At 54.7% G+C, this 55,625-nt stretch carries 57 protein-coding genes and 5 pseudogenes (1 of these 62 running past the window's edge); 29 read left to right on the top strand and 33 right to left on the bottom strand.

Translation table 11 applies throughout. The features are described from left to right. Positions 1–281: 281 nt before the first annotated feature. From JK213_RS11225 to scpB, 8 genes are all read right to left on the bottom strand, one after another. Positions 282–653, bottom strand: coding sequence for a hypothetical protein (locus JK213_RS11225; RefSeq protein WP_141354685.1), 372 nt, complete (start codon positions 651–653; stop codon positions 282–284). Beyond that, positions 650–1,330, bottom strand: coding sequence for a ParA family protein (locus tag JK213_RS11230; protein ID WP_141354683.1), 681 nt, complete (start codon positions 1,328–1,330; stop codon positions 650–652). Before JK213_RS11230 ends, JK213_RS11225 begins: the two co-directional genes overlap by 4 nt. Positions 1,331–1,871: 541 nt before the next feature. Further along, a complete protein-coding gene (locus JK213_RS11235) occupies positions 1,872–2,951 on the bottom strand; it encodes an IS5 family transposase (protein WP_211571561.1) in 1,080 nt (359 codons plus the stop codon). A 198-nt stretch (positions 2,952–3,149) separates the two neighbouring features. Further along, positions 3,150–4,073: a replication protein RepA gene (locus tag JK213_RS11240; RefSeq protein ID WP_082790570.1), complete on the bottom strand. Its 924-nt coding sequence runs from the start codon at positions 4,071–4,073 to the stop codon at positions 3,150–3,152. Positions 4,074–4,460: 387 nt separating this feature from the next. After that, the gene (locus JK213_RS11245; RefSeq protein WP_349291798.1) at positions 4,461–5,216 is read right to left on the bottom strand and encodes a segregation/condensation protein A; all 756 of its coding nucleotides are present in this window, start codon (positions 5,214–5,216) and stop codon (positions 4,461–4,463) included. A gap of 16 nt (positions 5,217–5,232) precedes the next feature. After that, complete coding sequence (locus tag JK213_RS11250; RefSeq protein WP_141354587.1) at positions 5,233–6,018, bottom strand: hypothetical protein; 786 nt, start codon at positions 6,016–6,018, stop codon at positions 5,233–5,235. A 3-nt stretch (positions 6,019–6,021) separates the two neighbouring features. Continuing rightward, positions 6,022–7,020, bottom strand: a complete 999-nt coding sequence (locus JK213_RS11255; RefSeq protein WP_211571564.1) for a site-specific integrase — start codon at positions 7,018–7,020, stop codon at positions 6,022–6,024. 151 nt (positions 7,021–7,171) lie between these two features. Further along, positions 7,172–7,708 (bottom strand): SMC-Scp complex subunit ScpB, encoded by a 537-nt coding sequence (gene scpB / locus JK213_RS11260; RefSeq protein WP_211571565.1) that lies wholly within the window; start codon positions 7,706–7,708, stop codon positions 7,172–7,174. A gap of 103 nt (positions 7,709–7,811) precedes the next feature. Between scpB and JK213_RS11265 the strand changes: the two genes are divergently transcribed. Continuing rightward, positions 7,812–8,258 (top strand): hypothetical protein, encoded by a 447-nt coding sequence (locus tag JK213_RS11265; protein ID WP_211571567.1) that lies wholly within the window; start codon positions 7,812–7,814, stop codon positions 8,256–8,258. Positions 8,259–8,825: 567 nt separating this feature from the next. On the opposite strand, the gene JK213_RS11270 is transcribed toward JK213_RS11265, so the two are convergent. Beyond that, positions 8,826–9,347 (bottom strand): YafY family protein, encoded by a 522-nt coding sequence (locus JK213_RS11270; RefSeq protein ID WP_211571568.1) that lies wholly within the window; start codon positions 9,345–9,347, stop codon positions 8,826–8,828. 68 nt (positions 9,348–9,415) lie between these two features. On the opposite strand from JK213_RS11270, the gene JK213_RS11275 reads away from it, so the two are divergent. Further along, a complete protein-coding gene (locus JK213_RS11275) occupies positions 9,416–9,814 on the top strand; it encodes a VOC family protein (RefSeq protein ID WP_141354085.1) in 399 nt (132 codons plus the stop codon). A 205-nt stretch (positions 9,815–10,019) separates the two neighbouring features. On the opposite strand, the gene JK213_RS11280 is transcribed toward JK213_RS11275, so the two are convergent. Further along, positions 10,020–10,952, bottom strand: a complete 933-nt coding sequence (locus JK213_RS11280) for an SDR family oxidoreductase (RefSeq protein WP_141354084.1) — start codon at positions 10,950–10,952, stop codon at positions 10,020–10,022. A 150-nt stretch (positions 10,953–11,102) separates the two neighbouring features. Here JK213_RS11280 and JK213_RS11285 point away from each other — a divergent pair, with 150 nt between their 5' ends. Further along, positions 11,103–11,795 carry a type 1 glutamine amidotransferase domain-containing protein gene (locus JK213_RS11285; RefSeq protein WP_141354082.1) on the top strand — a complete coding sequence of 231 codons (693 nt, stop codon included), beginning with the start codon at positions 11,103–11,105 and terminating at the stop codon, positions 11,793–11,795. On the opposite strand, the gene JK213_RS11290 is transcribed toward JK213_RS11285, so the two are convergent. Continuing rightward, positions 11,745–12,326, bottom strand: coding sequence for a MerR family transcriptional regulator (locus JK213_RS11290; protein WP_249200601.1), 582 nt, complete (start codon positions 12,324–12,326; stop codon positions 11,745–11,747). The two genes, JK213_RS11285 and JK213_RS11290, sit on opposite strands and share 51 nt — an antisense overlap. 97 nt (positions 12,327–12,423) lie before the next feature. Here JK213_RS11290 and JK213_RS11295 point away from each other — a divergent pair, with 97 nt between their 5' ends. The 7 genes from JK213_RS11295 to JK213_RS11325 all read left to right on the top strand — a co-directional run bounded on the left by JK213_RS11295 (position 12,424) and on the right by JK213_RS11325 (position 17,347). Continuing rightward, the gene (locus tag JK213_RS11295) at positions 12,424–13,260 is read left to right on the top strand and encodes an alpha/beta fold hydrolase (RefSeq protein ID WP_141354078.1); all 837 of its coding nucleotides are present in this window, start codon (positions 12,424–12,426) and stop codon (positions 13,258–13,260) included. A 911-nt stretch (positions 13,261–14,171) separates the two neighbouring features. Beyond that, complete coding sequence (locus JK213_RS11300; protein WP_211571569.1) at positions 14,172–14,378, top strand: hypothetical protein; 207 nt, start codon at positions 14,172–14,174, stop codon at positions 14,376–14,378. 20 nt (positions 14,379–14,398) lie between these two features. Beyond that, the gene (locus JK213_RS11305; protein WP_141354076.1) at positions 14,399–14,971 is read left to right on the top strand and encodes a hypothetical protein; all 573 of its coding nucleotides are present in this window, start codon (positions 14,399–14,401) and stop codon (positions 14,969–14,971) included. A gap of 399 nt (positions 14,972–15,370) precedes the next feature. Further along, positions 15,371–15,640 carry a hypothetical protein gene (locus tag JK213_RS11310; RefSeq protein ID WP_141354074.1) on the top strand — a complete coding sequence of 90 codons (270 nt, stop codon included), beginning with the start codon at positions 15,371–15,373 and terminating at the stop codon, positions 15,638–15,640. A 357-nt stretch (positions 15,641–15,997) separates the two neighbouring features. Then, positions 15,998–16,348 (top strand): hypothetical protein, encoded by a 351-nt coding sequence (locus JK213_RS15925; RefSeq protein ID WP_228123970.1) that lies wholly within the window; start codon positions 15,998–16,000, stop codon positions 16,346–16,348. Next, positions 16,345–16,617 carry a hypothetical protein gene (locus JK213_RS11320; protein WP_228123971.1) on the top strand — a complete coding sequence of 91 codons (273 nt, stop codon included), beginning with the start codon at positions 16,345–16,347 and terminating at the stop codon, positions 16,615–16,617. The genes JK213_RS15925 and JK213_RS11320 overlap by 4 nt, the downstream gene beginning before the upstream one ends. 172 nt (positions 16,618–16,789) lie before the next feature. Next, a complete protein-coding gene (locus tag JK213_RS11325; RefSeq protein WP_141354070.1) occupies positions 16,790–17,347 on the top strand; it encodes a phosphate-starvation-inducible PsiE family protein in 558 nt (185 codons plus the stop codon). Positions 17,348–17,395: 48 nt separating this feature from the next. On the opposite strand, the gene JK213_RS11330 is transcribed toward JK213_RS11325, so the two are convergent. The 4 genes from JK213_RS11330 to JK213_RS11345 form a co-directional block, all read right to left on the bottom strand. After that, the gene (locus JK213_RS11330; RefSeq protein WP_141354068.1) at positions 17,396–17,737 is read right to left on the bottom strand and encodes a hypothetical protein; all 342 of its coding nucleotides are present in this window, start codon (positions 17,735–17,737) and stop codon (positions 17,396–17,398) included. A 75-nt stretch (positions 17,738–17,812) separates the two neighbouring features. Beyond that, positions 17,813–18,295, bottom strand: coding sequence for an Hsp20 family protein (locus JK213_RS11335; RefSeq protein ID WP_141354066.1), 483 nt, complete (start codon positions 18,293–18,295; stop codon positions 17,813–17,815). Positions 18,296–18,984: 689 nt separating this feature from the next. Beyond that, the gene (locus JK213_RS11340; protein ID WP_141354064.1) at positions 18,985–19,872 is read right to left on the bottom strand and encodes an MBL fold metallo-hydrolase; all 888 of its coding nucleotides are present in this window, start codon (positions 19,870–19,872) and stop codon (positions 18,985–18,987) included. Positions 19,873–19,924: 52 nt separating this feature from the next. Beyond that, the gene (locus JK213_RS11345; RefSeq protein ID WP_174787601.1) at positions 19,925–20,257 is read right to left on the bottom strand and encodes a YciI family protein; all 333 of its coding nucleotides are present in this window, start codon (positions 20,255–20,257) and stop codon (positions 19,925–19,927) included. Between the two features lie 115 nt (positions 20,258–20,372). On the opposite strand from JK213_RS11345, the gene JK213_RS11350 reads away from it, so the two are divergent. Further along, positions 20,373–21,266 (top strand): LysR family transcriptional regulator, encoded by an 894-nt coding sequence (locus JK213_RS11350; RefSeq protein WP_211571570.1) that lies wholly within the window; start codon positions 20,373–20,375, stop codon positions 21,264–21,266. Between the two features lie 58 nt (positions 21,267–21,324). Here JK213_RS11350 and JK213_RS11355 read toward each other — a convergent pair whose 3' ends face one another. Beyond that, complete coding sequence (locus JK213_RS11355; RefSeq protein WP_141354059.1) at positions 21,325–22,071, bottom strand: SDR family oxidoreductase; 747 nt, start codon at positions 22,069–22,071, stop codon at positions 21,325–21,327. A 149-nt stretch (positions 22,072–22,220) separates the two neighbouring features. On the opposite strand from JK213_RS11355, the pseudogene JK213_RS11360 reads away from it, so the two are divergent. Further along, a pseudogene (locus tag JK213_RS11360) lies at positions 22,221–23,134 on the top strand (helix-turn-helix domain-containing protein). A 19-nt stretch (positions 23,135–23,153) separates the two neighbouring features. Here JK213_RS11360 and JK213_RS11365 read toward each other — a convergent pair. Continuing rightward, on the bottom strand, positions 23,154–23,636 hold the full coding sequence (locus JK213_RS11365) for a DUF2938 family protein (RefSeq protein ID WP_141354057.1): 483 nt from the start codon (positions 23,634–23,636) through the stop codon (positions 23,154–23,156). A 103-nt stretch (positions 23,637–23,739) separates the two neighbouring features. Between JK213_RS11365 and JK213_RS11370 the strand changes: the two genes are divergently transcribed. Continuing rightward, entirely contained in the window at positions 23,740–24,186 is a 447-nt protein-coding gene (locus tag JK213_RS11370) for an Rrf2 family transcriptional regulator (RefSeq protein ID WP_211571572.1), read from the top strand. Positions 24,187–24,274: 88 nt separating this feature from the next. On the opposite strand, the gene JK213_RS11375 is transcribed toward JK213_RS11370, so the two are convergent. The 3 genes from JK213_RS11375 to JK213_RS11385 all read right to left on the bottom strand — a co-directional run bounded on the left by JK213_RS11375 (position 24,275) and on the right by JK213_RS11385 (position 27,913). After that, positions 24,275–25,156 (bottom strand): TonB-dependent siderophore receptor, encoded by an 882-nt coding sequence (locus JK213_RS11375; protein WP_167495548.1) that lies wholly within the window; start codon positions 25,154–25,156, stop codon positions 24,275–24,277. 198 nt (positions 25,157–25,354) lie between these two features. Then, complete coding sequence (locus JK213_RS11380) at positions 25,355–26,437, bottom strand: IS5 family transposase (protein WP_211571575.1); 1,083 nt, start codon at positions 26,435–26,437, stop codon at positions 25,355–25,357. A gap of 723 nt (positions 26,438–27,160) precedes the next feature. Beyond that, on the bottom strand, positions 27,161–27,913 hold the full coding sequence (locus JK213_RS11385) for an SDR family oxidoreductase (protein ID WP_228120071.1): 753 nt from the start codon (positions 27,911–27,913) through the stop codon (positions 27,161–27,163). Between the two features lie 92 nt (positions 27,914–28,005). On the opposite strand from JK213_RS11385, the gene JK213_RS11390 reads away from it, so the two are divergent. Further along, a complete protein-coding gene (locus tag JK213_RS11390; RefSeq protein ID WP_141354505.1) occupies positions 28,006–28,911 on the top strand; it encodes an AraC family transcriptional regulator in 906 nt (301 codons plus the stop codon). Positions 28,912–29,007: 96 nt separating this feature from the next. On the opposite strand, the gene JK213_RS11395 is transcribed toward JK213_RS11390, so the two are convergent. Continuing rightward, positions 29,008–29,874: an NAD(P)H-binding protein gene (locus JK213_RS11395; RefSeq protein WP_211571576.1), complete on the bottom strand. Its 867-nt coding sequence runs from the start codon at positions 29,872–29,874 to the stop codon at positions 29,008–29,010. Between the two features lie 115 nt (positions 29,875–29,989). Here JK213_RS11395 and JK213_RS11400 point away from each other — a divergent pair, with 115 nt between their 5' ends. After that, positions 29,990–30,352, top strand: a complete 363-nt coding sequence (locus JK213_RS11400) for a helix-turn-helix domain-containing protein (protein ID WP_141354501.1) — start codon at positions 29,990–29,992, stop codon at positions 30,350–30,352. A gap of 401 nt (positions 30,353–30,753) precedes the next feature. Here the strand turns inward: JK213_RS11400 and JK213_RS11405 are convergent, their stop codons facing one another. After that, positions 30,754–31,356: a TetR/AcrR family transcriptional regulator gene (locus JK213_RS11405; RefSeq protein ID WP_141354499.1), complete on the bottom strand. Its 603-nt coding sequence runs from the start codon at positions 31,354–31,356 to the stop codon at positions 30,754–30,756. A gap of 69 nt (positions 31,357–31,425) precedes the next feature. Between JK213_RS11405 and bdcA the strand changes: the two genes are divergently transcribed. From bdcA to JK213_RS11425, 4 genes are all read left to right on the top strand, one after another. Beyond that, entirely contained in the window at positions 31,426–32,139 is a 714-nt protein-coding gene (bdcA, locus tag JK213_RS11410; RefSeq protein WP_141354497.1) for an SDR family oxidoreductase, read from the top strand. Continuing rightward, positions 32,136–32,441: an EthD family reductase gene (locus tag JK213_RS11415; RefSeq protein WP_141354495.1), complete on the top strand. Its 306-nt coding sequence runs from the start codon at positions 32,136–32,138 to the stop codon at positions 32,439–32,441. The genes bdcA and JK213_RS11415 overlap by 4 nt, the downstream gene beginning before the upstream one ends. An 87-nt stretch (positions 32,442–32,528) precedes the next feature. After that, positions 32,529–33,452 carry an alpha/beta hydrolase gene (locus tag JK213_RS11420; protein ID WP_211571577.1) on the top strand — a complete coding sequence of 308 codons (924 nt, stop codon included), beginning with the start codon at positions 32,529–32,531 and terminating at the stop codon, positions 33,450–33,452. Then, positions 33,449–34,309, top strand: coding sequence for an NAD(P)-dependent oxidoreductase (locus JK213_RS11425; RefSeq protein ID WP_141354491.1), 861 nt, complete (start codon positions 33,449–33,451; stop codon positions 34,307–34,309). The genes JK213_RS11420 and JK213_RS11425 overlap by 4 nt, the downstream gene beginning before the upstream one ends. 164 nt (positions 34,310–34,473) lie before the next feature. Here the strand turns inward: JK213_RS11425 and JK213_RS11430 are convergent, their stop codons facing one another. Continuing rightward, positions 34,474–35,385, bottom strand: coding sequence for an AraC family transcriptional regulator (locus JK213_RS11430; protein WP_141354689.1), 912 nt, complete (start codon positions 35,383–35,385; stop codon positions 34,474–34,476). 95 nt (positions 35,386–35,480) lie between these two features. On the opposite strand from JK213_RS11430, the gene JK213_RS11435 reads away from it, so the two are divergent. Beyond that, positions 35,481–36,308: an oxidoreductase gene (locus JK213_RS11435; RefSeq protein ID WP_211556002.1), complete on the top strand. Its 828-nt coding sequence runs from the start codon at positions 35,481–35,483 to the stop codon at positions 36,306–36,308. 224 nt (positions 36,309–36,532) lie between these two features. Here the strand turns inward: JK213_RS11435 and JK213_RS11440 are convergent, their stop codons facing one another. Next, positions 36,533–37,189, bottom strand: coding sequence for a TetR/AcrR family transcriptional regulator (locus JK213_RS11440; RefSeq protein WP_211571578.1), 657 nt, complete (start codon positions 37,187–37,189; stop codon positions 36,533–36,535). 108 nt (positions 37,190–37,297) lie between these two features. Here JK213_RS11440 and JK213_RS11445 point away from each other — a divergent pair, with 108 nt between their 5' ends. Both JK213_RS11445 and JK213_RS11450 read left to right on the top strand, forming a co-directional pair. Next, a complete protein-coding gene (locus JK213_RS11445) occupies positions 37,298–37,864 on the top strand; it encodes a hydrolase (protein ID WP_211571580.1) in 567 nt (188 codons plus the stop codon). Between the two features lie 48 nt (positions 37,865–37,912). Beyond that, positions 37,913–39,316, top strand: a complete 1,404-nt coding sequence (locus JK213_RS11450) for a DHA2 family efflux MFS transporter permease subunit (RefSeq protein WP_211571582.1) — start codon at positions 37,913–37,915, stop codon at positions 39,314–39,316. Between the two features lie 200 nt (positions 39,317–39,516). Here JK213_RS11450 and JK213_RS11455 read toward each other — a convergent pair whose 3' ends face one another. After that, complete coding sequence (locus JK213_RS11455; RefSeq protein ID WP_141354383.1) at positions 39,517–39,918, bottom strand: nuclear transport factor 2 family protein; 402 nt, start codon at positions 39,916–39,918, stop codon at positions 39,517–39,519. A gap of 28 nt (positions 39,919–39,946) precedes the next feature. Here JK213_RS11455 and JK213_RS11460 point away from each other — a divergent pair, with 28 nt between their 5' ends. Next, positions 39,947–40,597 carry a TetR/AcrR family transcriptional regulator gene (locus tag JK213_RS11460; RefSeq protein ID WP_228123926.1) on the top strand — a complete coding sequence of 217 codons (651 nt, stop codon included), beginning with the start codon at positions 39,947–39,949 and terminating at the stop codon, positions 40,595–40,597. A 339-nt stretch (positions 40,598–40,936) separates the two neighbouring features. Here the strand turns inward: JK213_RS11460 and JK213_RS11465 are convergent, their stop codons facing one another. The 4 genes from JK213_RS11465 to JK213_RS11480 all read right to left on the bottom strand — a co-directional run bounded on the left by JK213_RS11465 (position 40,937) and on the right by JK213_RS11480 (position 46,939). After that, the gene (locus JK213_RS11465) at positions 40,937–42,100 is read right to left on the bottom strand and encodes an MFS transporter (RefSeq protein WP_211571584.1); all 1,164 of its coding nucleotides are present in this window, start codon (positions 42,098–42,100) and stop codon (positions 40,937–40,939) included. Between the two features lie 80 nt (positions 42,101–42,180). Further along, the gene (locus JK213_RS11470; RefSeq protein WP_167495565.1) at positions 42,181–44,598 is read right to left on the bottom strand and encodes a TonB-dependent receptor; all 2,418 of its coding nucleotides are present in this window, start codon (positions 44,596–44,598) and stop codon (positions 42,181–42,183) included. A gap of 34 nt (positions 44,599–44,632) precedes the next feature. Continuing rightward, the gene (locus JK213_RS11475; protein WP_141354389.1) at positions 44,633–45,760 is read right to left on the bottom strand and encodes an LLM class flavin-dependent oxidoreductase; all 1,128 of its coding nucleotides are present in this window, start codon (positions 45,758–45,760) and stop codon (positions 44,633–44,635) included. Between the two features lie 36 nt (positions 45,761–45,796). Then, positions 45,797–46,939, bottom strand: a complete 1,143-nt coding sequence (locus tag JK213_RS11480; protein WP_249200604.1) for an ABC transporter substrate-binding protein — start codon at positions 46,937–46,939, stop codon at positions 45,797–45,799. On the opposite strand from JK213_RS11480, the gene JK213_RS16190 reads away from it, so the two are divergent. Beyond that, positions 46,868–47,185 (top strand): ArsR/SmtB family transcription factor, encoded by a 318-nt coding sequence (locus JK213_RS16190; protein ID WP_373320142.1) that lies wholly within the window; start codon positions 46,868–46,870, stop codon positions 47,183–47,185. The two genes, JK213_RS11480 and JK213_RS16190, sit on opposite strands and share 72 nt — an antisense overlap. A gap of 606 nt (positions 47,186–47,791) precedes the next feature. Here JK213_RS16190 and JK213_RS11495 read toward each other — a convergent pair. Beyond that, entirely contained in the window at positions 47,792–48,715 is a 924-nt protein-coding gene (locus tag JK213_RS11495) for a LysR family transcriptional regulator (RefSeq protein ID WP_211571587.1), read from the bottom strand. Between the two features lie 160 nt (positions 48,716–48,875). On the opposite strand from JK213_RS11495, the gene JK213_RS11500 reads away from it, so the two are divergent. Further along, the gene (locus tag JK213_RS11500) at positions 48,876–49,865 is read left to right on the top strand and encodes an amidohydrolase family protein (RefSeq protein ID WP_211571590.1); all 990 of its coding nucleotides are present in this window, start codon (positions 48,876–48,878) and stop codon (positions 49,863–49,865) included. A 71-nt stretch (positions 49,866–49,936) separates the two neighbouring features. Here JK213_RS11500 and JK213_RS11505 read toward each other — a convergent pair whose 3' ends face one another. Then, entirely contained in the window at positions 49,937–50,482 is a 546-nt protein-coding gene (locus JK213_RS11505; protein WP_211571593.1) for a TetR/AcrR family transcriptional regulator, read from the bottom strand. 152 nt (positions 50,483–50,634) lie between these two features. On the opposite strand from JK213_RS11505, the gene JK213_RS11510 reads away from it, so the two are divergent. Further along, a complete protein-coding gene (locus tag JK213_RS11510; RefSeq protein ID WP_211571594.1) occupies positions 50,635–51,429 on the top strand; it encodes an SDR family oxidoreductase in 795 nt (264 codons plus the stop codon). A 357-nt stretch (positions 51,430–51,786) separates the two neighbouring features. After that, positions 51,787–52,844: pseudogene (locus JK213_RS11515) on the top strand (IS5 family transposase). 133 nt (positions 52,845–52,977) lie between these two features. On the opposite strand, the pseudogene JK213_RS11520 reads toward JK213_RS11515, so the two are convergent. Continuing rightward, positions 52,978–53,148 (bottom strand): annotated as a pseudogene (locus JK213_RS11520) (IS5/IS1182 family transposase); the annotation flags it as partial. Positions 53,149–53,229: 81 nt separating this feature from the next. On the opposite strand from JK213_RS11520, the pseudogene JK213_RS11525 reads away from it, so the two are divergent. Continuing rightward, positions 53,230–53,490, top strand: a pseudogene (locus JK213_RS11525) (IS701 family transposase); the annotation flags it as partial. 186 nt (positions 53,491–53,676) lie between these two features. On the opposite strand, the pseudogene JK213_RS11530 reads toward JK213_RS11525, so the two are convergent. Beyond that, positions 53,677–54,649: pseudogene (locus JK213_RS11530) on the bottom strand (transposase). A gap of 226 nt (positions 54,650–54,875) precedes the next feature. Between JK213_RS11530 and JK213_RS11535 the strand changes: the two are divergent. Next, on the top strand, positions 54,876–55,625 hold the 5' portion of the coding sequence (locus JK213_RS11535; protein WP_211571596.1) for a nucleoside hydrolase. The gene runs 207 nt beyond the window's last position; only the first 750 of its 957 coding nucleotides appear in the window; it begins with the start codon at positions 54,876–54,878; its stop codon lies beyond the right edge, outside the window.

Genomic DNA, 55,625 nt, shown 5'->3' on the forward strand with positions numbered 1-55,625 from the left:
ATGCGGAGCAGGGAGTGTTCACCACCATCCACATTCAGAACGTCGGTAGAAAGGAATACGGTCGGTCTACCGTTTACCGCCCATGACAGGACAAGCTCCTCAAGCATCCGGGTCTACGGTCAGTCTACCAAGGGCAGGCACTGAAACGCGGGACAGGGAGTGTTCCCCACCATCCACATTCAGAACGTCGGTAGAAAGAAATACGGTCGGTCTACCGTTTAATAGGGTAGAAAAAGGGAATTTCCCTATTTGAACACTCCGTTACGGGCATTCTCATTTGATCATGGACGATTGTCACGCTCCAGTGCCGCTATAGCTAACTCAAACGTCTCCGCAACTTTTAAACCTAATTTGTCTGCGAGCTCATAAAACCGTTCTGCGTGTTCATTTGTAGTCTTCACACTCACTACGCGATGTCGTCCAGTTCGATACGCTCTTGGTTTCCTCATGCCTTGATTAGATTGAGCCTTGCCTGCGGTGTTTTCGGGCTCGGATACACTTTCTCTACTGACAAATCGGGATCCTTCCGAGATCCGGTCAATCTCCTCAGGCGCGGGCCTTGTATCTTTGTTTTTCGGTGCGGGCTTGAATTTGGAAAGATCCATAGCTCCACCCTTTTGCGGATCCGAAAAGATGCTTGTGCGTGATTTCATCGATCTATGTCCTGTTCGCTGGATAGTAATTCTATCACTTCCCTAGCAAGGGCTTCGATATTCGCTGCGGCACTTGGAAGATTGCGCGCATTTTTGGGATCGAGAGTACGAATAGTACCTCCGAAAGAAAAAATCGCCCTGTATGCATCACGCTCATGAACTTGAACCGAGAACACAGGTACGCCGTTCTCCCGGAATTCCGCTTCAATAGCAGATAAAGTCCTCGGTCGTATTGCTGCGCTTGTGCAGGTAAATAAAATGGCACAGGGAATGTTGATTCTAAATGCCTCTTCCTGCTGCCTGACCTCTCTAACAGCAGAAACAGCTTCAACAGCGTCGAGAGCTGAACCTCTCGTAGGGATGATTACAAGATCCGCACGACTCATTGCATAAGGTACCATTCTTGACGCGGTACCTTCGAGATCTACTATTACAAACGAACTTTCTTCTGCCTCGTGGTCAATCGTCTTTATGATAGTCCGCTCGGTGACGTCTTCAATCACTTTTAACGTCTCCGGTTTTCCAGGAAGTGATGCCCAACGAGCAACCGGCTTATTTGGATCAGCGTCAATTAGAGTTACGGAGGCACCGTTATGTGCGAACTCCGATGCCAAGAGAATAGCTGTCGTAGATTTCCCTGCTCCACCTTTCGGAGAAGCGAAGACGATAGTTGGCATTAAGGTTCTCCAAAATAGTATACTGCATGGAAACGGAAGACCTTCGGTATACCCGTCATTCCGCTTGCAAGCGAACATTACGCCCCCTCTTAGCTGCCTTGCTTGGGTAGGTCAACGGTATACCAATGGTAATTCCATCTTTATGAGAGTGTTTTTGGCTTAACTGGGGGGAGGGGAGGGAAACAAGGTTGCGCCTGTTCGGTCGACATCAACTTTCGCAGCAAGATAAACTGCTAATGCCAGTCCCAAATTATCTAAAAAGCCTGTGCGGAAATGGTCCATACGGGCAACGCCTGGTCCAAATTGTAATTTTAAGGCCGCCCAAGTAACGGGTGTCGGTTTTTTTAAGACGTGTAAGCGATACGCTAGGTGTTTAGTCCCGTGGTTTGATGGGGTATTATTTTCACGTGGAGGGATCGAAGAACCGTTGGTTTATGTGCTTGGTTTGTGATTTCAGGCTTCTGGCGATGTAATTAACGGTTTCTGCGATGGTCTCCGGTCTGCGTTTTGAGCAGATTGAGGGCTGTCCCCCGCTGGATGACTACGCGCTCGCACTCAATCTTTCGAGGAAAAGGAAGCGGCGCATGTTGTAGACGATATTGGCCAGCCCGATCCTCATGGTGGCCCGGGTGATACCGACAGTTCGGACGAACAGTCCCGTCTGCGATTTCTGATCGGCGAAGACATGCTCGACACGCGTGCGGATCACGGACTTTCCTGCATTGGACCGCTGGATATGGCGGGGCATGGGTTTGAGATGCTGCTTTTTGCGATGAACCTTTGAGACAAAGCCCTGCTTTTCCATGAAGTCTTCGTTGGCTTTTGAGCGATAGGCTGTGTCAGCCCAGACGTTTGAGGCCGTATTGGTTTTATCCAGCAGCCCTTCTCTCAACCGCGCACCATCACTGGCGGCGGCGTCCGTCGTCTTCCATTTTCGGATGAACCGGAATTTCCGATCGATGGAAATGTGCGATTTATAGCCAAAGAACGGGATGGCGAGATCGCTGGATGGCATGGTTCCATCATCCTGCCGCTTCGCCTTCGTGAACTTCAGTGTCCAGCGCGCATGACGATCCTTGTGCGACAGCTTTGCGGGTTTGTCCTGCCAGTCTTCAGGAATACGGCCTGCCCGGAGATCGGCTTTCTCGGCGTTCGTGTTGCGCTGTTTTGGAGCCGCTACGAGCGTGGCATCCAGGATCTGGCCCGACATCGGCAGATAGCCTGCGTGCCGCAGGATTGTATCAAAGCGATTGAACAGACCCTCGATCGCTCCCGCCTGGGTCAGGCGTTCACGGAACAGCCAGATTGTTTTGGCATCCGGAACTCGATCTGACAGTCTCAGACCAAGGAAGCGCATGAAGGACAGGCGGTCGTTGATGAGATACTCCGTCCGCTCATCAGACAAATTGTTGAGCGTCTGGATGACCAGGATCTTGAACATCAGCAGCGGATCAAATGGCGGTCGCCCGCCTTTGCTTCCATCTGAATAGGCCAGAGCCTTTTCCAGATCAGGACGGAACGCTTCAAAATCCACAGTTCGGGAAAATGCTTCGAGCTGATCGCCAAGCCCGCTTAACCGGGCCAACCGCTCTTCAACATCAAAGAAACCCGGCTGCTTCATCGTCCATCATCCCCAATTAACTAAGGGAAAATGGAATCACAGAGGAACCCTTAAAACCAGTGGGTTTTTCGAACCCTCCACCTAATATCAATGGAGCCTGAGCCTAAGGTATTTCTATGTTTGGGATGCAGGAGAAGTCAGACTTATTCGTCTTCTTCTTGCCATGACTATCTTACACTTTGACTATGAATTGTGCTCTCACCGACCGATCATTCGCTTCTCGGGTACAGGTGGTGGAGACGGGTAGAGCAATATTCCTGTTTCTTGATCAACTTCAACATGTGCCTCTGGATAAACGGAAAGAGCGAGTTTGAGTGGAGCTATAATATCTCTCTTAAACCCTCGTAGCTGACTATACTCAGAACCAAATTGCCCTTTGAGTGCAGCCCATGAAATATTAACTGGGTCTTTGAGTACGTGAAGTCTATAAGCCAACCAAATATAAATATCAATTGCTTTTGATTTGCTGGATATCTGCCTTATAGCAATTTCTCTTAGCGGTAGTGGATGATCAATAAGACTTTCGTAAAAACTTTCGTCCAGTCTGACAACTTCTCTCCATAGAGACGGTTGATTCAAGTCGTTATCTATGGGGAAAATTGCATCTCTAATGAATGCCCCATTGCTTACTAGTTCTTCTCTGCCATTGCTTCGAAAAAAAGTTAGTCGGCATCGACTAATACGCTTTGCTTGATCCCTAACTGCGTTATAGGTATTTCCACCAACAGCAATACCCATCGCCTTGAGCCAAGCATTCATTGATGCTCCAAGCTCTACTTCGCGTGACTTTGTTTTAACGGCTTGTGTCTGGAGATAAAGCAGAATCATACGAGCCATTGATCCATAGGGGATTCCAACGGCATCTTTATTTTTATCTAGTCCGCTCTCGATCAGAAGTTTTATATTACCGCCATCACGCTCCCAAACTGTCTCAGTGGTTTTTTTGTGAGGAAGTGCTGCCATTGCGAAGCCAGAATGGGTTATTCCGATCGACATTGCTTCATCGGCCAGCACTTCATGTGCGGCATCCACACAGTAGCGTTGCACCTTACTTTCCAAGGATGCTTGGCGTCTTGCCTCTTCTAAACCGTGCAGTTCGAGGAGATTGTGGATTCTTCCCATGAGCAGACCATCGGTGAGAGGATAAAATGTGTCAATTTGGACTCTACGCACATTGAGGCGCTTGGATTCTACACACGCCTAGTTTGGACTCTGCTCACGCTGTTCTAGAAAAAAATATTAGTAATTTTATTAGATGGTGTGCGTAGAATCCAAGGGATAACCCGGGTTCTGGTAAGTAGAGTCCAAACTAGGCGTGTGTAGAATCCAGAGGGCAACCGGGAAGGGCAATTTTCCGCCTGTGAATAAGTTTTTTTTCTGATGATACCGAGGTGCGTAGAGTCCAATACCGAATCAGGCACGGATATCTGTGAGCTGAAGTGTGTGTAGAGTCCAATTCCTAATTGCTTTCCCAGCCGTGTGTAGAGTCCAATGTGCCCTATATCCTGCTCAACAATGGTTCATGCTGGTTTTCCCGTTGACGATTTTAAGCTGCTCGTAGCAAGTTAGCTGGGTAAGCAGCAGTTCTCCTTCCCTTGCCAGCTCCAAAACTGCCGCAAGATGAACAGCCCATGCGGCCTTGCGGTGTGTCAGGCTTTGAGGGGTTTCCGTGGGAGAGAGACTCATCACGCCCTCGATGAGATCCCACGCGCTCTCCGAATGTTCGCAAAGCTTCTGCTGCCACCACGCGATGGCGTCTTGAACGGATAGACGGGGCAGAGCTGAGGGAAGAAAAATGCTTTCTTCAGGCATCAGCTGCGGCCGCCGACGGGAAACAGACAAAAGCGCGTCAAGCAGATCCCGGGTGAGGGTGAGAGATGCTGTCTCAGCGACAGAAGGCGAGAAGACCACGCTCCCGCGTCCGAAAACGTCTTCTCCTAGGACAGCACGGCGTTCGAATACCTCGACAGTCCTCTGAAGGGCGTCTTTTCGAAGCAGGACCCGTTGAATCTGTTCGGCCGCTGAAAGCGCGGCGCTGTGGTCGGTCGTGTCCCCCCGGAGCAGCAGGGTAGAGCGCATCTGCACCAGGGTCGCCGCCAGCACTAGGTCGTCCGCTGTCTGTTCGAGAGGGCGACGTCTGAGGCTCTCCTCTACACAGGCTAAAAACTGCTCAATCAGATCCGTCAGCGGTAGCGTCCGAAGATCCACGGCGTTCCGACGGATGGCGTGTAGCAGCGCGTTCAGCGGGCCCTGCCAGGCTCCCACCTCCAGAAGTGGCTCCTCAGACATCGTAAAGCGGGCGGACGGAAAAAATGAGGTCGGGCCAATGGGTCGCAATGGTTTGAAGAGCCGCCCAGGGTGTCCAGTCCGCCGACCAGAACGAGACGCTCCAGTGGGTTGTGTCCTCCTTCGAATGCCCGTCTATGCTCTCAACTTGCTGGAGCGGTCGTGAAGTGCCCCAGTGTTGCCACAGCCAGGCCTGTGTTGCAGGGGAGCCGGGCCCGAGGGAGAGAACATCCAGAGGCATGGGGCAAAGCGCGTTGAGATCAAACGGAACGGAGCCCGATCCAGCCTCCCGTGCGACAAGAAGCTTCTGACTTTGAACAATCTCGTTGATCAGAGCAGCCGTCCGGGCGCCCTGAACGGGAAAGATCCGGCTCAGGTCTTCAGGAGCAGTAACATCCGGTCCCCACAGTAATCGGCCAGTGCCCGCCGCTTCCGCCCGGAACCGGCCGAGCACAGCTTCTGGGCCAGTCACGGTCAGAACATGCGCCAGCCAGTCCGGCTGGGGACTGAAAAGAGGCGGAGCGGAAAGGGTCTCCGGTTCTGCAAGCCCTGATCCCAAGATTGGAAACGCCGTGCCGCTCGCCGGTGGCCTGGGGGCATGGCGGAGAAGCGTCGGACGGTTGGGAAGGCGAAAGCCGTTCTCCGGGTCCTCCTCGTCGGTCGAGACTGCTTCAATGTAGCTGTGGGCGACCGGTCGCGCTTCCAGCTCTTTCCGATAGGCCTCCAGGCGTGCGACCATCGCATCAACGTCGGCGATGATCTCAGCAATTGTCTCGGGCACCGGTTACAGATCCAGAAGATGGGCGGGTGAGTCCAGGTCCAAGCGGGCCCGACGGATATAACGGCGCATGCTGCGCAGATCCCGGTGGCGGGTGTGGGCCATGATCTGCTCGTCTCGCGCATTGGCCCGGAAGGCCTCGGTGACGAAGCCAGCACGCAGCCCATGCGGGCTGAGGCGTTCCCCGGAGGGAGCTTTAAGCCCGGCCACCCGGGAGCGCCGTAGCAGGATCTGCCGGACCGCATCCGGATGAAGGGCATCACGTCCGACCTGTTCCCAGCGATTGATGGACCGGAAGAGGGGACCGTCCGTAATCTCGGCTTTCTTCAGCCAGCGCTCTAAGGCCAGAACGGGGCAGGTCTCGCGATGTTTGCCGCGGGGAAGAAACACCTCTTCGCCGCGCTGTTCGGGGTCGGTTTTGCTGCGGGCGATATGTAGCTTCAGGCCGGTTCCGATAATCCGGACGGTCTCTGTTGTGAGGGCGACCAGCTCTGAACGCCTCAGCGCACCGGCAAAGCCGATGAGCAGAAGAGCCCGGTCGCGCAGATCCGCTAGCGTTTCTACTGTTTTGCCCTGTGTCGGGGCGACAAGTTTGCGGAGCTCCTGAGAGGTGAGGGCGGCGGCCTGTTTCTGAGGTGTGCCATAGAGACGCCCTGCCGCACGCAGTGTGGTACGAATGGCGGCGTGGCCAGAACTCCATTCCAGTCCGCGCATGCGGTACTGATAGCCGACGGCAGCGAGACGACGGTTGAGGGCCGAGCGGCTGAAACGTGGTGCCAGACTGTGCAGCCAGGCCGCGACGACAGGAGGAGCGGCTGCAAGAGGTGAGGTTCCGTGTTCGTCGCACCACTGACAGAAGGCCTGCCAGTCATGGGCATAGGCCCGCAAGGTTTCAGGGGCATAGGCGGCCGTTCGGGCACTGTCTTTTGCTGCGTCCAGGGCAGTTTGCAGCGCAGGGGAGGGGACTTCGGGGAAGCGCTCTGCAGGATCTGTCGGGACTGTCATGCCGGTGAGCTTTCGTCTGAAATATCCAATAAATCTGCCGTAAGGCACCAATTAAGGCAACCCTGATTTAACACGCGGTAAGAGAACATTACCACGTGTTAGATCAACGATAAGTCGTCCAAAAAATCCTGCAGAAAGAGCCCATAACGGCTTATAGCGGGCCTCTCAAACCTTCGAGGAGCGGGTCCAGTTCGGTGAGAGACTTCAGGCCATAGGTGACAAGGAAGGTTTCGGTCGTGGCCCAGAGCTGGGGCTGGCCTGGGATGGGCTTACGGCCGACGCTGTGAATAAGGCCTCTTTCTTGCAGCAGGGTCAGGGTCTTTTGAGGCAGGCCAGCATCCCGGAAGCTTTCGATCTCGGGTCGTGTGACTGGCTGGCGCGCGGCAATGAGCAACAGCACCTCAAGTGCTGCACGAGGGAGTCGTTCGGGTGGTTTCTCCAGCGCTGCCTTCAAGGCCTCGGCGAGATCGGGAGCGGTACGGAACATCCAGCCGTCGCCGGCCGCGACCAGTTCAAATCCTCGTCCCTCGGTGCGTCTGGCCACCTCACTCATGATTTGGGCGGTCTCCACGTCCTCTCCCAGAGCGCGTGCCAGGGTTGTTCGGGACACGGGACCACTGCTCTGGAAGAGGAGAGCTTCGGCCAAACGAACGGGATCGGGAAAAGAGGCTGACATCGCTTGGAGCATAAGGCAGCTTCAACACTTCTCACCAGAGCCATGGATATGTTGCTAGTGAATTTACTTGGCGGCGTAAATCCGTCAGAACCTAATTGTATGCTACTGTTCTGGAATGCCGATCCGACCGGAACTGAAAGCGCTCTACCCTCCCAACTGGCCCGAGCTGAGCCGGCAGGTGAGGTTCGAGCGGGCAGGGGGTGTCTGTCAGCACTGCGGCCGGCCGCATGGGCATCGCCTTCAGGTCCTGCCGGGTGGCCGATGGAAGCATCCGGAGACGGGGCACTGGTTTAATGGCCGGGGTAGGCAGATCTCGCCTCCAGACCTGATCGAGTATCTGCAAATGCGACGGACGAAAGTGGTTCTGGCAGCGGCGCATCTGAATCATGATCCCACCAGCAACCGGCTGCGCAATCTGCGCGCGCTGTGTCAGCGCTGCCATCTGCTGCACGACCGGATGTATCACCTGGCTCAACGACGTCTGACCTTGCGACGGCGTCTGGCGATCGGAGATCTGTTCGAGGGGCGATATCGGGCCGGGGTCCCGCCTCTGGGACTGTAACGGGTCAGATGTTCGATGTGCGCGATGTGCTCGGCCCTGACGCCAACGTGCGTCTGCGCCTACCGCACGAATTTCCGGTTCAGCTCGCGAGCAAGCGTTTCGCCTTTCCTGATTGGCATAACATTGTAGGTTCTGATTGCCCACGAGATATCGCACCCCAGTCGGTCTGGCGGCTGCGCGATTGCGACTGCCATTGCACGACCATGCTCCATCGTGTTCATCAGCTTTTTCCGCTCAGAATGTCAGCTCCAAGTAGGCACCTGGAGAGTTCGAACAACTCTCCTTTTCAACCGATTAAAAATCATAAGCCATTGATATTATTATGCACCAAAAATGCTTAAAAAGGGTTTTTCGAACCCTCCAGATGCGCCCCATCGCAACCCGCGATGACAAAACCGCTTTGTCATTCATGAACTTTCTCCATATCGTCACCGCAAGGCTCTGGATCAGATCTTTTATCAACGCATCCTAACAGCCCTTGATCTGCTCAAGACGCAGACCGACAACGCCCCAAAGAACCATTAATCAAATTGCCAAAACATGGAAATTACCGGCCAAATGGATCAATTAACGGTTCTTTGATCCCTCCACCTCGCCTTGTTGATCCCGATAATGCAGGCGTAACTTCATTCCTGCACGAATGGCCGCTCGAAGGCTCGCTCTGTCATCTTTGCCTTGTAATGCATCGAGCGGCAGCTTTGTCGCTGTGCTTGGAATACTGATAAACGGCTGCAAGGCCGGGGGGATAACCGCTTTAACCTTGGTGAGCACGTCCAATGCGGCGCGTGACAGTTCCTTTTCGCCATGGGCCGCCACCCACTGTGCTCCCAGAATGATTGCTTCAAGCTCAGCCGGGAGCAGTGCAAGGGGTGGCATGTCATATCCGGGCCCCAAAATGTACCCAACGCCTGCTTCTCCTGAAATGGGGACGCGTTGGCCGATCAAATGTGCGACGTCGCGATAAATCGTGCGGATGGAGACTTCCAGCTCCTCGGACAGCATCCTCGCCGTAACGGGGCGAGACGACCGGCGCAGGATCTGGATGATCTGAAAAAGGCGATCGGTGCTACGCAAAGGTTCTGCAATCATGCTGACAGGATGTTGTCAGCATGATTGTGCCAAAAGGCGAGGAACACAACCGTCACAGGAACTGACAGATGACATTCGCCTCTATCCGTCTCATCGCCGCCGACATTACTACGATAGTTTCTTTTTATGAGCTGGTGACCGGGCATTCTGCCGAATGGCTTGCGCCTCAGTTTGCTGAAATCGTAACCTCTGGTGCGAGAATTGCGATCGGTAGTACCGAGACAGTGGCTCTGTTCATGGAAGGAAGTGCTGAGCCAGGCGCCAATCGCACGGCCATCCTTGAATTCAGGGTCGAGGACGTGGACGCTGAATTCAAGCGTCTGAAAGGCAAGGTGGACGTTGTGATCGAACCTAAGACGCTGCCTTGGGGTAACCGCACGCTCCAGTTCCGCGACCCCGAGGGGACTATCATTAGCTTGTTCACGCCTGTAACCGAAGCCGCCCGTCTCCGTTTCGGGAGCCTGTGACAAAGAGAGGACGGCGCTGATGCGTAATTCTCGGTATCCGCAAACCACTGGATACTCGCGGATACCGAGTGGAGGGGGAAAGCTGAATGTCTGCTAATAGGTGGCACCCATATGATTGCTGACGCCTATTGCAGTGGTCTTTCTCGAACGTGCTTTTTTAGAAAGCCTTGTCTGTCTCGATTGCGGTTTCCAATCGAAGACGGGGTTATCTGTCTCCACATTCCTTCCTGATCAGTTCCAGACCCTCCTCGTATGTCCTGATGGAAAAGTCAGGGAAATGGCGTTTAAATTTCGTTGAGTCGAAGAGATTGTCCTGCTCGTAGCGTGGCAGCAGTTCCTTGATCTCCAGCACCTTTTTTGAAAAAACGCCTGCGATGACCAGTGGCCACTTACCGATGACCGAATAGGAGGGCGTCCGCCCGAAAATCCTGCTCGCCATGGTGACGAATGTCTTATAGGTCGGTCGATCATCACAGCATGGTAGATGCCAGGTCTGGCCATAAGCATCCGGCGTATTGCCCAGAGTTGCCAGCCCGCGGCTGGCATCAGGCGTCCAGATAAGGGTCCGGCGTGTATCGTTACGGACAGGAACGAGAGGTCTTTTGCCTGCTTTCAGCCTGTCAATAATCAGAGCATTGGTGAAGCTCTGTGTTTTTCCCGGACCGTAGAATTCCGGTGCACGAGCGATCAGCACGGGAATGTCTCCCCGAGCCATTTCTTCCAGCACCATGGACGCCATTGCGGCGCGCACCCGCCCTTTCCGACCAACCGGGGCGAAGCGCGTTTCCTCCGTCTGGAGCTGACTGTTCTGCGGATACATGTACGTGTTGTCGAAATAGGCAAAACTGGCTCCCGCCATCCGGCAGGCCTGCAAGGCGTTTTTCAGCATAACCGGAAACTGCTCTTCCCAGAGTTCGCTGTCAGGGGGGAGGCCGGTTGTGAAATAGACGATCCGGCTTCCTCTCACTGCCTGTACCGTCTGCCCTGCATCCAGCAGGTTCGCTGCCATGAGCATGTCGTCGTTATTGATTCTGCGGGGATTGCGGCTCACGAGCCGCAGGTCACCTGTATGATGCTGATGCAATGTCCGCGCCAATTCCGTGGCGATCTGGCCATTTGCGCCCAGAATGGTCTGCATGTGGGGCGGCCTCCATGGTGCCAGGTAGGTTACCCTTACAACGCTAACGTTGAAGTCAGGTTGAATGTCAAACGGCAGATTGACCTTCAACTGGCCTTGAACGTTACAGGACGGTCGTCCGACTGTCGTGCCGCATGAAAGGGGCAAGCCATGAGCCGTCGTATTCTTCACGTCGCCACCAATACCTCCCATTTTGACAATCCCGCGCATCCGACCGGATTATGGCTGTCGGAGCTCACGCATGCCTGGGACGTGTTTGCCGCCAGGGGATATGAGCAGCGCATTGTCAGTCCGAAAGGTGGCCAGGTTCCGCTTGACCCGCGTGCATTGAAATGGCCGATGAGCGATGCCTTATCCAGAGCCTGGCTGGCAGATCCGGCGAAGATGGCTCTCTTATCTGCAACGGCCTGTCCCGCAGACATCAATCCGCAGGATTATGATGCGATTTACTTTACCGGCGGTCATGGCGCCATGTGGGACTTCCCGGACGATGAATGTCTTCAGGCCGTCACACGCAAAGTATGGGAAAAAAGTGGCATTGTTTCCGCTGTCTGTCATGGATATTGCGGTCTTCTGAACACCCGGCTTGCAGATGGTTCTTTTCTGGTCTCCGGGCGAAAGATCACCGGATTTTCATGGATTGAAGAGAGGCTGGCGGGCGTCTCCCGGGAGATCCCCTACAACGCGGAAGCTGACGTGAAGGCGCGAGGCGCGCTTTATGAAAAAGCCCTTTTGCCGTTCATGTCCCATGTCGTGGTGGATGGAAAACTGGTGACAGGCCAGAACCCTTTTTTAGCTAGTGCAACCGCAGGAAAAATCGCGTCCCTTCTGGGAGGGATTTAAGGCGAAACAGCTTTTTTGCTGCGTCCTCTGCTCACGGACTGACGACGATCTGTCCTGTCCTGTCCTGTCCTGTCCTGTCCTGTCCAGAAGACGCAAATCGTCCGGTGTGATGTCCAGATTGTCAGAAGGTCCTGCAAGCATATTCGTCAGGACACGATGGGCGTTAGCCGCGCAGTCCATGCCTTCGGGACGCGCCTGAATGTCCTCCACCAAACGAAGGAGATGCGCCTTGCTCTGGGTCAGACGTGCCTGCAGCGCCTCGATATCCGCAATTTTGCGTGTCAGTGCGTCCATGAGCGCATCACGGTCCCAGTGTTGCAGATCAGAGGGCAGCAGGGTGCGGATTTCATCCAGCGCAAATCCGGCCCGTTGCGCCGTTGTGATAAGACCCAGAATGGTCACAGCCTGAGATGAATAGGTTCTGTATCCGTTGGACCGACGGTCAACCGCTTTGAGCAGTCCGATGCGCTCATAGAACCGGATTTTGGAGGTCGTAAGACCACTTTTCTGGGCCAGTTCCCCAATCCTCATGTCCGGTTTCCCATTCCAAATTCATCTTGACGTTGAACTTATGTTCAACGTTAGCGTCTGGACAATATCAAGCTCTAAATTGTTCAGGAGACGTATCATGCCATTCGTCACGACATCCGACGGCACGGAAATTTTCTACAAGGACTGGGGACCGAAGGATGCCCAGCCGATTGTCTTCCACCATGGATGGCCGCTTAGCGCCGATGACTGGGACACGCAGATGCTGTTTTTCCTGAGCAAGGGGTTTCGCGTGATCGCGCATGACCGCCGTGGTCATGGACGTTCGGCGCAGGTCAGCGAGGGGCACGACATGGATCACTATGCTGCCGACGCATCGGCTGTTGTCGAGCACCTTGATCTGAAAAATGCCGTTCATGTCGGGCATTCGACAGGGGGTGGGCAGGTTGCCCGCTATGTCGCGAAATATGGTCAACCGCAGGGACGTGTTGCCAAAGCCGTGCTCATCAGTTCCGTGCCGCCTTTGATGGTCAAGACGGATCGCAGTCCGGAGGGTGCACCGATTGACGTTCTGAACGGATTGCGTGCCGGATTAGCCGCCAATCGCGCGCAGTTCTTTCTGGATGTCCCTACTGGCCCGTTCTACGGCTTCAACCGCCCGGGCGCGGAGATCTCGGAAGGCACGATCCGCAACTGGTGGCGTCAGGGGATGATGGGCAGTGCAAAAGCCCATTATGAAGGGATCAGAGCGTTTTCGGAAACCGACCAGACGGAAGACCTGAAGGCCATCACCGTACCTGTGCTTGTATTACAGGGCGATGATGACCAGGTCGTGCCCTACAAGAACGCTGCGATCCTCCAGGACAAACTGCTTCAGAACAGCTCCTTGAAAATCTATGCCGGTTACCCGCATGGCATGCACACGACCCATGCTGATATCATCAATGAAGACATCCTAGCGTTCATCACCGGATAAAGATCATGGCATAACGATGTAACGTTTTAACGGAGACAGGGAGAGGTTTTGCTTCTTTACCTGTCTTCTCATGAAATCAATTCCTCAGTATTTTTGGGCTAACCTTAGGCATCAATGTCGGCTTTACGACACATCTTCCAAGCAGATGTAATGTCTTACATGAGGGCGTAAGCAGCAGGTCCGCTTCCGCCTCATGTCCGACATCGATGTGGTGATGACAGTTTTCCGAAAGCCGACATTGTCAGGCGAGCCGCGATAGACGGCGTTTGGGACTAAGCTGAAGGCCTTTCTGGGCCGATAACCGAACATGTCTCAAGGTCAGCCCCTCAATCGCTGCCTCGGGCAAACCTAACCCAACGCCGGCTGTCTTGGCATTTATCGCAGTCAGATCTGTTATGGTCACATCATGAATATGCGGGGTCGTTGATGTTACTGGAGCAACGGGAACGGGATCGGTCATCGAGACAGTCTGCTGCACGAGGCCGGGTTGCGGATCGTGAGATGATCGATCCTGATCTGGCTGGACTCCCTGACAACGACCATCCACATTGGAGAATTGGTCGCCGTAATACCTGAGATACGTCCATGCTGCACATGCGAAAACTCAATCAGCCAAGGACGTGGCAGACCAAAACGTTACTGACATTGCCACTGCACGATCGCGCATATCGTCTCTATCCGCGCTTCGGTGGTGCGGCTTCCCCAGGTTCACGAGAGGGCAAAGCAGGGACTCATCACACCGCTGATCGAGATTTTTCGTGCAAATGGGACCTGCGCCTATGTGGGAGATGGGAGCAATTTCTGGCCTGCAGCGCATGTGCTCGGCGTTGCCCGTCTTTATAGGCTGGCCATCGAGAAGAGGGCGACGGGTGCTGCGTGCGGCGATCCGGAGTGGTGTGGAGCGCGTGGTGATGACGTCGTCTGTGGCGGCCGCAAGCCGAAGGGTCGGTAGCCCGGACTGCGAATGCGACGAGACGGTGTGGACCGATCCGGATCCCTCTGGTGTGGACGCCTATACACGCTCATATCCGGATCAGACGATCAATGTAGTCTTCCTCCACCTCTTGCTGGCGCTATTTACCCAGCCCATATTCCTGCCGTCGTCCGACACTGCTTAACAGACACGGAGGATTCCAAAATGCATTTTTCTCGTATGTTTCAGGCTGGCGTCTTTGTTGCTACACTGGCCTGCGGCGCGGCTGCCCTGCCTGCGCAGGCTCAGGATACGTTGCGCGTCGTTGATGCACGGGGACACCAGGTCGGTATCCTGGTCCCAGTCCAGGGCATCGCGACGACAGCGGCGCTGCCTGATATCGACATGTTCGACGCCGTTAATCGCATGATGGCACGCAATATGGCTCTCATGGAGGCGGTCGATCGGACATTGGGCTCACGGCTGGGCGGTGCCCTGCGCGCCGTTCCGGCTGTTGGTCATGATCTCCCGAAACAGAGCATGTCCTGGCAGCGTTTCGAGGCGGTCAGCACCGGTGGACCCATCGCCTGTACGCAGACGATCACGATCACATCAGACGGTCAGGCGGCGCCAATCGTTCATGTGTCACGCACCGGAAGCAACGCCTGTGCGGCGCTCGCTGCGCAGATGGCAGTTGACAATCTCGGAGATCAAAAGGCTGGTTCGACGGCTCTGACGCCCGCCGTCGAGACGCTGACGGAAGTCCCGACGAACGGACACGCTGGAAGCGCTCTGTAAGACAGGTGGTGGCCGGAAAACCCTGGGCCACCATTATAGAAGGAAAATATACTGATTTTCTGCGATCATCGGTATGATATTTGACTAATATAAACACCTCCATGTAATTTCCACCCGCAACACCGCCACATAAAATAAATACAAATATAAATAATAAAATTATTCATGAAGAAGAATCTGCATTTCGTGTCCTCTTGACGAGGCAGGCATCTCTTCCAATTTTTCTTTCGCTGGACGCCATCGGGTCCGGCATAGGCTCTGTGAGCCAGGCAACTGAAGTCCATGTTGCTTTAATCGGAGGATGTGGATGTCGACACTGAAAGGACTTTATTCCCGCTATCGCCGCTCCTTGCGCACAGCCGCCCGGAGATGGCGCAACCGACTGGAGGGAGGCGTATCATGGTAACGCGCCCCCTTTTTGGAGACGATCCGCTAGCTCCGCGTGTCCTCTCCGTGCTCCGCCGCCTCGGTTATGACGGACGTGGCGTGATGCTGACGTCTCTGGTGGCCCATACCGGTATACCGGGGATCAGACTTCGCTCTACGCTGGAATACCTGGTCCAGGCGGGCACGGTCACCCCTGCCGGGTGTGATCCTCTGGCTTCTGATCTCGCGTTCCGTGTCCCCATGCGGGCAAGAGCCGCACCGCCAGTTCCGATCGCGGCGTAAGGCACAACCGCGCCGGGTAGATCAGAAACGCCTTCTCCGAGCGGAAGCGCCATCTTTTCTGGAACGACCGCACGAATGAGAGGGCGGAGCGGAGCCTTCCATCGGAGGTCCCGCGTTTCTGCAGATGAAATCAAAAGCAGCGAGAACAGGGAGATGTCGAGTTTTATCCATTTTCTCAACCTGAAGGCGCTTCAGCACTATTGGAATAACCATCCCCCCGTGCCCCGTTCACGGGGGACAATGCCGCCAGTTTGGTCGCACTCCGCGGGAAAGACGGAGCGAGCGGAACAGACGGCCAAGCAACCTCGGCACCTTCGGCAGAGGGAGAGGCCACATGTCGCTGTCGGTCTCATCCTCATGCTTCTGGTCGGAATGGTCTCGCCGACATCAGCTCATGCGCCGCAGGGTATGCTGTCGTGCGAGACAGAAAAGCAGCCGGTAAACATTCCATCCATGCCACTGGCCCGCGCCATCGAGATATTGAGCCGGCAGACCGGGTGCCCGGTCCTTATCGACCCGATCCTTATGGACGGTAGGACCTCGGCAGCCGTCAAGGGCGCCTATACGCCTCAGGTCGCCCTCCTGCATCTGTTCGGTTCCGTGCATATCGACGTCACCGCCACTGTTTCTGGCTTGAGCGTCAGTCCTCTGGATGCGGCGGCTCTGACATCGGGTGACACGCGGTCCGGCCTGAGGAGTGCACCATGACTCTTCACACGGACAGGCCGAACAAAATTATGGCGCTTCCGACCGTTCAGATCAGCACAGAACTGGCGGTCCTGCTTGCCTACTATCTCAGCTACGAGGAAAAAGACCGCGGATACGGCGGCCTCATGCGTCGGGCGGCTGACCATCTGATTTACCACCTGGTATCTCGCTGGAGAACCGCGCCAGATCCGGAAGCGACGACCGTCGCCGTGGTCCAAAAACTCCTGCCTGTCGCTGACCGCACGCACATGGCCAAGGCCTTGGGCTAGTCGTTGGGAGACCTCGAAAATCAACTGACATTTGCCTTGCCAAAAGGCGTGCGAGACCTTGCCCGAACATTGTCCTGTCGCCTGCCACGCTGGCAGCGGCTTTGAACCGGATGTACGCCGGAAGGGCCACGACGTAGGAACTATAACTCAATTCATAGATGGGAAAACGGCTATGGAAGACCTCTCCATGAAACGTTCCTGGCAGAGCAGGGACTGCTCCCACTTCATCAAGCTGTTCAGGGGCCTGACATTCTACGAGCGTTTTGAACAGGCGATCATTCTGACCCTGATTGCGCTCATCATGCTGGTCACCGCCATCGCGACGATTCATCTGATCGGCGCGGTATGGCATCTGGTCGTCGATGTCGGAATCGATCCGATCAACCAGACGATCTTCCAGGCGATTTTTGGCGCGATCTTTACTGTTATCATCGCCCTTGAATTCAAACACTCCCTGCTGGTCGTTCTTGCCCAGCATGAGAACGTCATCCGGGTACGGACCATCGTTCTGATCGCCCTCCTGGCGATTGCCCGCAAATTCATCCTGCTGGATCTGCATGATGTGACTGCCATGGAACTGTTCGCTCTCTCGGCGGCTGTTCTGGCGCTGGGTACCGTCTACTGGCTGGTCCGCGAGCAGGATGCGCGTGTCGCGCGCGATGCCAGGGAACAGGCGTATCTCGAAGATAATCCTGCGGCCCGCTGTGAGCCTGAACGGTCTTCATCCTGAAGAATCGAAGTAAAGGCGGTCTATAACGCCGCCTTTACTCAATCCCCACTATGTCTCGTGCGATGAGGACGTCTTCTTCGCCGTCTCTGGCCCTGACGGTGCCAGATGATCTGTGTCGATGGGCCGGAAAGGCGGAATGGGTTGTCCGGGAGAGTAGACCGGCCCCTTGTAGTTCTGATCCAACTGGCTTGCGTTCAAGCTGTCGACCAGTATATCACCTGTGCCGTCTTCGTAATGAGTGCGAGCCCCGGTTTTGGGGATTGTGGACGTTCCCTCAGTCGCCCTTGCATCGAACGATGTTGCAGTCGTCCGGACAACATCACCAGCATGTGCGCCCGACTGGCTCAGTAGAGACAAGCTCAGAGCAGCGCACGACAGAGATATTTTCATCCTCTTCATGCTCATGACCTTTCGAGATTCTCCCCCGGCCGGATGAATGGCCGGGGGAGAGTTTTCGTCACGCCATCAGGCTGCTTCTTTCCGCGCCTCAATCTGGGGCACGGCTTCCTCCGCACGTGCTGTAGAGGACGTAATCGCGATACGACGCGGCTTCATCGCTTCGGGTATCTCACGTTTCAGAGTAATGGACAGAAGTCCGTTCTCGAAGTGCGCATCGGTGACTTTCATATGCTCGGCCAGATCGAAGCGGCGTTCGAATTCTCTGCCCGCAATACCCCGATGGAGATATTCGGCGGCGCTTTGCGGCTCCGGCGCCTTTCGTCCTGTCACGACAAGAGTATTGCGCTCCTGTGTGATCGTAAGGTCGGCCTCGGCAAGTCCGGCAACCGCCATGTCGATCCGGTAATCATCCTCACCGGTCTTGACGATATCGTAAGGCGGCCAGTTATCGACCGCTGGAATCCGGCTGGGGAGATCAAGGGCGTTGAGCATTCTGTCAAAACCCACGCTCGAACGGAACAGGGGAGCAAAATCAATGGTGGCTCTCATAGCCATATCCTCCTTTGAGCAACATGGACACAAGATCAAAACTGATAGTTCTGTCTGCCGATCCCTTTGGCGGCCGGCAGATTCAATCTGGGCACTCCGTGCATGGTGTCAAGAGGTATCAAAAATGCAGAAAGGCAGGTTTGTTTGGGCGTCCTCAATCGTTCGCGTGTTCAGAGTGGACCAGAACAATGCCTGATAGCATCGGATGGAAGTTGCTAGCCGCGGCATTCGCCGCGACCATGCTGAGTGCCGCTCCGGCGGAGGCCTGGCCGTGGATTTATGCTGGACCACCAATTGTCGTTCCACCACCAGTCGTGGTCGCGCCGCTAGCTGTCAGTTGGGGTGGGCGGTCTCCTTCAGAAGGTTTATCAACCGCCGGTATGGCACATCAATGCCGCAAGGAGGCCTTCCACCCCATCTGACATGTCTTGTTCTATGATACGTTCTCAGAAGGGGCTGCTTTTATGCAGCCGAGCGGAGAATGCACTCGGGTGGGAGGAAACTCCATCAGCTCATGGTGATTGCGGACTGTCCGCTTAGGAGCTTGGCGAATGGGGGCTTATATGTCCGGGATGAGGCGCATCCCGCCTGTCTGCTTCAAATTCCTTGAGTAGACAGGCAGTTTAGGGGGGAAAGCGGAATTTCCGCAATGGAATTGAACGAGGTGAACAGCGGACATAATGGCAGCCCTAGAAGAAAGACCAACCCCTTCCCTGATCGTATGGCATCACTTTTCCAGCGGCTGTCATCGGAAAATGCGATGTGAATAATGCCGCGTTGTGCTCGACAGCGTAATTCAAAGCCCATTTGCGCGATATGATGGCTATCTGAGGATCTGCGTCAAAAACGGCACTCCACTCCGGAATACATACCTGAATGGGGTGATGCATGACATCACCCGTGAAGAGCGCACGCTCCATACCTGATTTCAGCACAAGAGACGCGTGATGGGGCGTATGCCCAGGTGTGGGGTGAAAGGAAATTCCTTCAAGAACTTCGGATCCGTCTAGGTCAATCTGATCCGCAAGATCCGCCGAGATAATCGGATCAACGCTATCAATGCGTGTCATGAAACTGGTTTTATTACGGGCACTATCATGAGCTGGATTGCTGAAAAAATCATATTCGGCTCTAGAAAAGACATATCGGGCATTCGGGAAGGTCGGAACCCAGATGCCATTTTGCAGGCGTGTGTTCCACCCGACATGATCGACATGCAGATGGGTGAGAAGAACAAAATCGATATCTTCTGGCCGGACGCCAGCGCGCATCAGATTTTCAAGCCACACGGTCTGCAAGTAATCGAAATACAGAGCAGCAGGTCGAGCCTTGCTATTCCCGGCCCCCGTATCCACAAGAATGTTCCGACCGCGATCCTTGATGAGCCAGCTATGAACGCTCAAAAGAGCTTTCGTTTCTGAAGCATCCAGCGTTTCAGACAGATCAGGATAGACCTGAAGTGCCGTTGCATCATCCCAGTCAGGAAGCAACTGTTCTGGAGTGAGTGCTGCCAGCGTCAGATCCTGTATTTTTAGTATGCGGGCATCTCCTACAGCATACCACTGAAGATCGTTCATAATCCCAAGGCTCTCTTTTCGTTTTTATTTCTTAAAAAACACAGCGCTGTCGTCATGAAGGGAAAAGAGATTTCAATTCTTGCGGGAGTTTGCCTGTTGCATGGTTTGACAGGCACCCGAATAGTGGGTCCCATTCTTCAATGCGCAGATCACAAATCAAACCTTCGGATGCAAAGGGATCACCGGCAATAATCGCGTCAATCTCTTGCCGATTGGCGCCTTTCATAATCAGAAAGCCGGAGCGCAATGAGGTCCCTTTTAACGGACCGGAGGCCAGCAGGCTGCCTTCCTGAATAAGGCGCCTGAGATACAACACGTGTGCTGCGACATGCTGTCCCCATCCCTCGCCGTCAGGGTGGTCCATGCGCACAAGATAAACAGGCATTTCGAAAGTCTCCACCAGAACTGGACTTGCCAATCACTCGAAGCTTTCAGCATATTCCTCTTTTTTGCTGAATAAATTGTCGATATGATACATCAGTCACAACTGAGGATGATGAATGCTTGACCGGTTAACCAGCATGAAGATTTTTATCAAGGTCGTGGAATTAGGGTCCTTTGCTGCGGCCTCCCAGTATCTGACTTTGTCGCCGCAGATGGTCGCCAAGCATATAGAGGCTCTGGAGCATCACCTTGGTGCTCGCCTGTTGCATCGAACGACACGTCGGCAAAGTCTGACTGAAACAGGACGCCTCTATTGCGAGCAATGTCGGCTTGTTCTGCAGGCTGCTGAACGAGCTGACAGTCTGGCAGCCAATACGCTTGGCACACCCCGCGGCACATTATCTGTCAGTGTACCCGTCACTTTCGGGCGAACAGTATTCCTGCCATTTGTTCGTAATTTTCAAAAAAGATACCCAGAAATTCAAGTCCATTTGTCACTGACAGACCAACTGATTCACCCCATAATGGACGGTCATGAGGCTGTGATCCGAATTGGTGAACTTGAGACGGACCTTACAGTGGTCAGTCGTCCTTTGACGGCCTATCGTCGGGTCATCTGCGCAGCTCAAACCTATCTGGAAAAACACGGTTTTCCAGGGCAGCCCGAAGATCTGATGCGCCACGAGTGTCTCGTGTATGAAAATTCCGGCGGTCCTGTAACTACCTGGCACTTTTCTCAAGGCAGCGTTACGCGGCCAATCACCGTCTCCGGGCGGATAATCAGTAATGATTCAAGTGTTCTGCATTCTGCAGCACTCGCTGGCGATGGCATTCTGCTGGGTTACGAGCAGGCCCTGCTTACAGATATTAAAAGCAAACGGCTTGTCCGGCTTATGACGAGGTGGACAGTTCCGGACAGACCCATGCACCTGCTCTATAACGCAGGTCCTGTTATGACACCAAAGCTGCGGGTCTTTGTGACCGAGCTTCAAGAGGCTTTCCAGCCTTAAGCCTCTTTTCGACGGTAGGGTGCCTGCCTCCTAAGCTCAGTTGGCGATTAGTTTCTGTTCACCATCCCTGTTCAGTCGGAAGAACAAACAATTCTGCAACATCCATACGTGCAGGTGATTTCAGAGCAAAAAGAATACTGTCTGCTATGTCCTCGCCTTCGAGAAAGGTCATGGACGCTGCAAGATCATCCATCTGTTTGCGGTAATCAGCATCTGTAATGTGGTCATAAAGCTCTGATTTTACAGCTCCCGGCTGAATGCAGGTAACGCGGATATTATGCTTTGGTCCGATCTCCATTCTGAGGCCGTCTGAAAACGCTGTTACCGCAGCCTTGGTGGCGCAATAAACGGCGAGACCCGTAAAGACTTTCCGGCCTGCAATCGAGGACATGTTGAAAATATGGCCCGAATGCTGTGCGATCATCTGCGGAAGAACGGCTGCCGTTGCATTAAGAACACCAGATATATTGACGTCCACCATCTGCGGCCATTCGTCCACTTTCAGGCTGTCAACGCTGGATAGGGGCATCAGGCCCGCATTGTTGACCAGAACGTCAATCCTTCCAAATTGGGCGATCAAGCTCTTTGCCGCTTCTTGACACGAGACAAGATCAGTAACGTCCGTCACCAGAGGAATGGCTCGACCGCCAGCCTTGGTAATTTCACTGATAAGCGTCTCCAGGCGATCATGACGACGTGCCGCCAGGCCGACTGTCATTCCTTCTGCTGCAAGTTTGCGCGCTGTTGCCGCACCAATGCCACTGGATGCTCCGGTCACCAGAGCAATTTTTCCTGCAATATTCATAATCTTCTCCACACGACGAGCCTTCAATCGGCCTTAATTGTCGAAGGAGGTGTAAATTATGCCAGAAGATATCTCGCATGGTTTCTTGCTGAAACTATTGTGATTTTGCGCTATAGATAGTCGCGCAAAGAATTGAGAGAGTGTAGCAGATGGTTTTGTCCTGCCTTCCTTCTCGGCGTGCTGCCAGTTTGACACTGGAGCAACTTCTCCCCGGGAAGAAAGTCGCGCAAAGTGAAGGAGATGTCTGGAAGGATGTTGACGTCCAGATATTCACTCGCCCGGTACAAAAAGACGAACTTCTTGTACCTGCCGTCGCAGAACCCTTGCTTGTCTGGGTTATCCGCGGAGAAGCAAATATTGAAGAGCGTGAACTGACAGGGCCTTGGGAACAGAGCAAGGCAAGAGCAGGAACATTTTACCTCACGCAGACGGACACACCCTATCTGATGCGTTGGCAGGGCAGGGAGATACTTGTTTTGAGGTGTTGCATCTCTATCTTGGACTTGATCTTGTCGATCGAGCTGCCATGTCATTAAATCTGAATTCATCCCGTATTTGAATGCAGGATGTTTCAGGCAGGAAGGATGCTTTCATATCAGGCATTTTGAGTGGTCTGATAGATGAAATGCAATATTCTGTTATTTCAAATAATTTATTTGTAAATGGACTTCTGGAGAGTCTGACAGTTCATCTTTTAAGACAGTATGCTGATACCAGGGCTAAGATAAAGCTACGATCCACACTCTTGCCCACATGGAAACTTCGTAGAGTTCTTGATCATATGGAAGCACATCTGGCTGCACCATTTGATTTGGATAGTCTTGCTGCTTTGTGTGGCATGAGCCGTTTTCACTTCAGTCGCTCATTCCGTACAACCACGGGACAAACTCCCTCTGGTTGGTTCATGCAGCGCCGCGTCCAGAAGGCATCAGAAATGCTTCGTAAGACCAATGTTCCTATTATCGAGATTGCCTTGGAGATCGGCTACGAAAGCCCAAGCCACTTTGCTCAGGTCTTCCGCAGAGTGACGGGTGTCAGTCCTCGTGGTTATAGAAAAATGTAATCAGTACATGAATAAGGTTTCAGCAAAGACCTTGGTAAAAAAGTTCACCTAAATACAGGCCAATTCCGAAGACCGCATGAGCGCTGATGCTGAGAAATAGTCCTTTTCCAGGATTGGGAGCCCTAAGCCCGAAAAACCCGCCGCCCAGAGCGGGTTTCATAAACAGGAAAGGAGCCAAAAGGGTAACAAGTCCGAAGAGTAGACCATTTAGCAATGTGGGGACTGTCTTTGCTATAACCACCACAAAACTGAGGTACAGTGCGGCATAAGCAGCACCAATTAGGTAATGAAATACCCAGCCGACAGGTGCCTCTCCTTTCAGGGAGGGTCTTTTTCCAATCATTGGGTCATAGATCCTGCCGTCACGCCACCCTATGACCCAGCGGCCGGTGACAGGCCAGTTGGCTGCAGGAATTCCAGTCAATGGTTGCTGGGCTTGTTGCCAGATATCGGATGCAGCAGTCGCCACGACGCCGACTGTCAGAATTTCGAGCAAATTCATACAGCATGTCCTCGAAGTCAGAGTGTTCTCACATAGTTTCATGTCACTTTACGAGTTTCATGATATACTGACGAAATTGCACTCTAGCAACACATGAAGTTACATGAGACAAGATAACAGATTATCCTGTGTGCTCCACGTACTCCTGCATATGGCAGAAGCAGGTGGTCCCATGACATCAGAAGTGCTGGCTCGCGCCCTTAACACCAACCCCGTGGTTGTGCGACGTCTTATGGGCGGTCTGCGTGAGCATGGATATGTGCACTCCGAGAAAGGACATGGCGGGGGGTGGACGCTCTCATGCCAGTTGGATCAGGTGACGCTGCGGGATATTTACGAGGCTCTTGATGCTCCAAGATTATTCGCCATAGGGAACCGGAGTGAAGAGACTGAGTGCCTTGTCGAAGAAGTCGTCAACCACGCTGTGAGTAGCGTCCTGACCGATGTTAAGGCCCAATTTCTGGCGCGTTTTGGCCAGATTACACTTGCAGCACTTCACGCCGACTTCCATCAAAAGCTAGCAGAGCGTTTCTCAGGTGGATTAACTTGAGAAACGCTGATGACTTTTCCTGATTGTGGTATGAAATGGCTTTGAAGACTGTCGCCATTTTAATGCCGTCTCACAGACAGCCTATCAGTTACCAGCTGTAGCCGACCGTAACCTGCCCAGTGCGACGTTCTCCATACCAGCACCATCCGGCAGATGTGCCTGATGTCATGCAGTTGGTAACGTAACGCGTACCAGCGAGATTCCGCATACTCGCCCGAATATTTAACCCGCGATAATTTCCACCATATGTCTGGTCGACGTAACGGAAGCCGCCACCAACTCCCAGTCCCTGCAATGGCCCGTGATGAAACGTATAGGCTGTAAAGAGAGAAGCATTTCCTTTCCCGGAACCAGCGAGCGGTAGGTTGGTAGACGAACTGCGAATTTTCTGTCGGCTAACGGCTGCTATAATACTTAGGCCTTCTGTCAGATCTGCATGTGCTTCGAATTCGAAGCCATCAGAATGCACTTTAGCGCTTTCGGTACTGTAACCCAGATTACCGACTGCTGTGAGAACATTTGTTTGCTCAATGTGAAACCCGGTAGCCGTTAACAGTATGGGTAAACCTGGAATTTGATATTTCAGTCCTCCTTCAAGCTGCTTACCACGCGTAGGATTGGCTTGCCGCGTTGTTTTGCCACCATCATCCGAGACAATGCCGCTTTGTGGTTGGAATGACGTTGAATAACTGACATACGGAGCTAGGCCGAATTTAAAATGGTACAAGCCTGCAGCTCTCCAGGTAATGGGTTCGGATGACTGTGGTGTAGTTTTTCCGGAAATAGTATTTATCTGGGTTGAGCGATACCAGTCGTTACGAATACTTCCTGTAAAATGAAAACCACCGTAGGAAATCTGATCCTGCGCATAAAGACCGATCTGGTGAGATTGAATGTCGTAAGCAGCACTTGCTTTAGGGCGTGTGAAGTTGATCCCATAGACTGGAGAAAGAAGATTGATGGCAGACACACACACTGCCATACCCCGTTACTTCAGTTGCATGACTTTGCTGGTAATCAAAACCAGTCAAAAGATGGAGGGATCGAAGAACCCTTGATTGATGTGCTTGGCTGGTGATTTCAGGCTTTTGGCGATTTGGTTGACGGCGCTTTGGGCCGCTTTTGACCTGCGTTTTGAGCGGATCGAGTGCTTTCCCTCGCTGGATGGCTATGCGCTCGCACTCAATCTTTCGAGGAAAAGGAAGCGGCGCATGTTGTAGACGATATTAGCCAGGCCGATCCTCATGGTGGCCCGGGTGATACCGACAGTTCGGATGAACAGCCCTGTCTGCGATTTCTGATCGGCAAAGACATGCTCGACGCGGGATCGGATCACGGACTTCCCTGCATTGGACCGCTGGATATGCCGGGGCATCGGTTTGAGATGCGGCTTTTTCCTGTGAACCTTTGAGACAAAGCCGTGCTTTTCCATGAAGTCCTCATTGGCTTTTGAGCGATAGGCCGTGTCTGCCCAAACGGTTGAGGCCGTATTGGTTTTATCAAGCAGCCCTTCTCGCAATCGCGCACCATCACTGGCGGCGGCATCCGTCGTCTTCCATTTCCGGATGAACCGGAACTTCCGGTCGATGGAGACATGGGATTTGTAGCCAAAGAACGGGATAGCCAGATCCGTTGTGGGGATCGTCCCGTCATCCTGCCGCTTTGCCTTCGTGAACTGCAGGGTCCAGCGCGCATGACGATCCTTGTGCGACAGCTTTGCCGGTTTGTCCTGCCACTCCTGTGGGATCCGTCCCTCCCGAAGATCGGCTTTCTCTCCGTTGGTATTGCGCTGCTTTGGAGCCGCTACCAATGTCGCATCCAGGATCTGGCCAGACATCGGCAGATAACCGGCATTCCGCAGGGTCGCGTCAAACCGGTCAAACAGTCTTTCAATGGCCCCCGCCTGGGTCAGACGTTCCCGGAACAGCCAGGCAGTCTTGGCATCAGGCACGCGGTCAGACAGCCCTATACCAAGGAAGCGCATAAACGACAGACGGTCGTTGATCAGATACTCCGTTCGTTCGTCGGACAAACTGTTCAGCGTCTGGATGAGCAGGACCTTGAACATCAGTACCGGATCAAATGGCGGTCGTCCGCCCTTGCTGCCATCGGAATACGCCAGGGCCTTTTCCAGATCAGGACGGAACGCTTCAAAATCCACAATTCGGGAAAAAGCTTCGAATTGATCGCCGAGCCCACTCAATCGCGCGAGCCGCTCTTCAACATCAAAGAAACCAGACTGCGTCATCATCCATGCCCTCACTCAATGCAGGAGTGATGGAATCACGCAGAGAGACCCAAAACCAGAGGGTTTTTCGAACCCTCCATTAGACGTTTGGTCCCGTGGTTTGATGGTGTGATATTTTCACGAGAGTGGACGCAAGCCTTCTGGGACAAATACGTGATGGGAGCGCCACGACCACGCACGCCGTGCGAGCAGCAATACAGCGATCGCAGGCTTGATCCCGAACTCTTCGCTCGGCGCCGCGAGCGAAACCTGTCATTTAAGGAGGTCGAAGATCTCTTCGACATGTCCTGTTTCAGGCCGGATTGGCAGCGTCATGCCATAACCCGGCCCTGAAAGTTGTGGCAAAACGTATGAAACAGCGGGGTAAAGCGCATAGATTGGTGATCGTTGCTATCGCACAGCGTCTTGTCACAATCGCTAACGCCGTCCTCAAAACAGGCAAGCCGTGGCGCATTAACACCGTCGCTAGCCGCTTCGGCAACGCCGACATCAGCTGGACTACGCCTCCAACGTGGCCATACAACCCCCACAGGCCTACTTTCGCCAGTACCAGCCGCCGCTGATGACCGTCTGGGGCCGATGCCTCGACGCGCGACATCCCCCACGCCGAGGTGTGCTTCTACGATACCGGTCATCTGGCACTGGAGCCCTATGGCGCTGAGATTGGCGCAGTCATCCGGGCGTTTTTGGATCGAAACCTGGGCGCAACGTAAACACGCGCCACCATCACGCCAACCCCGCCTCGGCCATCCAAAGCTCGGCGTCGGCACCAGCAGCGATACGCAAGGGCGCGGCTGGGTCGGTGGCCGCGCGCCAGACGGCCTGCGCGACGTCGGTCGCGTGGGTGACCGGGCCCTGGTCCTCCAGCACGCTCTGCACGAATCCCTGGAGTTGCGGCGAGTAATCCAGGTCGTCCATGCCGCGCAGATGCGGCATGGCATTGTCGCCAAAGCGGGTCTGCGGGGCACGTCCGGGCAGCACCAGGTGCGCGCGCACGCCGAAAGGCTGCATTTCCAGTGCCAGCGAAGCGGTGAAGGCGTTTACCGCCGCCTTGCTGGCGCTGTACACCCCGATTAGAGGTAAGGTCTTGACCGTCACCGTGGAGCTGACATTGACGATCACGCCGGCGCGGCGGCGACGCATGTGCGGGGCGACGGCACGTACCATGGCCAGCGTGCCGAGCACATTGGTTTCGAACAACGCCCGGGCCGTCTCCGGCGCGGTCAGTTCCACCGGCGCCACGGCGCCGAAACCAGCATTGTTAACCAGAACGTCGATAGGCCCGGCCGCCTCGACGGCGCGCTCGACGCTGGCGGCATCGGTCACGTCTAGCGCAAGCAAGCGCAGCGAGGGCGGCAGCAGATCCTGTTGCGGCGTGCGCATGGTTGCAATCACCTCCCAGCCGGCTTCGTGGAAGCGTTTAGCGCTTTCCAGGCCGAAGCCCGACGAGCAACCGGTAATCAAGACTGTAGACATCATTTTCTCCTTTCAAAAATTAACGGCGCCATGCTAGGCCCTCAGCTCGAGACTAACTACAATCTAAAGTCGCCATTTCATTTGAATCCGTCCTGATGGCTACCATCGACCCCCTGGCCGAGATCGTCACCCTGCTGCAACCGATGGCCCGCTTCTCCAAACAGGTGGCGTGCACCGCGCCTTGGCGCATCTACCGCAATGGCACCGGCGAGCCGTTCTACTGCGCTATCCTTGAAGGCTCCTGTCGCATCGCGTTCGGCACCGGGCCGGCAGTAGTGCTGCTGACCGGGGACTTCGTACTTGCCCCTGCGATGCGCGCGCTGCGGATCGAAAGCCTTGATACGCCACCGGACCTGCCCGCCAATCAACCTGAAAAACTCGGCGAGGGGCTTTTCCATGTTGGCCGACGTGACGGACCGACCGATCTGCGCATGCGCATCGGCCATTGCCGGTTCGACACCCACGACGCTGCTCTGCTGGTCTCGCTGCTGCCTGATCAGATCATTGTCCGCGATCAGCCCCGGCTGACCACGCTGATACAGTTGATCGACGAGGAAGCGCGGGCGCAACGGGCAGCGCACGAGCTCGTGCTGGAGCGGCTGCTGGAGGTGGTGCTGATCGAGGCCATGCGCTCGGCATCGGCCATTGCCACGGCGCCCAGCCTAGCCCGCGGCCTGGCCGACGAACGCTTGGCCGCGGCTCTGCGCGCCATGCATATGCAGCCGGAGCGGGCCTGGACCATGGCGATGCTGGCGCAGGAGGCGGCCCTGTCACGCTCTGCGTTTTTCACGCGGTTCAGCCGCAGCGTTGGCCTGCCGCCGATGGAATACCTGCTGATCTGGCGCATGGCGCTGGCTAAGCAACTGCTGCGCCAGCCGGGTCTCGGCCTCGAACAGGTGGCGCAACGCGTCGGCTATGGCTCGGCCAGTGCCTTCAGCGTGGCATTTGCACGGCGGACGGGGATGCCGCCTGCGCGCTATGCGCGCGCCCATACGATGTAAACCCTCGCATCGCGCTGGAGTGAGCCGCGTTAGGCTTGCACCGGTGGTGCGGGGCCCTCGTCGACTGGCGCAGCAAAGCACCCAGCAAGTGCGGGGCTACGACTGCCCCAGTCCTCCGGCGGTACTCGCCAGAATCTCGGCCAGGGAACATGGCGTGCCTCCGGTCAAACGCACGATGTCACCGCTGACGATGTCGTAGGCGCCACGCGCCTGCCGCGTCTTCATCGATACCACGGCATCGGCCACAACCTCAGGCAGACCCGTTTTGAGCAACCCGGTTCGCAACACCTCGGCGCGCATCACGTTCAAGGCAAACGGCCGCTGGATGTGCTGCGCGACCAGCCTGCACACCGCTTTACCGCGCAGGGTTTCAGGGCCTGTCAGCTGATATATGGCGCCCTCGTGCCCCTCGCTGGTCAATGCGGCTGCGGCAGCTTTGGCCACGTCGCCGCGCGAAACGAAACTGACGCGGCTGTCCTCAAGCGCCGCAAGCCCGCCTGCCGTCAAAGACATCCGCACCTCTTCGACCAGCGTCTCGGAAAAATAGCTCATACGCAGTATCGTCCATGCGGGGATCGCGCTCTTGATCAACGCCTGCTCACTGTGCCAATACGCCGCGCCAACGGCGGACTCCCCCTCACGCTGCGTCCCGGTTGCTGACAACAGGAAGACGTGACCGACTTGGGCATGTGCAGCGGCATCCACGGCCGCCAACATCTGGCGCGAACGAATCCCCGGCCGCAGATCAGCCCCTGGAATCAACAGCAGGCGATCCAAGCCCTGATAGGCCGCCACCAATGTCTCAGATTGGTCGTAGTCGCCCAAGCGACCTGCGTAGGATAGATCGGTCTTGGGGGTGCGCGAAATCGCCACCAAATTTTTGGCCGAAACCGTTTCCGCCAACGCCTGAACAACTGCGCTACCGAGCTGACCGCTGGCACCGCTCACACCTATTTTCATCATCAGATTCCATGGTTATTTATGGTTCTTTAGGATAAATTTGTTCCTATAAGCTAACAAGTACGCATGAATTCATGCGTCAAGAACACCCAGGTTCCTGTCGCCCCAAGGAGTAGCAATGGAAAATGTAGAAGCGGAATGTCGCAGCCTGGCAGAGGTGATTGCACGCATTGGCGACAAGTGGACGGTTATGGTCTGTGGCCATCTCTCAGAAGGCACCCATCGTTTCAATGCGTTGAAGCACCGCATCCCCGGCATCTCGCACCGGATGCTGACCATCACCCTGCGCGGGCTCGAACGCGATGGACTGGTGGCTCGCAAAGCCTATGCCACCGTGCCGCCGAAGGTTGAGTACTGTCTGACCCCATTGGGGCAAAGCCTGACAGGACCTCTGGCAACCCTGGCAAGTTGGGCACGTGAGAACCGGCCCGCACTTGAACAGGCCCGCACCGCATTTGATCGTCGTGCCGCGCAGGGCTGAACTGGCGTTGAGGTGTGATGAAGCGCGCCGTCAATCAGCGGCGCATGCGGGGCATCATTCCATCAAATTGAACCACTTCACCATGCGCTCACTCAGGTGTTTGTCCAGAAATGTCGGTTCATTTTTCTACAGTATAATTACCAATATGCGCAGTATCGTGAGGCACATGAGCGGAAATTACTGGCAGACAGGAACAACGGTGACGGTATACGCGAGTATGTCGGACTTGCCACGCGCACATGTCCGGTTTTGGAAATCTTTATGGCGCCTTGTATGTCGAGGATGAACGCGTGTGCTGCCTGTCTGGTCTCACCACTCAACAGACAAGCAGTTTAGGGGGTAGTCAGCCTGCGATCAGTTAATAGAGTTGGGATTGCATATCATCACTACTGATCAACTGCCTACGCGCTTCCCTCGATAAGTGAACGTAGGCCGACCGTAGCAACCGCTGCGACCTGCTCCAGACATACACAGCTGACACCATCTCGCGCAGCAGCCGACATGCCGGCCATTGTCACCGTCACGACGTCGGTTGCGATTAATGCTACCGCTGGTGCCCCGCGGGCGATGAAGGCTTGCAGCTTTTCACGACGGATCTGAGCAACGCGCATAGCGATGCGCCTTCCTTCGCCGCTACGATCGGCCCGCAACGCTTCAAGGACCAGGCACCCTGCCTGATCACTGCAGGTCGTGTATGTGCGTGCGGCTTCGCCCAGCAGCTCGGCAATACTATCGACAATCGGACAGTCATCACGAAAGAAGGCCTCCAGCGGCAGAACTTCGGCCACATACGCTTCTGCAATTCGCTCGAAATAGGCGGCCTTGCTCCCAAACGCAGCATAGAAGCTGGCCGGCCGGATACCGAGTGCCTCGGTAATGGCGGCAATACCAAGCGCTTCATAACCGTGCGTGTGAAATAATGCGCGCCCGGTGATGAGAGCGGCATTTGGATCGAACCGGCGGGGGCGGCCACGCGCTCCTTTTGATAATAAATGATCGGTCACTCAAAAAGCCTTGACGTTAGTGCTGGATGAATTATGTAGCGATCAATCAATAAATTCAAGGAGCTCCTAATGTTGGCTTCGGCAACACGCAAAATTCTGGTCATCGGCGGCAGTCGTGGAATTGGGGCGGCGATCGTCGCGCGCTTTGCTGCAGAAGGCGACGACGTGTCATTCACCTGGGCTGGATCGCAGACAGCTGCGGAGGCAGTCGCGGCTCGTACTGGCGCACACGCGATCCGCAGCGACGCTTCAGACCGCGATGCGACGATTGCCCTTCTGCGCGAGATAGGGCCGCTTGATGTTTTGGTCTATAATTCCGCCCTTCTGTTGCCAGGCGACCCGCTAACGCTGGAGCCGGATGCAGTAGACCATCTGATCGACGTCAATATTCGCGGCCCTTATTTCGCATCCGTCGAAGCTGCGCGTCAGATGAGTGAGGGCGGCCGGATTATCCTGATAGGTTCTGTGCATGGAGACAGAATGCCGTTCGAAGGTCTTACGGCTTATGGAATGAGTAAATCGGCATTGCAGGGCCTTGCGCGTGGTCTGGCACGAGATTTTGGCGCGCGTGATATCACGGTTAACGTGGTGCAACCGGGTCCGACGAACACCGACATGAATCCTCATGACGGTCCCCTCATGCAGGCGATGCATGACGAGATGGCGCTCAAACGGCACGGTACAGCAGAAGATGTGGCACATTTGGTGGTTTATCTCGCAGGTCCGCATGCAAGTGGGATCACAGGTGCCATGCATACGATTGATGGTGGGTTCGGCGTATGAGTGAGCCGGTCCTGTATGTGATCTATCGCGGCACGCCAGCTGATCGTTTCGATCGGGCATATTACGAGGAGCACCACCTGCCGCTGGTGAGGAGCGCCTTTGCTGCCTATGGGCTTATATCGCTGGCTGCATTCTATCCGGCGCTGGACACCTCCGAAACTGTCGCAATCTGCGAATGCCGCTTTACCGCCTCAGCCAGCATAGAGGCCGCCTTCAGTAGTCCTGAGATTTCAGCCGTCATGGCGGATGTGCCTCGCTTTACCGATCTTGAACCACTGCGCCTGCGCGTATTGCCTCTCTGAGGTTCTGATATGAATTTTCATCACCCATGGTCGAATGCACCGCTACGCAGTATTCGCCGAGGCCATTTCTGGATACCAGGCGAGCGCGTGGTCCAATCTGGCCGCACCTATCAGCGTGCACCGATGTATGTGGAGTGGGAGGCACCCGAACACGTTACACGTCCTTACCCGATCGTTTTGATGCATGGGGGCGGGTTTCAGGGGACGGAATGGTTCGATACGCCCGATGGCCGAGCGGGATGGGCGCAGCGTCTGGTTGAAGCAGGTTATGCAGTGCTAGTGATCGACCGGCCGGGGCACGGGCGTTCGCCCCTGCATACGGACATCACCGGGGCAATGGGACCGCCGTTTTCCTATGAAGGCGGCCGTCAGATCTATTTCCCTGGTACCGATCCGCGCCATACACAATGGCCGTTTGCTGCGGATAACGAGTCGGCAATGGACGATTTTATCGCGGGTTATGGGCCATTGCCCGCTGATTTGTGCGTCTCCCAGACGATGGATGCCGACCGGACCGCAGCCCTTTTGGATAAAATTGGCCCTGCGATCCTGCTGACGCATTCTGCCTCCGGCCCGGATGGCTGGCTGGTCGCTGATCGGAGACCTGATCTCGTGCGGGGTATCGTTGCGATCGAGCCAATGGGGCCGCCTTTTGCGACCATTCCCAACATCGGACCGATGACGTGGGGCGCTGCTGCCGCGCCACTGGCGTTCGAACCGCCTGTGAGCGATGCAACGGTCCTGCAAGCTGCAGAGCCAGGTACGTATCGCCTGCCGTCTCTGGTCGGATTGCCGATCCTGATCGTGACCGCCGAGGCTAGCGACTTTGCCGCCGCAAGCCTGCCCACTGCTGCATTTTTGAATAATGCGGGGGCCTCAGCCGAGTTGATGCACCTGCCGGATTATGGCGTGCACGGCAACGGACATGGCTTGATTTACGAGAAAAACTCTGACGAAGCACTGGCTCCAGTACTGGCATGGCTTGCGTCGAACACAGAGGCGTTAGCATGAAGATAGCCTTTATCGGCCTCGGTGCGATGGGTCGTGCCATGGCCACCAATCTGGTCCGCAACGGCCATGACGTTTCCGCTTGGACGCGCTCGGGCCGCACGCTTGCAGGTGTGACCACGCTGGAAATACCGGATAAGGCCTTCGAGGGCGATGTCGTACTGACAATATTGTCGGATGATACGGCTGTTCGCTCCGTAATCGTCGATCCAGATTTGCTGTCACGCGCAAAATCAGGTGTGATCCATGTGATGATGTCCACGATTTCGGTCGCGTTTTCGCGCGAGCTAACGGCGCTGCACAACCAAGCCGGGGTGGCATTTGTGGCAAGCCCTGTTCTTGGCAGGCCGGATGTTGCGGCAGACGGCGCGTTGCAGATCCTGACGGGTGGCGATCCAACACATTTGGCCAGGCTCGTGCCTGTATTCGAGATTTTGAGCAAACGTATTTGGCCGATGGGGGACAAACCTTGGGGAGCTCATGCGGCCAAGATTGCGTGTAATATGATGATTACCATGGCGATTGAGGCGATGGCGGAGGCAGTTGTGCTGACAGAGGCTAATGGTGTCGCACGCGAGGTATTTTTTGATCTGATCCTAAATACGCTGTTCGGCAGTCGATCTTATCAGGTCTACTCGAAGAATATCACGAACCGGGTTTACGAACCCGGCTTCCGTGCGGCTCTCGGCCTCAAGGATCTGAGGCTTGCGACAGAAGCGGGTGCTGCGACCGGTCGTGAACTGCCAATGCTGGCTGCGATCTTCGGACAGATGGGAGAAGCCATTGATGCTGGGCATGGAGAAAAGGACTGGTCGATCGTCGCGGCACAGACATTGGGTGAGGCAGATAAGAATTCCTGAGAGATTATGGGATACATAGTCAGGCGTATGAGAGGTAGTTAGACGGCATACAGAAAGCATGTCTGCTTTTGGAAATTTTCTGCGGCGCTTTGTATGTCCGAGATGAGGGCGTATCCCGACTGTTTATTAAGCAATCGGTCGTTGTCGGGCGTGAAATTCTCGCGTCAAGCCTGTGGTGGCTCTCCCAGGTGTTCGCGCATCCAGTGAGCCTCCTCGGTTGGGGTGCGATGAAAGTGGCGTTTGAAATCCCGACTGAACTGGGCCGCACTGGCATAGCCGACTTCGGCGGCAATGGTGGCAAGTGTTCCCTGACGTCGTGTGATCATCAACCTGGCTTCGTGCAGCCGCAGTGCTTTGAGATATTGGATCGGGGTGTTCCCGGTAAGGGACTTAAAGCTGACGTGATATGATGGAACGCTCATACCGGCTGTTACAGCGAGTTCCGGAACCGATAGGCCTTCCTTGTAGCGTTCACGGATCAGCGCGAGGCTCTGCACGATCCTGTCTGTCGTGTCATTACGATGCAATGCTGCCATCAGAGAGCCGCCTTGGGGTCCAACCAGAATGCGGTAATGCAACTCACGCAATAGCCCCGGGCCGAGAATAGCGAGTTCTTGTGGATGATGGAGAGCGTGAAGCAGGCGTTGGAGTACATCCGTCATGGCGGGTGCCATTCGACTTGAAATCAGACTTCGCGCCCGTATTCTTTCGTCGTGACCGGCTTGTCCCTTCAGTGTTGTCGCTATTTCAGCAGCAAGATGGAGGTCAAAATCGAAGTAAATGGCGATCAGAGGCTGAGCAGGACTAGCCTGCGAAGCCATCCGGAAAGGCACAGGGACCGAAACGGCAAGATAATGCTCGGCGTCATATCGGTAGATTTCGCCATTGAGGAAACCCTGCTTGAACCCTTGCAGGACGAAAACCGCGCCAGGGCGATAAAGTACCGGAACATCTTCAAGAATAGTCTCGGAACGCAGGATACGGACACTCGGCAGAGACGTAGCGTTGTAGCCAGATCGCGGCGCGAGTTCCGCAGCCAATGCGAGGAGTGAAGGGATGTCTGATTGGTGATTCATAGGATCAGGCAAGGACATTAGAGAAATCGCAGTAGAGAGCACGGTAATACGCTATTATTAGTCAAGGCATGAACAAAATTCAGTCGAGTAGAGCCATGCCACAAAAAACTTTCTTTATCACGGGCGCCAACTCGGGATTTGGGTTGGCCATTGCACAGGCCGCTCTTGAAGCCGGTCATCTGGTGATTGGTACGGTGCGGTCGCAAACTGCGCGAGCGTCCCTACTGGAGCGACTGCCAGATGTTCGCGCGGTCCAGTGTGACGTCACCGAGTTCGACTGTATCCCCGCCATCGTCGCGCAAGCAGAAGAAGACCACGGTCCGGTCGACGTACTCCTCAACAATGCCGGCTATGGGCATGAAGGAGTTCTGGAGGAATCTTCCCTTGAGGAAATGCGTCACCAGTTCGACGTCAATGTCTTCGGAGCTGTTGCGATTGCCAAAGCCTTCCTGCCGCGTTTTCGCGAACGCCGCAGCGGGTTTATTGTGAACGTGACATCAATGGGTGCTCTGATCACCATGCCAGGTATCTCGTATTACTGTGGCAGCAAATTTGCTTTGCAGGGCATTTCGGACGTCATGCGTGCAGAGATGGCGCCTTTTGGGGTTCACGTCACCGCGCTATGCCCTGGATCCTTCCGAACTGACTGGGCCGGTCGCTCGATGGTTAGGACCGAGCGATCGATCAAAGACTACGACGATCTGTTTGATCCGATCCGGGAGGCTCGCCACGAGAAGGACGGCAAACAGCCAGGCAATCCAGCGAAACTCGCCGTTGCAGTGCTTCAACTTATTGCCTCAGACACACCTCCACCGCAACTCCTGCTGGGTAGCGACGCTCTGCGTTTGGTTCGTGAACGTCTCGCTCAGTTGGAAAAAGAGATCACGGATTGGGAGGAGTTAACCCGATCAACAGACGGGTAATTTTTTTTGGCACACGGTGGCAGCTGTCAGAAGCTGAATTTTCCGAACCGAATGTCCGCAAAGTAGGCGACTGCTGCCTGCTAAGCAATCGGCCATTGCCGGGCACGAGATTTTCGCGTCAAAACTGTGTTAGTTCTCCCCGGTTTTCTTGCATCCATTTAGCCTCCTCACTTGAGATGCGATGAAATTGGCGTTTGAAACCCGGGCGGCACCAATCTGCGAAATTATGGCTCTGCGTCCGTTATGCCGTCTGAAGTACGCCGAAACGGCTGCAGCCGGTCCGTTAGATAGAGACGGTGCATTCGCCGCAATTCATCAGGCGCACCCGGCATCGTGGGGGCGTCCTTCGCCAGCATGCTGCGCAGCACTTTCATAGTGTTTAGAACGACCGCAGCAATATCTCTCGCCAGTGCGTCCTCCAACTCTGGCGCACAGACACGCAACGCTGCCGCAATTCCGACTATGGCATGTTCTCGTGCACGATCACGGATCTCCATCTTGTCAGTCCGTGCCTCCATCAGCGCAGACAGGGATTTCACGCGAGGATGAAGCGTGACAAGCAGTTCGATCAGAACGTCCGCCAGAGCGTCCGGGGATAGTGTGGCGGCACGTTTGGCGAGTGCCGCGTATTCGTCTTCCAGAACGGCGATATGCCGCTGCACAAGAGCGTCCGCTACAGCCTCCTTGTTCGGAAAGAAGCGATAGAGCGAGCCGATTTTTGCCCCGGCGCGCGCGGCGATCTCCGCCATGGTCGTCGCCTCGTACCCTCGTTCCGCCATGAGGTCGGACGCGGCCTCCAGTAATTCCTCGACGCGCTGACGCCCAGCCGCGCGCTGCGGTTGAAGAGATGTCCGTTTACCCCTTGACGAATTTGAGTCCATCCTCAAATAATACCCCTGCTTGAGTGCCTACTCAACTTACTAACGTTTCCGCGTGTTCCAGACAACGGTGCGGGATGACGGTCAAAGGTCAACAGGGAAGGTTTTGCCATGATTTCACTCCCAGCCAGCAGGACGGCCCTCGTCCTGATCGATCTCCAAAAGGGCATCACGGGGCTTCCCTTAGCCCCCACACCGGGTACTGCGATTGTTGAACGATCGAAAGAACTCGCCGCGCGCTTCCGGGCCGCCGGAGCGCCGGTCATTTTGGTTAATGTAGCGTTCGCGCCTGATTTCGCTGATGCCGTGCATGCGACTGTCGATCGCTCCTTTTCACCGCCTGGCGGCTTCGCACCAGACTGGGCTGAGCTGGTCGACGGGCTTGCCGAACCGACCGATCTGCGTGTCACGAAGCGGCAATGGGGTGCCTTCTACGGCACGGATCTCGATCTTCAGTTAAGACGACGCGGTATCTCGACCATTGTGCTGGGCGGAATCGCGACCAATCTGGGCGTGGAATCTACCGCCAGGGCGGCTCATGAGCATGGATATAACGTCGTGCTCGCCACGGATGTCATGTCCACATTCACCGAAGAGATGCAGCGCTTTGCCTGTGAGGAGATTTTTCCGCGCCTTGGCCGTGTGACGACGAGCGAGGCGATCGCGCTGGATGCGTAAGTCCATGGCGGATGTCTGCGCGTCTCGCGGTTCCCAGCGAGATCATTCATGAATTCCAGAACGTCGTCGCCAGCCTCAGGCCCGGATCAACTGCCTCCGGGCACCTGGAAAATAGTGAGCGTTGCGGCGTTCGGATCTTTCATGGCTCAACTTGACGCGACGATCGTCAATGTGTCGCTACCAGATCTTGTCACGACCCTGCACGCGCCATTTTCACTCATACAGTGGGTGGTCAGCGGTTATTTGCTGGCACTCGCCCTGACGCTTCCGCTGAATGGATGGCTCGTAAGCCGCCTCGGGGGGCGAGCGGTCTATTTATGGTGCTTCGGTGCCTTCACGCTGACATCAGGTCTGTGCGCGTTGGCGTGGTCTGCGCCGTCCCTGATCGTATTCCGTCTGCTGCAAGGCATGGCGGGCGGACTGCTCGCCCCTATGGCTCAGATGACGGTAGCTCGTGTGGCGGGCCGACAGATGCCGAGGGTTGCGAGCGCAATGACGGCACCTGTTCTGCTCGCGCCGCTTTTTGGACCCGTCGTCGCCGGTGCCATTCTCTCCATCGCGTCCTGGCGATGGATCTTTCTTCTCAATGTGCCGGTCGGGCTTGCGGCTTTTGCCCTTGCTGTTCTGTTTCTCCCTGACGATCGGCATGACGAGCGCTCCCGTCCACTTGACCTGACAGGGCTAGGATTTCTCGCTCCCGCTCTCGTCTCGTTTCTTTACGGCATGGATCATGTCGTCCGGCTTTATGGACAGGCGACTTTAGGCGCGTCCCTCGTGCTGTTCGTCCTGTATGTCAGATCCGCGCGACGCAAGGGCGATGACGCGCTGATCGACCTGCGCTTGCTGCGTGCGCCTGCCTTTTCGGTGTCGGCGATCATCATGTTTCTGACGAACGGGGTGTCGTTCGCTGGTCAGATGCTTCTACCCGTATGGCTGATTCATGCCTGCGGTGTCTCGCCCGAGCGGACGGGCCTGTTCATGGCACCCCTGGGTCTGGGGATGATGTGCGTCTATCCACTCATTGGCCGTCTGAGTGACCGGTTTGACGCGCGCAATCTGACCGGTTGCGGGGCTCTTTTGTCCTTTGTTGGCACACTGATTTTAGCGTTGCTCGCCTATAACGGTCTGAACGTCGTCCTGCTCGCCTTAGCATTGTTGCTGCGTGGCGGAGGTGGGGGCGCTGTCGGTATTCCGGCGATGAGCGTGGGATATGCTTCGATCGCACGCCCAGATATTCCGATGGCGACGACTGCGCTGAACATCATGCAAAGGATTGGGGGACCGACATTGATCACAGCGTGCGCCACATTCCTCGGGTGGCGGCTTGCGACAATCGCTCCATCCCATGTCGCATCGGAGGCTTATGCCGAAACATTTGGGTTGCTTGCATTATTCCATGGTATTCTGCTGCTCGCGACGCGCTGCATCAAGTCTTCAGAGCGGAAACGTTAGTTCGGATCGAACTGAATCCGTCGCGCATGGATACTCGCCTGAGAAAATAAAAATGACCCAGGCAAGATTAGGCGGCGTCATCCGCTTTAAGATCAGTTGTTTGTATTTCGGATTGTCCGAGATGTAGGCGAGAGCAGCCCCATTCAAACCGTCCGTTCCGACCGTTAGTCTTCGGGGGACGCCATGCCAGCTTGTGCCATTCAGTCTGAGACAATCGCTGCAAGCTGAAGCGGGTTCATATAGTCGCGTATCCGAGTGACCTTCGCGTCACGCCTTTCGATGAACCAGACGTAGGACAAGCTCTTTGTGCTATCGTCGACAACGCGTTCATGATGGCCCGTTGCCTCAACAATCAGTTCGTTGCCCGCGCTACGGACGCGAATGTCGCTCAGCCCGCCGAACCGGATTATAGACGGCAGATGGGCCATATAGGCCGCAATGGCGTCCCGTCCGATCAGTTTACGCGGGGCACCTTCGGGCGCGAACGGAAATTCATGGCATGCGTCGGCTGCGTAGATCGCCATCCAGCCCGCGATATCACCTGCGCGAAGTGCGTCCAGCGCATTTTCGAGCCAGTCTGGCAGTTCGGATGTTGGTGACATGGTGCTTCCTTGATATGATTTCCGGACCATGAGTCCAGATTTACATTATATATCGGACCGCAAGTCCGAAAATCAAGTGGTTCGTCGCGGACGGCCGCCGACCGCCACGATCCGCATGCTTGAGGCCGCTGATATCCTCTTTGCACAGGCTGATGGGCCTGAACGTGTGACCATGGATGCCATTGCGGCGGCATGCAGTGTCGGGAAGGGAACACTGTTCCGCGCATTCGGTAGTCGCGCGGGATTGCTCGACGCTCTCTGGGCCACAAAGATCGAAGCTCTACGGGCAAGCGTGGAGAGTGGTGCGGCTCCTTTCCGGCAAGAAACTTTACCGCAACAGCGTCTTGCAGCGTTTCTTGACCTGATCTTGACGTTCAAGCTCGACAACCGCCACCTGATCCGGGCGCTCGAATTCGGTCCGGGCATTCTGCAATCGCCGCATTATCGCTGGATGCTTGGGGTGACCGCGAGGTTCATCGAGGAAGGGACGGGCTCGCCGCCGGAGGGTGCGGCCCTCTATAACGCCCACGCTCTTCTGGCAGCCCTGCATATCGACCTAATTGAGGACATGCTCGCAAACGGGCTGTCGCTGGACACGATCAGGGAAGCCCAGACCAAGCGCGCCTACATGGCAATGAACATTACAGAATCTGACTATAAAATACTCGTACGCACTTGATCGATCATGTCTGCTTTCCAAAAACTTAAACGCCCCTGTTTATGACCGAAATGAAGGCGACTGCCGCCTGTCTGTTCTGGTTCTTTTGAGCAGACAGGCGAATTAGGGGGCAAGCGGAATGTCTGCTATTGGAAACGTGATGGAGAAAGCAGACAGGTCGATGCTGGTGCACTCTCACGCCGCGCCAGCATTTATTTGAAAAACCTCCGCAGAGTATGAAGGTCTGACTCAGCTCAAATTGCAGAATGAAAATCACGTTTAGGAACCAGCAATCAACTCCCCAAAAACCTGAAATCAGGTAAAAGAGAAATCAATCACCGTTTCTTCGAACTCTCCACATCATTTGGTCAGCTGAAGAGGCTGCCTTGGAAGAAGTGTCGCCAAAGCGGCTCCGGCAACTAGAACGAACGCAGCCAAATAGAAAGCGCTGGAGAATGTCCTGGTCAAATGTACAAGGTACCCGGTTGTCACTGGAGCAAGAAACCCGACTCCATTGCCGAAAATCATTCCGAACCCAGTGACTGACCCAATTCGGGTACCGTCTACCAGAAGATCGGAGCCAAGTGCCGTGTTGGCGCCCAACGCGGCCATAATCAAACCGATCACTACTGAAACACAAAATAAAACCAACCATACCGAATTTAGAAACGGAAGGATGCCAATCACCGAAGATCCCAGAAGCAATACCGCCACAACAAGACGTCTGGGTGCCAGTATCTGTTTCGGCAAAAAGGCGAGGGAAATCTTTTCCGCTATTTTTCCGAGCACGACCGAAAAAACGGCTGCTACTCCGTAACAGATGCTTGCATCCAAGCCTGTTTCAAAGGTCTGTAAATGGAACGTTCGATGCAAATAGGTGGGGAACCATGACATCATCAGGAAATTTGCGTATTGTCCGGCCGCACCAGGAGACAAAAGTCCCCAGAAGGTGCGTTGAGTAAGAAGATTGAGCAGCGAGCGACCATCACTCCATTTCATTCTTTTGACGGCTTCAGCGGGAAAGACTGACCTCCAGCATACGGCTATGACGATACTGAGCGCACCATAGGCCAGAAACGCACTTCGCCAACCGGTCCAGCCAGCCAGCCATCCACTTCCCAGAAGTCCGAAAGCAAGCCCGATCTGGCTGGAGCAGACCAGAGCTGTCAGGATCATTCCCCTGTGTTGTTCCCCAGACCACTGGCGGACAATCCGGTTGGCCAGCGGGAATGTCGGCGTTTCACCGATACCCAATAGAACACGACTCATGAGGAAGACAAAAAGAGTAGCAGATAAGCCTCCCATGAACATGGCGAACGACCAGATCAGAAGAGCCGCCACTCCCATCGTCCGGGTCGGATAACGATCGACCAATAAGGAGGCGGGGAACGTGAGTATCACGTAGGACCAAAGAAAACTCGAAAGAACCCATCCGGTCTGGGCAGGCCCTAGATTAAACTCATGCGCAATGAGAGGCATGCTGACCGAGAGGACAGCACGATCGCCATAACTCAGCATAAACATTCCGATCGCCATCCCGCAGAGGGCGGATCGATGGAACGGGGACAGTACTCTGTCGGCCATAAGCCTGCGTCCTCTACAATTCAGAAGCGATACATTGCCTGAAGAAAGAAACTACGCGGCTGTCCCAGCGTGAGAGAAGACAGGCCGTTGATCGGGGTAATTGCCAGAGACTTGTAATGGCTATTCTGCAAATTCAGAACGGACGCATCAAACGAAAGATGATGATTGTTCTGGGGGAACCATGTCAGATGGGCATTCCAAAGCGCGTATTTTCTCTGGCTTAGCAAAGGATCTGATGTTTGGGAGGATACCGACGGATAAAAGTATTGTTTTGAGTAGTATTGGAAGTCGCTTCCCAGAATGAGGTCACCGTGAGGAAGCCGGATGTCGTAGTCGGCATATCCTGACAAGCTGACATGGGGTGAGCGCGGGATCTGTGCCCCCAGAATTCCGTCGCCGTATTCACTTTGCGATGTGTAGCGCGTGTCCAGCAGACCCAGATTGGCACCGAGCTTCAGGCCGACGACCGGGTGGAGCACTGTTTCCACCTCAGCGCCCTGAATACGGGCCGCGCCAGCATTGCGAAAAACAATGGTCGTAATGCCTCTCCCAATATTGGTCGGAACGTTCACCAATGCGTTCGCATAATTATAGCGAAATACATCGGCATTCAGGGTCAACCGATGGTCCCAGAATTGCGTCTTGGCACCCAATTCGAACGAATCGATGGTTTCCGGATTCACAGATGTTAATTGCTGAGCCGAAAACGATGTGCCCGGAACCCTGCTATACCCTGTAAAGCTGTAATTTCCCGGCATCTTCCCCGAAGCGAAACGAAAATAAGCCATTGCCTGTCGCGTTATATCGTATTGGATCGTAAAATCAGAGTTCCAGTTCCGGTAGGTATTATGCTCTTTCTGAGTCAATACTCTGGATGCGCCAGCAGGTAGTGAGGCAAGAGAATTTCCATAGACCCCCGCGCTTCCAGTCAGAGGGACTGCGTCATAGGCGTTCGTGATGCCGATCCGCTCAATGGACCACCGCAAGCCGCCGGTGATGTGAAAACGCGATGTTACGTTATAGGTAGCGCTAGCAAATGCTGAGCCGTTTTGCCAATTTTGATCATAATGATCCCGAGAATATGGCGGAACGGAAAAAGAAAGCGCCTGACCATTGGCAGTTACGGGTGTATGGTAATAGGCATTCGCGCCGATGCTGTCGAGATGCTCGAGCATTCCGAAAAGACCGGCTTGCCAGGTCCAGCGACGGGTACCATGAGAAGCAATGCGAATTTCCTGTGTTGCCTGCCAGTAGTCACCGGTATTGTAAGATGCGTTGTAAGGTGTCTGCCCGGTAGGCAACGCAATCATGGGGTATGCTTCGCTCTGGTTGCGACGGTTTCCTTCAGCAGCGGAGATTGAGGTCAGCGTGAAATGCGGCTGGGACCAGACCGCCTTGACGAACCCACCGGTTTCCTGAACGAATTGCTGAGCGCGATATGTATTGACCTCGTCATACGCCAGTTTCGGAACGGCTGATGGCGTGTTATAGCCCGGAATATACACGGTTGACGGATTGCCAAAACCGCTTTTCGACAAATCCGCTGCGTATTGTTGCGGATATACTGACCCGTCAAACCTTCTGTAATGGCCATTCAATGTAATATTGAGATCAGGCGTGGCCCGGATGAGCAACTGCCCCCGCGCCGCCGTGTCCAGGCCACCTCCAAGTTTTTTTCCGTCCGTGACATTTTTTTGCCACCCATCGCTGTTATCCCCATAGAAGGCAAAACGGCCGGCCACCTTTTCGGGGATGATCGTGCCACCGATTGCGACCTGTTCCTGAGAATGATTGAAGCTTCCATAGCCGAATTTGGCATATCCCTGGCGTTTGAATGTTGGTGCCTGAGAAATTAGGTTAATTGCACCGCCATTGGCGTTCTTACCCCACAACGTCCCCTGTGGACCCCGAAGAACCTCTGTCTGCGCCAGGTCGAATAGGGGGAAGCCCTGATTATAAACGTTGGCGATGTAGACTTCGTCGTAATAGACTCCGACCGGATTGACGGTATTCGCGTTGGTGCTGTTCGTACCAATTCCGCGCATGAACCACCGGGGGCGTTCAGGTCCTTCGGTCGCTGCGCCTTGAAGATTGGGTACGAGTTTTGCGATGTCGCTGGTGCGCTGCAACTGGGCATCGCGTAAAATCTGGTCACCGCCGATGACTGACAGAGAAACCGGCACTGTTTGCGGGTTTTGCCGTCTGCGCTGAGCAACAACAGTGAGCGTTTCATCGCGCGGTCGTGTGTTGCCGATAGCGGACGTAGCATGTTTCGGATCAGAATGTTGAACAGATGGTGACGAATGTTTTTTTTCCGCGAGTAGCGGAGAGGCGGCGCTCGCTTCCACCACAGGATATGCAAGCAGTGTGCTACCGAGAAGGGCAAAACGATGGGCGTGCGTCAGATAGCGATGAACGGGGAAGCGCGACTGAGACATGTGGGAAATCCTTGGGCGCCAGCTAAGCTCGGGTTTACGAACTCTGCTGATCACGATCGAAGAGAGACGACCAGGTGAGGTTCTGATTAATGGGAGTCGACGCCGCATTCTCGGTTGGTAGACGTGGCATAACCAGTTCGCCGAAGCGGTAGGCTTCTTCGAGCAGGGGCATGCCTGAAAGAATGAACGTTTCGATTCCGGCTTTTTGATATGCCTCCAGCGTACGCAGAACCGTATCTGGCGACCCTACGATCGCAGTGCCAGGTCCAGGGCGCACGAGACCAATGCCCGACCAGAGATTTGGTGCTATTTCAAGATCCCGAAGATTTTCGGGTTTTTTGCCTTGGTGCAACGCCGCCATGCGTTTTTGGCCAACAGAGTCGGTATTATTAATCATTCGCTGATTGGCCGCCACGCTGTCCGCATCCATATGAGCATATAAGTCATTGGCAGCGTCCCATGCCTCATTGTCGGTGCGGCGCACGATCACATAGAGACGAACTCCGAATGAGAGTTCCCGGCCATAACTCTTGGCCCGTTCTTGAACACGGGCATGCTTTTCCGCGAGTTGGTCTGGCGTTTCCCCCCACGACAGATAGGTATGGACATGGCGTGCGGCGACATCAATCGCAGCATCCGATGAGCCGCCGAAATACAGGGGCGGCGCAGGGATCGTCTTTCCGACTGGAAGGGCCAGCTTCGCGTTCTTGAGAGAGATGTAACGCCCTTCATACGTCACGGCCTCGCCTTCCATCAGCCTATGCCATATGGAAAGATATTCGTCCGCCATGGCATAGCGTTCGCCATGAGGGAGGTGAAGCCCATAAGTCTCCAGCATTTCTGTAGTGCCTGAGACAATGTTCAGCAGCACGCGCCCCTTCGTAAATTCCTGCAATGATGCCGCCATTTTTCCGAGCAGTGTTGGAGGGATTAGCCCTGGGTGAATGGCAATCAGAAATTTCAGACGGTCTGTGAAAGAGGCCAGCGCACTTCCCAGCGCCCAGACATCATGCGCGCCGGTCGCAAAAAGCGCGCCAGTATATCCAAGTTGATCGTAGGCTGACGCCAACTGACGATAATATCCAAGATCTACCTTGCGCGTTCCGTCCTGACGCCACGGGTAAACTCCGTCAGGCGCACACATATATCCAAATATTTTCATGTCACATTTTCTCCGTGGAAGAGGTTTAAGGCCCACTCAGAGCCGCATGGCGTCCAGGACAGCAATTTCCCGAGAGAGGTCACCATGACGCAGGAGGGTGTCCGCCTCTTCCTGCTGTTCATCGGCGATTTCCCGATCAGCTGCGTGTATGCTCCAATCCCGTGCAGCGATGGCTGTTGACCAAGTATTCAGATCGACATGTTCTGTGCGGGCATCCGTCAGAATGCGTGCTGCTCTTTCTGGATCAGCGCTAATTTCCCGCCCGAGAGTTATCAGGCGCGAAAGAACGTCTTCTTTCTGTGATGCGGAAAGCTTTCTATTCCTGATCGTCCAGAAAACAGAGCGATTGGGAATTTTGTCACCACACTCGGCAATGACCTTGACGAAATTTTTGGATATTGCCTTTTCGAGCAATGGAGACATTGCAATCCATGCATCCACTTTGCCGTCCAGAAGGTGAGTGAGGGATGCTGACGGCGAGAGTTCAACGCGTCGCACGTCTCGCAGAGTAAGTCCCACCCCATCCAGAAGACGTGCCAGTAGGTAGGTATGGAACGAGCCGTCAACCAACGCGATCCTCGCTTCCTGGAGATCTCGGATGTCCGCAATAGCTGATGTAGGTGTTGTCACCAGGGCACCATTGTGCGGCCGACGAGCTGATGCCGCGATATATTCAACTTCGGCACCGTTCGCCTGAGCAATGATCGGCGGCGTCGATCCGGTACCACAAATGTCAATTTCACCACGCGTCAGGAAGCGAGCGCTCTCACGGCCATCATCATAATGTACGAATTCGACTGCGATTCCATTAAACAGAGCGGGCCAATGGGACGCGAGAAACAGATGCAGGTTTGCATTATGTACCCCAATTTTTAGTGACACTTGAAGCCCTTTCACTATATCGATATGCATAATGATATAATGATAACAAAATACGCAAGGTGATTCGTTCTTAATTCTATAAACTATATATAAAAGTGGTATAATCTGATTTTTCTCTACCCTTTGTCTGAAACGCTGTATAAGGGGGACATGGTATTGTCCGTGCTCTGTCGAGATGTCGCTGCGGCAAGCAGTGTCCTGCGGGTTCTTGGTAATCCGACACGGTTGGCTATTGCTTGCCTGCTTGTTGAGGGGGAACGGTCGGTGTCCGAGATCGAACGATGTCTGGACATTCATCAGCCCACCCTTTCGCAACAGGTGGGTGTTCTTCGGAACGCTGGAATTATTAGAGGTAGAAGGCAGGCCAAGCACGTCGTCTACGGTGTCTCGGATCAGCGCGCGCGCGCTGTTATCCTTTCGCTCCGATCCATGTGGCCAGATCTGGTCCCTGCTTATGCGCGCCTCATCGATTCCCAAACTACAGCTCAGGAAGCAGCGAGCTTACATGTTGAAACTCAACTCTCTGATCTGGAGATAATGTAGCTCGATATCAATCGATGATTGTAATAATTTTTTTCAAGCCTACAGCGTGTCGTCAGTTAAGCAGGATGATGATTGAGGCAAGTCCCACGGCTGTGAGGAAGGTGAACTTCAGTTCATCGTAGCGGATTGCGATAGCGCCAAACTTCTTGGTTTTGTTGAATAATCTCTCAACAAGGTTCCGTTCGTAGTAGAGAGAAAAATCGATTTTTCTTTGTATCGTTCTGTTGCGTTTTGATGGGGTGACCGTGGTAATCTCTCGCTATATTAGCCGATCGACAAACCGGTCCGCGTCATACGCCTTGCCAGCAAGAAGAGTACCCGGGTCGATATTTTCCAGAGCAGTTTCTTTTGGGTGATAAACGTCACCTTCTCAGCCTAGAACAATCTCACGGCCATACCGCCAATCATCCGATCCATCGGCATCAAAAAATAGGCTCAAACAGATCAGTACCTTTAACAGTTGATATTATCACGACATATCTGTCCGCTTTCCGGAAGTCCAGAAGACACCAGTTATGTCCGGCATGAGGGCGTAAGCAGCAGGTCCGCTTCCGCCTCATTTTGGACGCTTGAAGCTACAGAGTGCTTTTCCGAAAGCAGACATCGTTAACAAGCCAGAAATTCTCGACATACTGCTCGGACGGTATCGCGAAACCAGCGATGTGCAGGATCAGCATCCATTCTGGGATGCCACATGACGGAGATGGCGATTCCAGGTGTTTTTACAGGAAGCTGGAACAGTCTCAGGTTCGCCCTCCTTGCAAAATCATCAGTGAGGTTCGCGAGACATGATCGCGGGACATTTGTGACCAGATCTGATTGTCTGGCGATTTCCAACGCATCCGGAAATCCAGGCACAACGACCGACACGGTACGTTGGTACCCCAGTTGCTCGAGTGCATCATCAACCGGTCCCCTGAATGTCCCGCGTCGTGAGGCCACGACATGACAGCAAGCGGCGTAGCGCGCCACGCTGATATCTCCGTTTACGAAAAGAGAATGGCCGATACGTGCTACGCCGACGAACGTATCCCGAAACAGGAGCCGACTTCGGATCTCTGGCGCAGACGCACCCCGGACGCCGATTTCCAGATCGATCCTTCCTTCTCGCAGTGGTAACGCATCCTTGTCAGGCTTGGGTGCAAACCGCAGGCGAACCCGTGGCGCTTCCTTCATGATGGCAGTGACAAGAGGCGCTGCAGCAACATTCAGAAAGCCTTCATTGGCGCGAAGGGTGAATGTCCTATCCAGCGCTTTCAGATCCAGTTCTCCATGCCGAGGGCATAGGACGTCCTGCACGTCATGGGTCAGGACATGAACGCGCTCGCGGATATCTACTGCATAGGGCGTGGGCACGAGATGCCGCCCCGCCCGCACCAGTAACGGATCGCCGGTGGTCGAGCGCAGCCGTGTCAGGGTGCGACTCATGGCGGACGGACTGAGCCCGAGCCGGCGGGCCGCGCCAGTCACGCTGGCCTCGTCGAGCAACACATCGAGCGCTGTCAGAAGGTTGAGATCCGCGTTTTCCATGCTCTCAGTCTATCGACAATGACCGGCAACAGATAGCGTCCCATGCAATGATACTTTGATCTTCATGCGTCTGGCGCCTGCTCTGGTTTCGCACCTATTTTCGATGACGTGAAAACAGGCATGTCCGTCGGGATGGCAGCCTGTGGAAAGGAACCATTCCATGAAGTTGATCGGTATCGAAGAGCATTTCCTGACCACCGAAGTAAAGGACGCCTGGTCTGCCATCGGTCTTGAAGCTGCGGATCCAAGCGTTGCGTTCCATGGGGGACCGCTTGAGAAGCGCCTGGCTGATCTTGCCGAAGAGCGGCTGTCACTCATGGACGAAACAGGGCTGGACGTTCAGGTGCTTTCGCTCACCACACCGTCATTGCACGACCTCGGACCAGACAGCGTCGATCTGGCGCGCCGCGTGAACGATGCCGTGGCGGAGGCGGTCGCCCGCCATCCAGACCGCTTTCAGGCGCTGGCGACGCTGCCCGTGGCGAGCCCTGACGAAGCGGCCTTGGAACTTGAACGCTGCGTCAAAACCCTTGGCTTCAAGGGCACGATGTTGTGCGGACGCGTGGGCCATCGCAACCTAGACCACGCCGATCTTCTGCCGATCTTTCAGAGCGCTGCAGTATTGAAAGCGCCAATCCTTCTTCACCCTAGAACACCGGAAAAGGGCGTTCGGGATGCCTATTATTCCGGGTTCAGCCCGCAGGTAGACGCCGCGTTTTCCTGTTTCGGCCTCGGCTGGCATTATGACGCCGGCATCCAGTTTCTGCGCCTTGTGCTGGCGGGCCATTTCGACCGTTTTCCGAACCTACAGGTTATTTTGGGCCACTGGGGCGAACTGGTTCTGTTCTACGCCGAGCGTATCGCCAACATGGATCGCGTTTCCGGACTGAAGCAGTCCATGACGACGTATTTCCGGCGCAACCTGTCTGTCACGGCGAGCGGCATCTACCTGCCACATTATCTGGAACAGGCGGCACGGATCGTCGGCTATGACCGGCTGCTGTTCTCCGCCGACTACCCGTATCAATACCGCGCCGGCTACGACGCACGACGTTTTCTCGAAAACTGCGGTTTGGACCAGGCCGCGACGCAGGGCTTCGCGCACGGAAACTGGGAGCGGCTCACAAAAGAGCTACCGCAGTCGCTCTAAATAATTGACGTGTCTGACATGGCAGCAATCGCCTTCATGTCAGCCGTTAGGTTCCATATTTGTCATCATTTTTACCGGACACCGGTTCGAGTGTGCGAATCATCGGGAACCGCCTTGATCGCCTCGTCAACAACGACCTGAAGCTGTTCCTGACGAAAACCGTCACGCGCCTGAATAGCCATGCCCTGCATAATAGCCGTGACGTAAGACGACAGCCGTGTCGCGTGTTCTCGGCTGACCCATCGCTGCAATGTATCGGTCAAAAGCGCGCGAAACTGCGCGCGACGTTGCGCCAGATCGCGCGCCAGATCTTCATGGTCGGGATGACTCGCAATCATGCCGGTATTGAGCATACAGCCGACTTCACCCGCTGGATCCACCAGTCCGCGTGCCGTCCCTTCAAGGAGGAGGCGGACCGCCTCGCGCAGAGAACATGCAGCTTCCATGAAGGACAAATCCGACGCACCACGCATATTTGCATACCGGTCTAAGGCCTCGCGATAAAGCGCTCCCTTGTTGCCGAACGCCGCATACAGGCTCGGTGCGCCGATGCCAAGTGCCGCCGTCAACTGCTGGAACGACACACCTTCATAACCGTATTTCCAGAACAAGCGCATGGCAGTTTCAAGTGCCGCATCGCGGTCAAAACTTCGGGGGCGCCCGCTGGGACGTTTTGACGCTATTTCCATAACGATCATTAAACATCGTTTGACAGCAGGAATCAACGAAGTCATTCTTAAACGATCATTACAGAATGGAAGATCGATTGATGTCATCCAGCAAACCGGTAGCTCTTATCACCGGCGCCTCCTCCGGTATCGGAGCCGTCTATGCCAATCGTCTCGCCGAACGCGGCTACGACCTTGTGCTGGTTGCGCGCCGCGTCGACCGACTGCATGCAATTTCAGAAAAACTCACAAGACAGCATGGGGTCGAGATCCGGACCCTCAAAGCTGACCTCACAGTTGAAAATGATCTTGTTTCGCTCGAGGATCTTCTGCGTTCTGACGAACGGATTGCCTTGCTTGTGAATAATGCGGGAAATGGCAAGCTCAGCAGCACGGTTGATATGTGCGATGTTGATGCGAATGCGACGCTCGCACTTAATATCGTCGCCCCGACCCGGCTGGCTCGCGCGGTTCTTCCCGGCTTCGTCAAACGTAACACTGGCGCGATCATCAATATTGGTTCGGTGATGGCCTTCTGCGCGCTCCCGATCACGACGCTTTATAGTGCGACCAAAAGTTACCTTCTGACGTTCAGCCAAGGCCTGAAGGCCGAGCTTGCCGAAACCGGCGTGCGCGTGCAGGCCGTACTGCCGGCCGGCACCGCAACCGAGTTTTACGACCACGCGGGAATCCCGCTTTCGGCCTTCGATCAGGCCGCAATCATGACGACCGAGAATCTGGTCGATGCCGCATTAATCGGGTTCGATCAAGGTGAAGATGTAACACTGCCGTCGGTCCATGATGCGGGTTTGTGGTTGGCCTACGAAAACGCTCGCTCGACTTTGTTCGGTGCAACTCAGACAGGGGTGCCTGCACCGCGCTATAAAAGGACCTGAAGAACGCTAGATTTGCGGGGATGTCCGCTTCCCAGCGATCATGCTGGGAAGCGGACTTTCCGCTTTCCTCCCAAGTCAGCCGCGAGCCTCAGAATAGTTACAGACCTGCGTGAGTTGAAATGGCTATCGCGGAGAGTGGCAGAGATGATCAGACTGTCCCTCCGGGAGCAGACGTTGTCCTTGCATGGCGTGTGTCGAACACGCCTCGTAGAGACCTTTGCGGGCCTTTCTTGATGTCTCGGACCTATGTCCGATAATAAGAAAAAGCAGACATAGATTGGAGGGTTCGAAAAACCTCTGGTTCTGGGCCTATCTGTGTGATTCCATTTTTCCTGCGTTGATTGGAGATGATGGAAGATGAAGCAGCCGGGTTTCTTTGATGTTGAAGAGCGGTTGGCCCGGTTAAGCGGGCTTGGCGATCAGCTCGAAGCATTTTCCCGGACTGTGGATTTTGAGGTATTCCGCCCTGATCTGGAGAAGGCTCTGGCCTATTCAGACAGGATCAAAGGCGGCCGTCCCCCGTTCGATCCGGTGCTGATGTTCAAGATCCTGGTGATCCAGACGCTGAACAATCTCTCCGACGAGCGAACGGAATATCTGATCAACGACCGCTTGTCCTTCATGCGCTTCCTCGGTCTGGGACTGTCGGACCGTGTTCCCGATGCCAAAACGGTCTGGCTGTTCCGTGAGCGTCTGACCCAGGCGGGAGCTATTGAAAGACTGTTTGACCGGTTTGATGCAACTCTGCGGAACGCCGGTTATCTGCCAATGTCGGGCCAGATCCTGGATGCGACATTGGTAGTGGTTCCAAAGCAGCGCAATACCAACGGAGAGAAGGCCGATCTTCGGGCAGGACGGATCCCCGAAGGCTGGGAAGGCAAGCCGGTAAAGCTGTCCCACCAGAACAGGCACGCCCGCTGGCCGCTGAAGTTCACGAAGGCAAAGCGGCAGGAGGACGGGACGCTCCCGGCCACGGACCTCGCCATTCCATTCTTTGGCTATAAATCGCATGTTTCCATCGACCGGAAGTTTCGGTTCATCCGGAAATGGAAGGCGACGGATGCTGCTGCCAGTGATGGTGCCAGACTGCGCAAGGGCCTTCTGGATAAAACCAATACAGCCTCAACCGTTTGGGCAGACACCGCCTATCGCTCGAAAGCCGATGAGGACTTCATGGGCAAAGAGGGTTTCGTCTCGAAAGTTCACAGGAAAAAGCCGCATCTCAAGCCCATGCCCCGCCATATTCAGTGGTCCGCTCGCGCGTCGAGCATGTCTTTGCCGATCAGAAATCACAGACGGGACTGTTCATCCGAACTGTCGGTATCACCCGGGCCACCATGCGGATCAGTCTGGCCAATATTGTCTACAACATGCGCCGCTTCCTCTTCCTCGAGAGGTTAAACGCGAGCGCGTAGTCATCCCACTGGCGATAGCACGCGATCTGTTCAAAACGCAGAGCGAAAGTCACCCCGGAAACCGTCAATCGGCACGCCATAACCCTGAAATCAGGAGCCAGCCGCCGCCAATCAACGGTTCTTCGATCCCTCCAAATGGCGGTCGCCCGCCTTTGCTTCCATCTGAATAGGCCAGTGCCTTCTCCAGGTCAGGACGAAAGACTTCAAAATCCACAGTCCGGGAGAAGGCTTCGAGCTGATCACCGAGCCCGCTCAACCGGGCAAGCCGCTCTTCAACATCAAAGAAACCCGGCTGCTTCATGATCCATGCCCCCAATCAACTCAGGGGAAATGGAATCATAAAGACCGACCCAAAACCAGGGGGTTTTTCGACCCCTCCACCTAGTGCCCGCAAGGGACGCTGCTCAAGACGCTGATGCGGGTCGAGGAAGGTTTCGAAACTGCGAAGAACGAATTCGACCTCGATCATAACGAGACCCGCTCCTGGCACGGCTGGCACCGTCATGTCACGCTGGTCATGCTCGCCTACGCCATGGTGGCGGCAGTACGCTCGCAAGCTAATGCCCTCGCGCTCAAAAAAAGCCGACGGCCAACGCGCAAAAGCTCATCCGGTGGTCGATCCAGGAAATCCGACGCCTCGCCGTAAAAATCACCCAGGCTCAGATCCCTATCCCGCATATCCTCCGTTGGTCCGTGTTTCGACGAACCCATCAGGCCGCAGCATATCTCTCACGCCTTAAAACAAAAACGCAACTGTAGTGCTAGAACCCGATGCCGAAGATCATCTCTCAATGCTCGTGCCATCACCGTCTCCATCAATGAAAACGGTGAATCACAAGACGCCCTCAGTGTCACCTCTCGATTCAGAGTTCAGTGGAAACGCTCTAGCGTTCAACCTTTCGAAGAAGAGGAAGCGGCGCATGTTGTAGACGATATTGGCCAGCCCGATCCTCATGGTGGCTCGGGTGATGCCGACGGTTCGGACGAACAACCCTGTCTGTGATTTCTGATTCGCAAAGACGTGCTCCACACGAGATCGGATCACGGACTTTCCTGCATTGGATCTCTGGATATGCCGGAGCATAGGTTTGAGATGTGGCATTCGTCGTCTTCCATTTGCGGATCAGCCGATATTTCCGATCAATGGAGATGTGCGATTTATAGCCAAAGAACGGGATGGCCAGATCTGTTAGGGGCATACTCTCGTCTTCCTGTCGCTTCGCTTTCGTGAACTTCAGGATCCAGCGCGCATGCCTGTCCTTGTGGGACAGCTTTGACGGCTTGTCCTACCAGTCCTGTGGGATTTGCCCATCACGAAAATCCTCTGTCTCAGCGTTTGCATTGCGCTGCTTCGGAGCCGCTACCAGCGTGGCATCCAGGATCTGGCCTGACATCGGCAGATAACCAGCACTGCGCAGGGTCGCATCAAAACGCTCAAACAGTCTTTCAATGGCCCTCGCCTGTATCAGGCGCTTACGGAACAGCCAGACTGTTTTGGCATCAGGCATCCGATCTGAAAGTCCCAGACCAAGGAAGCGCATAAAGGAGAGGCAATCGTTGATGAGATACTCTGTCCACTCATCAGACAAACTGTTGAGCATCTGGATCACCAGGATCCTGAACATCAGCACCGGATCAAATGGCGGTCGTCCACATTTTCTTCCGTCCGCATAAGCCAAAGCTTTATCCGGTTCCGAGCGGAATACTTCAAAATCTACAGCCCGGGAAAACGCTTCGAGCCGGTCACCAAGCCCACTCAACCGGGCAAGCCGTTCTTCAACGCCAAAACATCTCGCCTGCTTCATGATCCATACTCCAATCAACGCAAGGAAAATGGAATCATAGAGGAACCCTCAAAACCAGAGGGTTTTTCAAACCCTACACGGCATAAACAAAATCCCATAAATTAGATTTTTTAAGTCAGGACAATTAATATAAACATCAGTAGTTCATTTATAATATTGACAAATATGGAGAAACATTCATTATGAAATAACACGATCAATCCAGATATATCAGAGTATTATAATAATGATTAAGAAATTCATTAATACTTTAAAATACATTTCTTTATCATTTGCGTTTATTGCATTTAATGCACGGTCCGATACTATAAAATCTAGAGAAGTTATTATTGATACTGATGTAGGCACAGATATTGATGATGCATTCGCATTAGCAGCAGCTTCGCCGGATTTAAAAATTGATTTAATAATGGCGAGTTCAGGTGATACAGATGCTCGGGCAAAATTGGCACGCCGTTTTCTAGATGTGGCAGGCCGCACGGATATCCCGGTCACTCGTGGTCCTTCAACACTACATGCTGAGGCATTATCCCAAAAATCGTGGGCTCAAGGTCAAGAGAATTACCACAAATATTTTCCAGATGCTGTGGAGAAAGCACTTCAGCTTTTACGAACTCAACCCAATCATACTATTACGCTTATAGGACTTGCTCCACCATCGACCATTGCCGCCATGATTTCGCGTGATTCAATCGCCTTCCGACGTTTGCGCGCTATTGTGCTGATGGCGGGTTCTATTCATCACGGTTATGGAAAAATAGCTGGCACAAATTCTTCTACACCGTCATTAGAGACAAACGCCTCTCTAGACCCGAGTGCTCTACGTGCCATTTTGACTTCGGGCGTTCCTATACAGCTTATGCCGTTGGATGCCACAGAGGTAGCGTTAAGCAAATTTGCTGCCGAACAAATATTTCACGCGCATACGCCAGTTACAGATTCTCTTCAAGAATTGACCCAGCAGTGGGCTGCGAAA

The sequence above is a fragment of the Gluconobacter sp. Dm-44 genome (assembly GCF_018256175.1).
GTDB classification, from domain to species: domain Bacteria; phylum Pseudomonadota; class Alphaproteobacteria; order Acetobacterales; family Acetobacteraceae; genus Gluconobacter; species Gluconobacter cadivus.

Bases quoted from the DNA above. Each gene is read 5' to 3' on its own strand.
- JK213_RS11395 (WP_211571576.1), bottom strand. From the start codon at position 29,874: ATGATGAAAATAGGTGTGAGCGGTGCCAGCGGTCAGCTCGGTAGCGCA.
- JK213_RS11340 (WP_141354064.1), bottom strand. From the start codon at position 19,872: ATGAACGATCTTCAGTGGTATGCTGTAGGAGATGCCCGCATACTAAAA.
- JK213_RS11390 (WP_141354505.1), top strand. From the start codon at position 28,006: ATGGCTACCATCGACCCCCTGGCCGAGATCGTCACCCTGCTGCAACCG.
- JK213_RS11430 (WP_141354689.1), bottom strand. From the start codon at position 35,385: ATGAATCACCAATCAGACATCCCTTCACTCCTCGCATTGGCTGCGGAA.
- JK213_RS11385 (WP_228120071.1), bottom strand. From the start codon at position 27,913: ATGATGTCTACAGTCTTGATTACCGGTTGCTCGTCGGGCTTCGGCCTG.
- JK213_RS11255 (WP_211571564.1), bottom strand. From the start codon at position 7,020: ATGACAGTCCCGACAGATCCTGCAGAGCGCTTCCCCGAAGTCCCCTCC.
- JK213_RS11265 (WP_211571567.1), top strand. From the start codon at position 7,812: ATGCCGATCCGACCGGAACTGAAAGCGCTCTACCCTCCCAACTGGCCC.
- JK213_RS11465 (WP_211571584.1), bottom strand. From the start codon at position 42,100: ATGTTTATGCTGAGTTATGGCGATCGTGCTGTCCTCTCGGTCAGCATG.
- JK213_RS11495 (WP_211571587.1), bottom strand. From the start codon at position 48,715: ATGGAAAACGCGGATCTCAACCTTCTGACAGCGCTCGATGTGTTGCTC.
- JK213_RS11325 (WP_141354070.1), top strand. From the start codon at position 16,790: ATGGAAGACCTCTCCATGAAACGTTCCTGGCAGAGCAGGGACTGCTCC.
- bdcA (WP_141354497.1), top strand. From the start codon at position 31,426: ATGTTGGCTTCGGCAACACGCAAAATTCTGGTCATCGGCGGCAGTCGT.
- JK213_RS11320 (WP_228123971.1), top strand. From the start codon at position 16,345: ATGACTCTTCACACGGACAGGCCGAACAAAATTATGGCGCTTCCGACC.
- JK213_RS11345 (WP_174787601.1), bottom strand. From the start codon at position 20,257: ATGCCTGTTTATCTTGTGCGCATGGACCACCCTGACGGCGAGGGATGG.
- JK213_RS11470 (WP_167495565.1), bottom strand. From the start codon at position 44,598: ATGTCTCAGTCGCGCTTCCCCGTTCATCGCTATCTGACGCACGCCCAT.
- JK213_RS11270 (WP_211571568.1), bottom strand. From the start codon at position 9,347: ATGATTGCAGAACCTTTGCGTAGCACCGATCGCCTTTTTCAGATCATC.
- JK213_RS15925 (WP_228123970.1), top strand. From the start codon at position 15,998: ATGCTTCTGGTCGGAATGGTCTCGCCGACATCAGCTCATGCGCCGCAG.
- JK213_RS11370 (WP_211571572.1), top strand. From the start codon at position 23,740: ATGAGACAAGATAACAGATTATCCTGTGTGCTCCACGTACTCCTGCAT.
- JK213_RS11435 (WP_211556002.1), top strand. From the start codon at position 35,481: ATGCCACAAAAAACTTTCTTTATCACGGGCGCCAACTCGGGATTTGGG.
- JK213_RS11280 (WP_141354084.1), bottom strand. From the start codon at position 10,952: ATGCAGACCATTCTGGGCGCAAATGGCCAGATCGCCACGGAATTGGCG.
- JK213_RS11445 (WP_211571580.1), top strand. From the start codon at position 37,298: ATGATTTCACTCCCAGCCAGCAGGACGGCCCTCGTCCTGATCGATCTC.
- JK213_RS11305 (WP_141354076.1), top strand. From the start codon at position 14,399: ATGCATTTTTCTCGTATGTTTCAGGCTGGCGTCTTTGTTGCTACACTG.
- JK213_RS11400 (WP_141354501.1), top strand. From the start codon at position 29,990: ATGGAAAATGTAGAAGCGGAATGTCGCAGCCTGGCAGAGGTGATTGCA.
- JK213_RS11460 (WP_228123926.1), top strand. From the start codon at position 39,947: ATGAGTCCAGATTTACATTATATATCGGACCGCAAGTCCGAAAATCAA.
- JK213_RS11415 (WP_141354495.1), top strand. From the start codon at position 32,136: ATGAGTGAGCCGGTCCTGTATGTGATCTATCGCGGCACGCCAGCTGAT.
- JK213_RS11440 (WP_211571578.1), bottom strand. From the start codon at position 37,189: ATGGACTCAAATTCGTCAAGGGGTAAACGGACATCTCTTCAACCGCAG.
- JK213_RS11455 (WP_141354383.1), bottom strand. From the start codon at position 39,918: ATGTCACCAACATCCGAACTGCCAGACTGGCTCGAAAATGCGCTGGAC.
- JK213_RS11510 (WP_211571594.1), top strand. From the start codon at position 50,635: ATGTCATCCAGCAAACCGGTAGCTCTTATCACCGGCGCCTCCTCCGGT.
- JK213_RS11330 (WP_141354068.1), bottom strand. From the start codon at position 17,737: ATGAAAATATCTCTGTCGTGCGCTGCTCTGAGCTTGTCTCTACTGAGC.
- JK213_RS11500 (WP_211571590.1), top strand. From the start codon at position 48,876: ATGAAGTTGATCGGTATCGAAGAGCATTTCCTGACCACCGAAGTAAAG.
- JK213_RS11300 (WP_211571569.1), top strand. From the start codon at position 14,172: ATGACGTCGTCTGTGGCGGCCGCAAGCCGAAGGGTCGGTAGCCCGGAC.
- JK213_RS11295 (WP_141354078.1), top strand. From the start codon at position 12,424: ATGCCATTCGTCACGACATCCGACGGCACGGAAATTTTCTACAAGGAC.
- JK213_RS11350 (WP_211571570.1), top strand. From the start codon at position 20,373: ATGCTTGACCGGTTAACCAGCATGAAGATTTTTATCAAGGTCGTGGAA.
- JK213_RS11475 (WP_141354389.1), bottom strand. From the start codon at position 45,760: ATGAAAATATTTGGATATATGTGTGCGCCTGACGGAGTTTACCCGTGG.
- scpB (WP_211571565.1), bottom strand. From the start codon at position 7,708: ATGCTCCAAGCGATGTCAGCCTCTTTTCCCGATCCCGTTCGTTTGGCC.
- JK213_RS11225 (WP_141354685.1), bottom strand. From the start codon at position 653: ATGAAATCACGCACAAGCATCTTTTCGGATCCGCAAAAGGGTGGAGCT.
- JK213_RS11290 (WP_249200601.1), bottom strand. From the start codon at position 12,326: ATGAGGATTGGGGAACTGGCCCAGAAAAGTGGTCTTACGACCTCCAAA.
- JK213_RS11365 (WP_141354057.1), bottom strand. From the start codon at position 23,636: ATGAATTTGCTCGAAATTCTGACAGTCGGCGTCGTGGCGACTGCTGCA.
- JK213_RS11505 (WP_211571593.1), bottom strand. From the start codon at position 50,482: ATGCGCTTGTTCTGGAAATACGGTTATGAAGGTGTGTCGTTCCAGCAG.
- JK213_RS11355 (WP_141354059.1), bottom strand. From the start codon at position 22,071: ATGAATATTGCAGGAAAAATTGCTCTGGTGACCGGAGCATCCAGTGGC.
- JK213_RS11310 (WP_141354074.1), top strand. From the start codon at position 15,371: ATGGTAACGCGCCCCCTTTTTGGAGACGATCCGCTAGCTCCGCGTGTC.
- JK213_RS11380 (WP_211571575.1), bottom strand. From the start codon at position 26,437: ATGATGACGCAGTCTGGTTTCTTTGATGTTGAAGAGCGGCTCGCGCGA.
- JK213_RS11335 (WP_141354066.1), bottom strand. From the start codon at position 18,295: ATGAGAGCCACCATTGATTTTGCTCCCCTGTTCCGTTCGAGCGTGGGT.
- JK213_RS11230 (WP_141354683.1), bottom strand. From the start codon at position 1,330: ATGCCAACTATCGTCTTCGCTTCTCCGAAAGGTGGAGCAGGGAAATCT.
- JK213_RS11275 (WP_141354085.1), top strand. From the start codon at position 9,416: ATGACATTCGCCTCTATCCGTCTCATCGCCGCCGACATTACTACGATA.
- JK213_RS11235 (WP_211571561.1), bottom strand. From the start codon at position 2,951: ATGAAGCAGCCGGGTTTCTTTGATGTTGAAGAGCGGTTGGCCCGGTTA.
- JK213_RS11450 (WP_211571582.1), top strand. From the start codon at position 37,913: ATGAATTCCAGAACGTCGTCGCCAGCCTCAGGCCCGGATCAACTGCCT.
- JK213_RS11285 (WP_141354082.1), top strand. From the start codon at position 11,103: ATGAGCCGTCGTATTCTTCACGTCGCCACCAATACCTCCCATTTTGAC.
- JK213_RS11480 (WP_249200604.1), bottom strand. From the start codon at position 46,939: ATGAATGTCCAGACATCGTTCGATCTCGGACACCGACCGTTCCCCCTC.
- JK213_RS11425 (WP_141354491.1), top strand. From the start codon at position 33,449: ATGAAGATAGCCTTTATCGGCCTCGGTGCGATGGGTCGTGCCATGGCC.
- JK213_RS11240 (WP_082790570.1), bottom strand. From the start codon at position 4,073: ATGGGAAGAATCCACAATCTCCTCGAACTGCACGGTTTAGAAGAGGCA.